The 57,671-nt window shown below is 39.0% G+C and carries 57 protein-coding genes (1 of these 57 running past the window's edge); 29 read left to right on the top strand and 28 right to left on the bottom strand.

The window, feature by feature from the left end; all coding sequences use genetic code 11:
• The 3 genes in view from pseB to pseF are tightly spaced (at most 1 nt apart) and all read left to right on the top strand, a layout consistent with a single transcriptional unit that may run on beyond the window.
• Window positions 1-702, top strand: partial view of a UDP-N-acetylglucosamine 4,6-dehydratase (inverting) gene (pseB, locus tag NYG85_RS06390; RefSeq protein WP_284937664.1) — the 3' portion only. Its footprint begins 294 nt before the window's first position; only the last 702 of its 996 coding nucleotides appear in the window; the start codon falls outside the window, past its left edge; its stop codon occupies window positions 700-702.
• On the top strand, window positions 699-1,811 hold the full coding sequence (pseC, locus tag NYG85_RS06385; RefSeq protein ID WP_284937663.1) for a UDP-4-amino-4,6-dideoxy-N-acetyl-beta-L-altrosamine transaminase: 1,113 nt from the start codon (window positions 699-701) through the stop codon (window positions 1,809-1,811). The genes pseB and pseC overlap by 4 nt, the downstream gene beginning before the upstream one ends.
• 1 nt (window position 1,812) lies before the next feature.
• A complete protein-coding gene (gene pseF / locus NYG85_RS06380) occupies window positions 1,813-2,493 on the top strand; it encodes a pseudaminic acid cytidylyltransferase (RefSeq protein ID WP_284937662.1) in 681 nt (226 codons plus the stop codon).
• Here pseF and NYG85_RS06375 read toward each other — a convergent pair.
• Window positions 2,471-3,007 (bottom strand): GNAT family N-acetyltransferase, encoded by a 537-nt coding sequence (locus NYG85_RS06375; protein ID WP_284937661.1) that lies wholly within the window; start codon window positions 3,005-3,007, stop codon window positions 2,471-2,473. The two genes, pseF and NYG85_RS06375, sit on opposite strands and share 23 nt — an antisense overlap.
• A gap of 103 nt (window positions 3,008-3,110) precedes the next feature.
• On the opposite strand from NYG85_RS06375, the gene NYG85_RS06370 reads away from it, so the two are divergent.
• On the top strand, window positions 3,111-5,084 hold the full coding sequence (locus tag NYG85_RS06370) for a motility associated factor glycosyltransferase family protein (RefSeq protein ID WP_284937660.1): 1,974 nt from the start codon (window positions 3,111-3,113) through the stop codon (window positions 5,082-5,084).
• A 425-nt stretch (window positions 5,085-5,509) separates the two neighbouring features.
• On the opposite strand, the gene NYG85_RS06365 is transcribed toward NYG85_RS06370, so the two are convergent.
• From NYG85_RS06365 to napA, 11 genes are all read right to left on the bottom strand, one after another.
• Window positions 5,510-7,849, bottom strand: coding sequence for a tetratricopeptide repeat protein (locus tag NYG85_RS06365; RefSeq protein WP_284937659.1), 2,340 nt, complete (start codon window positions 7,847-7,849; stop codon window positions 5,510-5,512).
• A complete protein-coding gene (gene serS, locus NYG85_RS06360) occupies window positions 7,849-9,084 on the bottom strand; it encodes a serine--tRNA ligase (RefSeq protein WP_284937658.1) in 1,236 nt (411 codons plus the stop codon). The genes NYG85_RS06365 and serS overlap by 1 nt, the downstream gene beginning before the upstream one ends.
• Window positions 9,085-9,189: 105 nt before the next feature.
• Window positions 9,190-9,624, bottom strand: coding sequence for a Dps family protein (locus NYG85_RS06355; protein ID WP_284937657.1), 435 nt, complete (start codon window positions 9,622-9,624; stop codon window positions 9,190-9,192).
• An 85-nt stretch (window positions 9,625-9,709) separates the two neighbouring features.
• Window positions 9,710-11,056, bottom strand: a complete 1,347-nt coding sequence (locus NYG85_RS06350) for an FAD-dependent oxidoreductase (protein WP_284937656.1) — start codon at window positions 11,054-11,056, stop codon at window positions 9,710-9,712.
• 10 nt (window positions 11,057-11,066) lie between these two features.
• Window positions 11,067-12,080, bottom strand: a complete 1,014-nt coding sequence (locus NYG85_RS06345; protein WP_284937655.1) for an oxidoreductase — start codon at window positions 12,078-12,080, stop codon at window positions 11,067-11,069.
• Window positions 12,081-12,174: 94 nt separating this feature from the next.
• Complete coding sequence (locus NYG85_RS06340; protein WP_284937654.1) at window positions 12,175-12,510, bottom strand: chaperone NapD; 336 nt, start codon at window positions 12,508-12,510, stop codon at window positions 12,175-12,177.
• Window positions 12,511-12,975: a 4Fe-4S dicluster domain-containing protein gene (locus NYG85_RS06335; protein ID WP_284937653.1), complete on the bottom strand. Its 465-nt coding sequence runs from the start codon at window positions 12,973-12,975 to the stop codon at window positions 12,511-12,513.
• The gene (locus tag NYG85_RS06330) at window positions 12,976-13,497 is read right to left on the bottom strand and encodes a nitrate reductase cytochrome c-type subunit (protein WP_284937652.1); all 522 of its coding nucleotides are present in this window, start codon (window positions 13,495-13,497) and stop codon (window positions 12,976-12,978) included.
• A complete protein-coding gene (napH, locus tag NYG85_RS06325; protein ID WP_284937651.1) occupies window positions 13,494-14,279 on the bottom strand; it encodes a quinol dehydrogenase ferredoxin subunit NapH in 786 nt (261 codons plus the stop codon). The genes NYG85_RS06330 and napH overlap by 4 nt, the downstream gene beginning before the upstream one ends.
• Window positions 14,279-15,025 carry a ferredoxin-type protein NapG gene (napG, locus tag NYG85_RS06320; protein ID WP_284937650.1) on the bottom strand — a complete coding sequence of 249 codons (747 nt, stop codon included), beginning with the start codon at window positions 15,023-15,025 and terminating at the stop codon, window positions 14,279-14,281. Before napG ends, napH begins: the two co-directional genes overlap by 1 nt.
• A 2-nt stretch (window positions 15,026-15,027) precedes the next feature.
• Window positions 15,028-17,805: a nitrate reductase catalytic subunit NapA gene (gene napA, locus NYG85_RS06315; RefSeq protein WP_284937649.1), complete on the bottom strand. Its 2,778-nt coding sequence runs from the start codon at window positions 17,803-17,805 to the stop codon at window positions 15,028-15,030.
• A gap of 216 nt (window positions 17,806-18,021) precedes the next feature.
• Here napA and NYG85_RS06310 point away from each other — a divergent pair, with 216 nt between their 5' ends.
• Both NYG85_RS06310 and NYG85_RS06305 read left to right on the top strand, forming a co-directional pair.
• The gene (locus NYG85_RS06310; RefSeq protein WP_284937648.1) at window positions 18,022-18,378 is read left to right on the top strand and encodes an HIT family protein; all 357 of its coding nucleotides are present in this window, start codon (window positions 18,022-18,024) and stop codon (window positions 18,376-18,378) included.
• Window positions 18,375-19,250: a cache domain-containing protein gene (locus NYG85_RS06305; protein ID WP_284937647.1), complete on the top strand. Its 876-nt coding sequence runs from the start codon at window positions 18,375-18,377 to the stop codon at window positions 19,248-19,250. Before NYG85_RS06310 ends, NYG85_RS06305 begins: the two co-directional genes overlap by 4 nt.
• Window positions 19,251-19,289: 39 nt before the next feature.
• Here the strand turns inward: NYG85_RS06305 and NYG85_RS06300 are convergent, their stop codons facing one another.
• Window positions 19,290-20,126: a peptidylprolyl isomerase gene (locus tag NYG85_RS06300; protein ID WP_284937646.1), complete on the bottom strand. Its 837-nt coding sequence runs from the start codon at window positions 20,124-20,126 to the stop codon at window positions 19,290-19,292.
• Window positions 20,127-20,198: 72 nt separating this feature from the next.
• Here NYG85_RS06300 and gltX point away from each other — a divergent pair, with 72 nt between their 5' ends.
• The 3 genes from gltX to upp all read left to right on the top strand — a co-directional run bounded on the left by gltX (window position 20,199) and on the right by upp (window position 23,574).
• Window positions 20,199-21,578 carry a glutamate--tRNA ligase gene (gene gltX, locus NYG85_RS06295; RefSeq protein ID WP_284937645.1) on the top strand — a complete coding sequence of 460 codons (1,380 nt, stop codon included), beginning with the start codon at window positions 20,199-20,201 and terminating at the stop codon, window positions 21,576-21,578.
• Window positions 21,579-21,703: 125 nt separating this feature from the next.
• Window positions 21,704-22,954: a malic enzyme-like NAD(P)-binding protein gene (locus tag NYG85_RS06290; RefSeq protein ID WP_284937644.1), complete on the top strand. Its 1,251-nt coding sequence runs from the start codon at window positions 21,704-21,706 to the stop codon at window positions 22,952-22,954.
• Window positions 22,951-23,574: a uracil phosphoribosyltransferase gene (gene upp / locus NYG85_RS06285; protein WP_284937643.1), complete on the top strand. Its 624-nt coding sequence runs from the start codon at window positions 22,951-22,953 to the stop codon at window positions 23,572-23,574. The genes NYG85_RS06290 and upp overlap by 4 nt, the downstream gene beginning before the upstream one ends.
• 181 nt (window positions 23,575-23,755) lie before the next feature.
• On the opposite strand, the gene NYG85_RS06280 is transcribed toward upp, so the two are convergent.
• The 13 genes from NYG85_RS06280 to NYG85_RS06220 form a co-directional block, all read right to left on the bottom strand.
• Window positions 23,756-24,409, bottom strand: coding sequence for an HvfC/BufC family peptide modification chaperone (locus tag NYG85_RS06280; RefSeq protein WP_284937642.1), 654 nt, complete (start codon window positions 24,407-24,409; stop codon window positions 23,756-23,758).
• Window positions 24,396-25,520, bottom strand: a complete 1,125-nt coding sequence (locus NYG85_RS06275; protein WP_284937641.1) for an MbnB/TglH/ChrH family RiPP precursor modification enzyme — start codon at window positions 25,518-25,520, stop codon at window positions 24,396-24,398. The genes NYG85_RS06280 and NYG85_RS06275 overlap by 14 nt, the downstream gene beginning before the upstream one ends.
• Entirely contained in the window at window positions 25,504-25,722 is a 219-nt protein-coding gene (locus NYG85_RS06270; protein WP_284937640.1) for a hypothetical protein, read from the bottom strand. Before NYG85_RS06270 ends, NYG85_RS06275 begins: the two co-directional genes overlap by 17 nt.
• A gap of 167 nt (window positions 25,723-25,889) precedes the next feature.
• Window positions 25,890-26,540: an HAD family hydrolase gene (locus NYG85_RS06265; RefSeq protein ID WP_284937639.1), complete on the bottom strand. Its 651-nt coding sequence runs from the start codon at window positions 26,538-26,540 to the stop codon at window positions 25,890-25,892.
• Window positions 26,541-26,588: 48 nt separating this feature from the next.
• Window positions 26,589-27,614 carry an OmpA family protein gene (locus tag NYG85_RS06260; protein WP_284937638.1) on the bottom strand — a complete coding sequence of 342 codons (1,026 nt, stop codon included), beginning with the start codon at window positions 27,612-27,614 and terminating at the stop codon, window positions 26,589-26,591.
• 77 nt (window positions 27,615-27,691) lie between these two features.
• Window positions 27,692-28,720 (bottom strand): selenide, water dikinase SelD, encoded by a 1,029-nt coding sequence (selD, locus tag NYG85_RS06255; protein ID WP_284937637.1) that lies wholly within the window; start codon window positions 28,718-28,720, stop codon window positions 27,692-27,694.
• Entirely contained in the window at window positions 28,717-29,304 is a 588-nt protein-coding gene (yedF, locus tag NYG85_RS06250) for a sulfurtransferase-like selenium metabolism protein YedF (RefSeq protein WP_284937636.1), read from the bottom strand. The genes selD and yedF overlap by 4 nt, the downstream gene beginning before the upstream one ends.
• A complete protein-coding gene (gene luxS, locus NYG85_RS06245; RefSeq protein WP_284937635.1) occupies window positions 29,304-29,807 on the bottom strand; it encodes an S-ribosylhomocysteine lyase in 504 nt (167 codons plus the stop codon). The genes yedF and luxS overlap by 1 nt, the downstream gene beginning before the upstream one ends.
• 34 nt (window positions 29,808-29,841) lie before the next feature.
• Window positions 29,842-30,432 carry a TorD/DmsD family molecular chaperone gene (locus NYG85_RS06240; RefSeq protein WP_284937634.1) on the bottom strand — a complete coding sequence of 197 codons (591 nt, stop codon included), beginning with the start codon at window positions 30,430-30,432 and terminating at the stop codon, window positions 29,842-29,844.
• Entirely contained in the window at window positions 30,401-31,252 is an 852-nt protein-coding gene (locus NYG85_RS06235) for a DmsC/YnfH family molybdoenzyme membrane anchor subunit (protein WP_284937633.1), read from the bottom strand. The genes NYG85_RS06240 and NYG85_RS06235 overlap by 32 nt, the downstream gene beginning before the upstream one ends.
• Window positions 31,239-31,892, bottom strand: a complete 654-nt coding sequence (locus tag NYG85_RS06230; protein ID WP_284937632.1) for a DMSO/selenate family reductase complex B subunit — start codon at window positions 31,890-31,892, stop codon at window positions 31,239-31,241. The genes NYG85_RS06235 and NYG85_RS06230 overlap by 14 nt, the downstream gene beginning before the upstream one ends.
• 2 nt (window positions 31,893-31,894) lie before the next feature.
• Window positions 31,895-34,276 carry a DMSO/selenate family reductase complex A subunit gene (locus NYG85_RS06225; RefSeq protein ID WP_284937631.1) on the bottom strand — a complete coding sequence of 794 codons (2,382 nt, stop codon included), beginning with the start codon at window positions 34,274-34,276 and terminating at the stop codon, window positions 31,895-31,897.
• 95 nt (window positions 34,277-34,371) lie between these two features.
• Window positions 34,372-34,794, bottom strand: a complete 423-nt coding sequence (locus tag NYG85_RS06220; RefSeq protein ID WP_284937630.1) for a hypothetical protein — start codon at window positions 34,792-34,794, stop codon at window positions 34,372-34,374.
• Window positions 34,795-34,889: 95 nt separating this feature from the next.
• On the opposite strand from NYG85_RS06220, the gene NYG85_RS06215 reads away from it, so the two are divergent.
• The 18 genes from NYG85_RS06215 (at window position 34,890) to carB (ending at window position 49,910) form a co-directional block, all read left to right on the top strand.
• Window positions 34,890-35,093 carry a tautomerase family protein gene (locus NYG85_RS06215; protein WP_284937629.1) on the top strand — a complete coding sequence of 68 codons (204 nt, stop codon included), beginning with the start codon at window positions 34,890-34,892 and terminating at the stop codon, window positions 35,091-35,093.
• Window positions 35,090-35,587, top strand: a complete 498-nt coding sequence (gene bcp, locus NYG85_RS06210; protein WP_284937628.1) for a thioredoxin-dependent thiol peroxidase — start codon at window positions 35,090-35,092, stop codon at window positions 35,585-35,587. The genes NYG85_RS06215 and bcp overlap by 4 nt, the downstream gene beginning before the upstream one ends.
• Window positions 35,580-36,062 carry an LTA synthase family protein gene (locus tag NYG85_RS06205; RefSeq protein ID WP_284937627.1) on the top strand — a complete coding sequence of 161 codons (483 nt, stop codon included), beginning with the start codon at window positions 35,580-35,582 and terminating at the stop codon, window positions 36,060-36,062. Before bcp ends, NYG85_RS06205 begins: the two co-directional genes overlap by 8 nt.
• Before the next feature lie 116 nt (window positions 36,063-36,178).
• Window positions 36,179-37,273, top strand: a complete 1,095-nt coding sequence (locus tag NYG85_RS06200) for a phosphoethanolamine transferase (protein ID WP_284937626.1) — start codon at window positions 36,179-36,181, stop codon at window positions 37,271-37,273.
• Window positions 37,274-37,313: 40 nt separating this feature from the next.
• The gene (locus NYG85_RS06195) at window positions 37,314-37,472 is read left to right on the top strand and encodes a hypothetical protein (RefSeq protein ID WP_284937625.1); all 159 of its coding nucleotides are present in this window, start codon (window positions 37,314-37,316) and stop codon (window positions 37,470-37,472) included.
• Window positions 37,459-37,842, top strand: coding sequence for a hypothetical protein (locus NYG85_RS06190; RefSeq protein ID WP_284937624.1), 384 nt, complete (start codon window positions 37,459-37,461; stop codon window positions 37,840-37,842). Before NYG85_RS06195 ends, NYG85_RS06190 begins: the two co-directional genes overlap by 14 nt.
• Before the next feature lie 219 nt (window positions 37,843-38,061).
• Window positions 38,062-38,979, top strand: coding sequence for a branched-chain amino acid transaminase (locus NYG85_RS06185; protein ID WP_284937623.1), 918 nt, complete (start codon window positions 38,062-38,064; stop codon window positions 38,977-38,979).
• Between the two features lie 9 nt (window positions 38,980-38,988).
• Window positions 38,989-40,086: a prohibitin family protein gene (locus tag NYG85_RS06180; protein WP_284937622.1), complete on the top strand. Its 1,098-nt coding sequence runs from the start codon at window positions 38,989-38,991 to the stop codon at window positions 40,084-40,086.
• A 9-nt stretch (window positions 40,087-40,095) separates the two neighbouring features.
• Window positions 40,096-40,800 (top strand): bifunctional phosphoribosyl-AMP cyclohydrolase/phosphoribosyl-ATP diphosphatase HisIE, encoded by a 705-nt coding sequence (hisIE, locus tag NYG85_RS06175; protein ID WP_284937621.1) that lies wholly within the window; start codon window positions 40,096-40,098, stop codon window positions 40,798-40,800.
• Entirely contained in the window at window positions 40,772-41,320 is a 549-nt protein-coding gene (locus tag NYG85_RS06170; protein ID WP_284937620.1) for a DUF2393 family protein, read from the top strand. The genes hisIE and NYG85_RS06170 overlap by 29 nt, the downstream gene beginning before the upstream one ends.
• Entirely contained in the window at window positions 41,320-41,874 is a 555-nt protein-coding gene (locus NYG85_RS06165) for a DUF2393 family protein (protein WP_284937619.1), read from the top strand. Before NYG85_RS06170 ends, NYG85_RS06165 begins: the two co-directional genes overlap by 1 nt.
• Window positions 41,875-41,885: 11 nt before the next feature.
• Window positions 41,886-42,305, top strand: coding sequence for a prepilin-type N-terminal cleavage/methylation domain-containing protein (locus tag NYG85_RS06160; protein WP_284937618.1), 420 nt, complete (start codon window positions 41,886-41,888; stop codon window positions 42,303-42,305).
• Window positions 42,306-42,390: 85 nt separating this feature from the next.
• A complete protein-coding gene (gene fabZ, locus NYG85_RS06155; protein WP_284937617.1) occupies window positions 42,391-42,837 on the top strand; it encodes a 3-hydroxyacyl-ACP dehydratase FabZ in 447 nt (148 codons plus the stop codon).
• A gap of 6 nt (window positions 42,838-42,843) precedes the next feature.
• Window positions 42,844-43,632, top strand: coding sequence for an acyl-ACP--UDP-N-acetylglucosamine O-acyltransferase (gene lpxA, locus NYG85_RS06150; protein WP_284937616.1), 789 nt, complete (start codon window positions 42,844-42,846; stop codon window positions 43,630-43,632).
• Window positions 43,632-44,858 carry an ATP-dependent Clp protease ATP-binding subunit ClpX gene (gene clpX, locus NYG85_RS06145; RefSeq protein WP_284937615.1) on the top strand — a complete coding sequence of 409 codons (1,227 nt, stop codon included), beginning with the start codon at window positions 43,632-43,634 and terminating at the stop codon, window positions 44,856-44,858. Before lpxA ends, clpX begins: the two co-directional genes overlap by 1 nt.
• A 9-nt stretch (window positions 44,859-44,867) precedes the next feature.
• The gene (locus NYG85_RS06140; protein ID WP_284937614.1) at window positions 44,868-45,908 is read left to right on the top strand and encodes a rod shape-determining protein; all 1,041 of its coding nucleotides are present in this window, start codon (window positions 44,868-44,870) and stop codon (window positions 45,906-45,908) included.
• Window positions 45,898-46,653, top strand: a complete 756-nt coding sequence (gene mreC, locus NYG85_RS06135; RefSeq protein ID WP_284937613.1) for a rod shape-determining protein MreC — start codon at window positions 45,898-45,900, stop codon at window positions 46,651-46,653. Before NYG85_RS06140 ends, mreC begins: the two co-directional genes overlap by 11 nt.
• Window positions 46,653-49,910 carry a carbamoyl-phosphate synthase large subunit gene (gene carB, locus NYG85_RS06130; RefSeq protein WP_284937612.1) on the top strand — a complete coding sequence of 1,086 codons (3,258 nt, stop codon included), beginning with the start codon at window positions 46,653-46,655 and terminating at the stop codon, window positions 49,908-49,910. Before mreC ends, carB begins: the two co-directional genes overlap by 1 nt.
• Before the next feature lie 18 nt (window positions 49,911-49,928).
• Here the strand turns inward: carB and NYG85_RS06125 are convergent, their stop codons facing one another.
• Together NYG85_RS06125 and NYG85_RS06120 are read right to left on the bottom strand one after the other, a co-directional pair.
• Window positions 49,929-50,651 (bottom strand): HugZ family heme oxygenase, encoded by a 723-nt coding sequence (locus NYG85_RS06125; RefSeq protein ID WP_284937687.1) that lies wholly within the window; start codon window positions 50,649-50,651, stop codon window positions 49,929-49,931.
• Between the two features lie 134 nt (window positions 50,652-50,785).
• The gene (locus tag NYG85_RS06120; protein WP_284937611.1) at window positions 50,786-54,157 is read right to left on the bottom strand and encodes a S8 family serine peptidase; all 3,372 of its coding nucleotides are present in this window, start codon (window positions 54,155-54,157) and stop codon (window positions 50,786-50,788) included.
• 125 nt (window positions 54,158-54,282) lie between these two features.
• On the opposite strand from NYG85_RS06120, the gene pyrG reads away from it, so the two are divergent.
• Both pyrG and recJ read left to right on the top strand, forming a co-directional pair.
• Complete coding sequence (pyrG, locus tag NYG85_RS06115; RefSeq protein WP_284937610.1) at window positions 54,283-55,914, top strand: CTP synthase; 1,632 nt, start codon at window positions 54,283-54,285, stop codon at window positions 55,912-55,914.
• Window positions 55,904-57,478, top strand: a complete 1,575-nt coding sequence (recJ, locus tag NYG85_RS06110; protein ID WP_284937686.1) for a single-stranded-DNA-specific exonuclease RecJ — start codon at window positions 55,904-55,906, stop codon at window positions 57,476-57,478. The genes pyrG and recJ overlap by 11 nt, the downstream gene beginning before the upstream one ends.
• Window positions 57,479-57,671 lie beyond the last annotated feature (193 nt).

Raw genomic sequence — 57,671 nt, 5'->3', positions numbered from 1 at the left:
AAAACCAACATAAATGGTGCCTCAAATGTCATCAACGCAGCCCTAGAAAACGACGTTAGCAAGGTCATCGCACTATCAACTGACAAGGCGTGCAACCCAGTAAATTTATACGGCGCAACAAAACTAGCAAGCGATAAGCTTTTTGTCGCGGCAAATAATATCTCAGGCACGAAAAAAACGCGCTTTGCGGTCGTAAGATATGGCAATGTCGTCGGCTCTCGTGGCTCGGTCGTCCCACTTTTTAAACGCCTAATTAGCGAGGGCGTAAAAGAGCTACCTATCACGCACCCTGATATGACAAGGTTTTGGATTACGTTAGAACAAGGTGTAAATTTTGTGCTTAAAAACTTTAAGCGAATGAGCGGTGGCGAGATTTTTATCCCTAAAATCCCCTCAATGACGATGCCAGATTTAGCAAAAGCGTTAGCTCCAAATTTAGGCATAAAAATCATCGGAATTCGCCCGGGTGAAAAGATGCACGAAGCGATGATTAGCAAGGATGACGCGCACTTAACCTACGAATTTAGCGATCATTTTGTCATCTCGCCCTCAATAAAATTTACAAATGTCGGCAACGATTTTTCAAAAAATATGCTAGGCGAAAAGGGCGTAAAAGTCGCCCCGGACTTTGAATACAGCTCGGATAAAAATAAAATTTGGCTTGATAAAAACGGGCTTTTAAAGATGATTGGAGATTTATGATACCTTATAGTAGGCAACAAATCACAAATGCCGATATACAGGCAGTTTGCGAGGCTTTAAGGGGCGATTTTTTAACTGGCGGAGATAAGGTTAGCGAGTTTGAAAAGGCACTGCAAAACTACACCGGCATAAAGCACGTGGTCGTGATGAACTCGGCTACTTCGGCACTTCACGTGGCGTATTTGATTTTTGGCGTTAAGAGTGGCGATGATGTCATCACCACGCCTTTAACCTTTGTGGCCACTGCAAATGCGGCGTTAATGTGTGGGGCTGATGTTAAGTTTTGCGATATTAAAATGGATGGTAATATTGATGAGAAATTGATAGAAAATCTCATTACAAAACGCACAAAAGTGATAACGGCTGTTGATTTTGGTGGCAAATCGGTTGAGATTTTAAAGCTAAAAGAGATAGCAAAAAGACACGGAATTTTCTTACTAGATGACGCTTCTCACGCACTTGGGAGCGAGTTTAATGGCGAAAAAGTGGGTAATCACGCCGATATTAGCATTTTTAGCTTTCACGCAATCAAGCCAATTACAACCTTTGAAGGCGGTGCTATCGCTACAAATAGCGATGAATTCGCGCGTCTTGCAAGACTTTACCGCTCTCACGGCATTACTAAAACCGAGCTTTGGGATAGCGATATGAGTTTGCTCGGCTTTAACTACCGACTTAGTGATGTTGCTTGTGCTTTGGGAATTTCACAGCTAAAAAGGCTTGATGAGATGATAGAAACACGTGAAAAAGTGGCTAAATTTTATGATGAATGCTTTAAAAATTGCGAGTTTTTCACATTAATAAAACCGGAATTTAAGAGTTCTAGACACCTTTATGCTGTGCTTTTAGATGAGAAATTAGTTAAGTTTAAGCGTGAAATTTTTAAAGAGCTTTACGAAAATGGCGTTGGCGTTCAGGTGCATTACAAGCCGACCTATAAATTTAGCTTTTATACCCAAAAATACGGCACTTTAAGCCTTAAAAATGCTGAAAATTTTTACGCCAGAGAGCTTAGTTTGCCTTGTCATCAAGGTATGAGTGAGGCGGATGCTAAATTTGTGGCAAAAAATGTGCTTGAAATTTTAGAAAAATTTGCAAAAAGGGCGTAAAATGCGACTTTGTGTGATACCAGCAAGGGGTGGTAGCAAGCGGATACCACATAAAAATATCAAGGATTTTTGCGGTCTGCCACTCATTGCTTACAGCATTAAAAATGCGTTAAATTCGGCTATTTTTGATGAGGTTATCGTTAGCACCGATGATGAAAAAATCGCTGAGATTGCCGTTAAATACGGAGCAAAAGTGCCATTTATGCGTGAGGCTAAACTTAGCGATGACTTTGCTACTAGCTCTGATGTGGTGCGTGATGCGATTGTTAAAATGGGCGATGAATTTAGCGAGATTTGCTGTCTTTATGCGACTGCTCCGCTTTTGACGCCAGATATTTTAGCAAGTGCGTATGCCCAGTTTAAGGGCGTTTCGTGTGAATTTTTATTCTCAGCGACTGAGTTTAGTTTTGCTATCCAAAGAGCGTTTAAGCTTGATGAAAATTCGTATGTGAAAATGTTTCACCCAGAGTTTGAAAATGTCCGTTCACAGGACTTAGAGCGTGCCTATCACGACGCTGGGCAGTTTTATTTTGGCAAACGTCAGGCGTGGCTTGATATTAAAGCGATGTTTGCTCCGTATTCACGGGCTTTTGTGTTAGCAAGGCATTTGGTTTGCGATATTGATACGCCAGATGATTTTGAGTTTGCAAAGAAGCTTTTTATGATAAATCATCAAAGCTAATCATAAACTCATCGGCGATTTTTGCGATTTTTTGCATTAGCTCTGTTTTTAAATGATAGTGAAATTCATCTTTTCTTTGAGATAAATGATAGAAGTTATCATCGTTAGAAGTGATTTTAAAGCCGAAATTTTTATCAAATTTCAAGGCATTTTCATTTTGTTTTTTCACGCTTGCGTTTAAAATTTCGCACCTTTTAAAGCAAAATTCTAAAAATTTTAGAGTGATTGCACTTATTAAAATTGCATTTGTATTTGGTTTAAAAAACAATCCCCAAGTCGGCTCATTTTTTAAAACAAAATGCACTCCGCCAATAATCTCATCGTCTGAAAAAATGGCAAAATAGTGGCTATTTTTAGAGTTTTTTAGTGAGATTATAAAATTTTCGTGCTGTGATTTTGTGATCTCATTTTGGTTTAAACTTGCATTTACTATGTGTTTTAAATTTCTGATTTTTAAAATTTCATCGCTTTGAGTTTTGTCTAAATCCAGATAATTTTTTACTAAAATTTTCATAATTTTCTCTTTTTATAAATAAAAATAATATAATTCTAAACAAAAAGGCTAAACAATAGATAAATTTTGCCGATAGATAGATAAAATTTTTAAAGGATATTTTGTGAAAAAAGATGAGAAAAAAAGAGCAAAATTAGTTGGGATTGAAAATCCGATTTTTGAAAAAAATTTACAAGCTTTGTTTCAGCAAGATGAGATTTTAGCGACTAGACTTTTTGCGATGGATAGCCAAGATAAATATGAAATTTTCGTAAATAAAAACGACCCAATTGATATAAATATCATCAACAAACAAACATTAAAATACGTCTATGACCACCCTGCAAAGGACGTTGAGGCAATGCTTGAAGATATAGAAAAAAAATATAAAAGATACCCTGTTTTATACTTTTATGGGCTTGGTAATGCCATACTTTACAAGGGGCTTTTGTTTAATAAAACTCACGAATTTATTGTCGTTGTTGAGCCAGAAGTTGAGATAATTTATGCGATTTTAAACATAGTTGATTTATCGGCTGAGCTTGCAAGTGGTCGCTTGATTTTGTTTTATTCAAAACTCGCTCAATACGCACATTTTTACTACATTATCTCAAAATCAGAGGTAAATAGATATGTTAAGCTTTATGATTTGCACATTCACACGACATTTTATGATGATTTTTCAGATGATTATGAGAGAGTAAATAAGGACTTTGCAAAGGCGATTTCGCAAATGGTGGCAAATACTGGTAATAGCATTGATGATATGTTAATTGGCATTAGGCAGCACATTGAAAATTTACCGGATATGATAACTGGATATGCTTATAAAGATATAGTTAATAAACGCCACGAGCTTATGGATACGGCAATAATTGTAGCCACTGGACCTAGTCTTGATAAACAACTACCACTTTTAAAAAAGGTAGCACCTTATGCGACGATAATTAGCGTTGATGCGTCTTATCCGATACTAGCAAAGCACGGCATTAAGCCAGACTATGTTACGTCAATTGAACGAGTTGTGGCGACTTCATCGTTTTTTAAAAAACGATATAAAGGCTTTGATGATGATATATTTTTTATTGTCGCATCTTTAACTCACCAGCAAACCATAAAAAACATAAAACCACGAAAATTAGCACTCACAATAAGACCACAGGCAAGTGAAATTTTATTTGGGCTTGGGCGTTTTGGCTATCTTGGTATCGGACATTCAACGGCAAATCAAGCCTACCAACTAGCCTATGTTTTAGGGCATAAAAATATCATTTTAATTGGGCAGGATTTGGCATTTTCTCCTGATGGTAAATCTCACGCCACTGGACACGCTTTTAAGCAAGATGATGAGGAGATTTATATTAAGGCTTATGGTGGTGAGGGTGTTGTAAGAACGACCTATGTTTGGGAGAAATTTAAAAATCAATATGAGCGAGATATTAGCTCAAATAACAATAACGATATAAAAACATACAACTGCACAGAAGGCGGTGCTAGGATTGAAGGCTCAATTGAAGAGCCGTTTTTAGCGGTTACTGACAGGCTTTTAAAGGATAAAAAACCTAAAAAATTACCGCAGATAAAAATGGTAAATCAAAGGGATATAAATATCTATTTAAAAAGGTCGTTTGATGTGATTGAGCGAAAGCTAAAAATAGAGAGCTTTGTTAAATCAAAGATTGAAGAGACATTTTTGGCTGTTGTTGAGGATATTGATGCAATTATTAAGCTTAGAAATGAAAATAAAATCACTGAAAAGTTATTTTCAAAGCTATTAAGGCTTGTAAATAAGATTGATAAGGTTAAAGATATCATTGCAAAGAAAAAATTTAGCTCGGTTTTAGAAAATATCGTTTCAATTTCTGTTTATTACCAAGAGCTAGAACTTGCCAAAATTTCAGTTGCTCCAAGCGAGAGCAAGATTGAGAAGGTAAATAAGCTAGTTGAGTGGGTTGAGATACACAAATACTGGCTGTTTTCGTTAGCTGGTGGGCTAAATGCCGATATTGAAACGACAAAAAAGGCGAGTAAAAATCTTGTTAAAGAGATGAAAAAGCGTGGAATTTTGCCTGCTGGGGGCGAGAAAATTTTAAAATAATTTAAGGGCTAAGCCCCCTCTTTTTTTAACGATTAATAGCTAAAAATGCGTGGTCGTGATGATAAATTTGCATTTTTAGCGAGTGATTTTAAATGTATAGTTAATGATTTTATAAATACGGGTTATTTTAGCAAGTGTTTGCAGGGCAATTTTAGGTGCGAATGCACACATATAATTTTCTCAAACGTGGCAACAGATTTTAAGCCATTTATTTTTATTAAGCGTGATACACGTGCTTTTTGTTTAATCAGAGCAGGTTAGTTTTTGCAAAATTTTAGCGATTAAGTTTATGATTTTAGCATTTGAGTAAGTTTATTAAGGGTGAGATAAAGCCTAGCTTTGTGAGTTTTGTTTGTTTTGGCTAGTGATTTAAACAAGGCATTTTTAAACGTAGCCCAGTACATACTTTTGGCTTAATTTAAAATTTAATTTTCAATCATAAAATCGTAAAATTCGCTCTTGTAGCTTGTGTTGCCTACTTGCACATATTGCGTGATTGCGGCGTTTATGTTGTTTATTTGATGATATAAAAAGCCAAGCGCTATGCGGTTTTCAATCGCTGATGGGTCGCTTAGGCGAGTGAGTTCAAGCAGGGCGATTGCGTTATTTGGCTCGTTTGCCCCAGTGGCTGCCACGCTCGCTAAAAACAGCGTCCCAGCGTCATCAACCTTAAACTCATCAATCAGGCGGTTATAAATCTCAAAACTCTGCCTAAATTCATTCGTGAAAATTTGTATGTAGGCTAGGGTTGAGAGCAGGTTTGTATTAGCTGGTGCGTTTTTTAGTTTTGCGATGATTTTATCGCGCTCGTAAAATAAAAGCCCTGAAATTTGCAGTAGTTTTATGTATTGTTTTTTGATTATGCTTGCTCCGTGATAAAAGCTCTCCTCGTTTAGTTTGCGGTTTTTAAAATATTTTTGCACCGCTAGGGCGTATTTTTTTACATTGTTTTCATCGTTTAGAGCGATGAAATTTAAGATATTTGCCACGATGTCATCTGGTAAAATTTCAACCAACTTAGCCGTCTTTTTTTGCATTAGCTCATCTTGGGATATCGTTTTAGCTATGATCGCATCAAAGGCTAAATTTAGCATACTTTGCTCCTTTGGCTCTTCTAAAAATCGCACCAAAGATGAGCTGTTTTCAGAGATTAAATCAAGCAGTGAGTTGTATAAATTCGGCGTTTTTATGTTTGGGTCGTTCTCTAAATTTTCACTCATTTGAGCGATGAATTTTGGGTTTAGTGTGTTTGTGATATCGGTTGAAATGGCGTGAAAAGCCCCTGCTAGGTAGTTTGTCGGATCAAGATGATAGCTCGTGCCAAAGTGCTTTGCTGCAAGGCTAAAATTGCCAAGCTGGGCGTAAGTGAGCGCTAGGTTATAGTGCAAAATTGAGTGCTCTGGATAGCTCTTAACCAGCCTTGCAAAATCGGCATTTGCCTCTTTTAAGCGGTAGTTTAGGGCTTTTGCGATTGCGTTTGAAAGCTCGTAATTAACTGATGAAATGTTTTGCGAATTTTTAAGATACTCGTTTGCCGTGCTTGTATCATCTAAAAACACGCTCATACCGCCCTTTCTGATTTGCTCCATTGTCTGTTTTGCGTTAAAAACCTTGTAGGGCGCAAAGTAAAAAAGCGTTTCATAGCGCCTAATTTTGTTAAAAAACATATCGTTTGAAAAGTGCATTTGAGCGAGATTTAAGTCAAAAATTTCTGGATTTAGCACAGCTTTTATCTTATAAAATTTAGAGGGCAAACTCGCATCAAGTCTAAAAATTTCGCCCAAAAATCCGGCTGCGTCGCTAAAATATCCGGTCTTTAAATCAATTATACTAGCTGTCATTTTTATTAAGTCCGGATTTGTCGTATTTTTAGCCGCTTTTTGCAGATAATCCCTTGATTTAGCGTAATCTGCCTTTATCGCATAAAGCTGTGATAGTGTGAAATTTGCGTCAAATTCACGCTGTCTTTCAAGTCTAGCTATCGCCTCATCAATCCGCCCAAGCGAGGCTAAAATTTTACCTGCTAAATAGTCGTATTTGTCCCTGTAATACTCGCTACTTGGGTGATTTAGGGCGTGAAGTGCCTCAATGTAGTTGCCTTTGTAGTAATTAATTAACGCAAAATAGTAGCTATAAAGCGGTGCGTCCGCTTCGTTTTGCAAAAATGAGTTTGCTAAATCAATGTAGTAGTTAAAATTTTTATCGTTTTTTAAGATGAGCGAGCAAACGGCAGCGTTTATGGCTGAAACGCTCGTGTTTTCTTTGTTGTGTATTGCTTTTGCAAAGCTGTTAATCGCCTCATCACAACGCCCCTGTTTCATCTGTGAAACGCCTAAATTATAGCTTGAAAGCGACTGGCTTTGGGTGGCTATGTTTTCATAAATTTTAAGCGCTTCAAATTTATCCCCACGCTCGTAAAGCTCGTTTGCCTTGCTTATCATCTCATCAATGTTTGAGGCGTTAAAATTTTTAGTCGGATAGCTTCGCTTTATCTGCTGTGCTAAGTCCGCTGTGTCTGCGTGTTTTGGCTCTTTTTTGGTTAAAAGAAGTAGTAAAATTACGATTAAAATAATGACAAAAATGGCAACACCAGCGATGATGATTAGCTTTTTTTTGCTAAATTTTGGCTCTTTTATCTCATCTTTTATCTCTGGCTTTTGCCCCTCATCATCATTAGCGCCGCTAAGCTCATCAAGCGAAACAAGCTCTTCTGGTGGCTTTTCTTCGCCGGGTGGTTTTAGGATTACTACCTCTTCGTTTGCCACTACATATACCTTTTAAGCACGTCTGGAATTTCAATAGTGCCGTCGGCTTTTTGGTAGTTTTCAATGATTGCAATTAGCGTCCTGCCAACGGCTAGGCTTGATCCGTTTAGCGTATGAACTAGGGCGTTTTTGCCATCTTGCTTGTAGCGGATTTTAGCGCGTCTTGCTTGAAAATCGCGCGTGTTTGAAACCGAGCTAATCTCTCTATATTTATTTTGCCCCGGTAGCCACACTTCAAGGTCAATGGTCTTTGCCGCGCCAAAGCCCAAATCTCCGCTACAAAGTAGCATATGTCGGTGCGCTAAGCCAAGAGATTTTAGCAAATCCGAAGCACAATCAACCATTTCTTGTAACACTTTCTCGCTATCATCAGGGTGAGTTATGCTTACAAGCTCCACCTTTTCAAACTGGTGTTGGCGTATCATACCTCGTGTATCATGACCAGCACTGCCCGCTTCTTTTCTAAAACACGCCGAGTAGCAAGTCATTTTTATGGGTAAATTTTGCGCGTCAATAATCTCGTCGTTGTAGATATTTGTAACAGGCACCTCGCTAGTTGGGATAAGATACAAGTCCTCATCATCAACCTTATAAAGGTCATCTTTAAATTTTGGCAACTGCCCTGTGCCATAAAGCGTGTTTGCATTTACCAAAAACGGCACATTTACAAGCTCAAAGCCACGAGCTTGGTTAAAATCAATCATATAATTTACCAGAGCGCGGCTAAGCTTTGCCATTTCGCCCCTTAAAATCGTAAAGCGTGAGCCTGAAATTTTCGCCCCACGCTCAAAATCAAGCTCTGGCGTTAGCTCGTAGTGTGCCTTTGGTTCAAAGTCAAAAATTGGTGGCGTTAAAACCTCTTTTATGCAGACGTTGTCGTTTTCGTCCTCTCCAAGTGGGACGTCATCGTCAATGATATTTGGCACGCAACTAGCGATCTCATCAAGCTTTGCTTCTAAAATTTTAACCGCTTCGTTTTGCTTTATCATCTGCTCTTTATTTTTGCTAAGCTCGTCTTTTAGGGCTGTCGTGTCGGCTTTGTTTCTTGCTAGTTCGCCAAGCTCTTTGCTCTTTGCGTTTTGAAAGGACTGCAAATTTTCAAGCTCTAATCGCTCTTTTTTAAGCGTATTAAACGTATCAAGTAGCTCTTTTATAAGATCAGAGCTTACCTTTTTTGCGTTTAGCTTTGATACAAATTTTTCGTAGTTATTTTCAAGAAGTTTTAGGTTTATCATTGTCTGCCTTTTTTGTAAAATTTGTGTGATTTTAGCAAAATTTGGCTTTAAATTTTAAGTAGATTTTTAAAAAAGTGGTAAATTTTGGGGGTTTGCCCCCAAAATTTATCTGCCTAGCGTGGCGTTTAGCATCCAAATTGCTTTTTCGTATTTTGCAATTTCATCTTGTGCGTAAGTTTGAGTAGTGCTGTCGCCTTCTGCTAACTCATCAAGCTTTTTAAACTCGGCTAAAAGGTGCTTGTAATCGGCTAAAACTAGCTCTAAAACTTCTGTTGGTGTGTAGCTATCTTTAACATCATATTTTACGTGAGATAGCTTTAAAAGCTCATCTTGTTTAACGACTGGGCGACCGCCAAGCATTAAGGCTCTTTCAGCCACAGCGTCAAAAATTTCGCTCATATCGTCGTAGGCTTTTTCTGTGTATTCATGAACGCTAAAAAACTGAATGCCTTTTACATTCCAGTGTAGGTCGTGAAATTTCACGTATAATGCGTGTGCATCGGCTTGGATTTGGTTTAGTTGTGCTATAACTTTTGACATTTTGTCTCCTTTAATTTTTAAGTTTGGCAATTATAACGCCAAATTTTTAATATAAACTAAATAATAAAAATTATTATTTAAAAAATTAATCACAAAGCTCACTTTGAAATTTATCGGCTAAAAATTCACGATTTAGGTATTTGCAAACCTGCATTAAGTCGTTTTTTGCCGTGTCAAAACAGCTTGTGGCACCCGGACTTGGCGTCATATTAAAGATAATGCCATCTTCTGTGCTAATCCTGCCTTCGCCAAATTCTAACCTGCCAGTGTTTTTATCAATTACCTGAGGTCTTACTCCACCAAAATTTTTAGCATAGCTAAGTTCATCTTCTTTTAAGCTAGGCACGATTTTACGGGCGTCTTTAACGAAAATTTTCTTATTTAAGATAGGCACTTCAAATAAGAAATTTCTAAACACGTAGTTTCTAATATCGCTATCTTTTAAGAGCGTGTAAAAGACTTTTAGGACGTTTTTATCAAGTTTGAGCGTTTCAAAAAAGTCAAAGAAACTGCCTAGTCCGTGGTATCTTTCAAGTTTTGGCAAGACAAGTGCTGTTGGGCCAAAGCGAGTTTTACCACCAGCTAGGATATCAGGGTCTCCGTGAAGTGCTGCAAATGGGAGCTTGTCGTTTTGCACCATATAGACCTTGCCGTTTAGAATTTTGCGGTTTGAGAAGTAAAAGCTACCAGCGATAGGCAGGGTGCTTAAATGTAGCCCATAGCCCATTTTATGGGCAAGATAGAGCGAGTAAGTCCCTGCATCAACGACAACGGCACTGGCTGTGATTGAGGCGTTATCGCTTGTTTTTAAGTAAAATGTATCGCCGATTTTTTTAATATCTAAGACTTCTGAATTTAGATAAACCTCAAATCCGTCGCCGCCGATTTGCTTTGCGTTTTTAATTAGGGACTCACTCATAGCACCAAAGTCCATTGTCGTGTATTCTCCGCCTCTAACGCCCATAGATACGATGTTTTCGCCTCTTTCTTTGCCGTGTTCATCAAAAAGCAGGTTTGGCTCTAAATTTTTAATATCCTCTCTCTCAAACAGCTCTAAATTTGGATAAATCTCCTTAAAAATTTCAAACCTAGCCCTGATTTTTGCCACTTCATCATCGCCAACGCCAAGAACCATTTTTTGATGAGAGAACATAAATTTCTCGTTGTAGCCATATTTTAGTCCGTATTTTACGGGCATTTTAGCGATTTGTGCGACCTTTCTTGCCTTTGCTTCGGTGTAGTTTGTCTCAATGTCGCCACAATGAATGGTTTGTGAATTACACGTCCCCTTTGTGTTTAAAGTAGCGATGCCTTCGTATTTTTCAAGCAAGGCAACGCTTTTAATGTCTGAAAAATTTGCAAGTGAATAAAACAGCGCACAGCCACTAATCCCACCGCCAACTACCACTACTTCATAATGTTTTTGCTTCATCTATCCCCCTTTAAAATGCTCTTTGGTATGAATTTTCAATTAGACTTTTTTCGTTTAGCTCACTAGCCATTTTATAGGCTAAATTTGGCTCTTTTAAAAGCTCTCTGCCGTAAGCGACTAAATCGCAAACATCGCCAAGTAGCAGGGCTTCACCCTCACTGCCAGTTTTGATTAAGCCAACGGCGATGACTGGAATTTTTACCGCTTTTTTTACTGCTTTTGCAAATTCCGCTTGATAAAGCGGTGCGATTTTTAGCGATATATCTGGGTTTGCATAGACGCCACCTGATGAGATATGTAAAAAATCAGCGCCAGTTTTTTCAAGCTCCACACAAAGTTTTACGCACTCATCTAAGCCGTAATCATCGCTTTGGTAAGTTGTAGCACTAAGTCTAACGCCAACGGCACAGCTGACATTTGCCTTTACTTGGGTTAAAATTTCTTTTAAAAGTAGCGAGCCGTCTTTGTATTTATCATCTCGTTGGTTTAGTTTTTTGCTTAAAAATTGGTTGAGTAAATAGCCGTGAGCGGCGTGAATTTCAATTAAGTCATAACCAGCCTTTTGAGCTTTTATGGCTGAGCTTACAAAGCTTTGTTTGAAATTATCAATCTCATCAAGGCTCATATTTTTTGGGGTTTTGTAGTTTTCATCAAATTTTATCTCACAGCTTGAAAGTGGCGTGCTATCAACGCACATACTCTTTCGCCCTGCGTGAGCGAGTTGAATGCCTACTTTTAAATCGTAAAATTTTAGGCTATCAACTAAATTTTTGTGAGCTAAAACCTGCTCATCGCTCCAAAGTCCAAGGTCGGCGTTTGTAATCCTACCCTCTGGCAAAACAGCGGTGGCTTCAACGATGATTAGCCCAACTCCGCCTAAGGCTCTTGCTGTGTAGTGGTCGGTGTGAAATTTGGTTGGTTTGCCATCATCTAAGCTAACCTTATAAAGGCACATAGGCGGCATAACAATGCGGTTTTTTACTGAAATTTTGCCGATTTGTAGCGGCGAAAAAAGCTTAGCCATAAACACTCCTAAAATGGCTTTATTTTAACGTAATTTGTAAGAATTTTTGCAAATTTGTGATGAAAATTTTACAAATTTAGCTAAAACTACTCAACTACTTGATTTTAAAGCCGACGTGTCCGTTATAGACTATGTTTTGAGCGTTTAAGTTTTCATCGTTTAGCATTTGATGAATTTTAAAGCTCTCTGGGCTAAAATCTAAATCTTCTTGGTAGCTAAACGCCATTGTTACGCTATTTACGCCCTTTATGGCTTCAATGGCTCTAAAAATTCTAATCTCGTCATCTATATCTTTTGCGTTTATTAAGCAGATGATTTTTGCGCCCTCGTTTGTTACTAGCTCGCACTCATCTAGCCTTGATAAATCGTCTAAAACAGCGTTTTTAACGCTCTCATCTTTTAAATTTATAATCACACTTGAAATATTCATCTAAATCCCTTGCATTTTTATTGAGCCTTTAAAGCACACATTTAAGCACTCGCCACAATTTATGCAGTTTTGATTAATCACTGGGCGAAAAAGCCCCAAAAAATCAATGCCTTTATAGCGACAGCTATCAAGACAGCTACTACACACGACACCGCTCCACGCTAAGCAGGTGCTTACATCAATGCTTGTTTTTGCTTCTATTTTTGCTTCGTGCTTTAAATTTAGCACATCTTTGCCTAAATCTTCACACGCTAAGGCACACTTTTTGCAAAAATTACAGCCTAAATTTTTAACGCTAAAACTAACGCTAACGTCGTCAAAGCTTAAAAGCTCACGTTCACAGCTTTTAACGCAACTAGCACTACAATCAATGCAGTCAAAAACACCGCTAAAATAGGGCGGATTTATCGTTTTGGGTGCGTCTTTTGCACCCAAAATTTTCTTAAAAATTTCACGCCGTTTCAATTATTTTACGCCGTCATTTAAAACTTCAAGCAAATTTGACTTTGTGTTGCCGTTTTTATCTCTAAAATCGGCTTTAAAGCTGTTGGCTTTTGGGGCATTAACATTTGCTTGTGGGACGTGGCAGGTCGTGCAAACAAATCGCTCATCGTGAAGCACACCGCCCTTGTCTTTGTTATTTCTTAAATCATAAAGGTGCGACTTTGGCACTGGCGTAGCACCAGCATCTTTGGCAAATTCAGGCAAATGGCAGGTGGTGCACATATTTAAATCCTTTGTAATTGGCACCATACCTTCAATATCGTGAGAGATAAATGGCGGTGCGTTCTCAAACGAGCGGTCAAGCTTTTTTGACATACCAGCTGGCTGTGCTGTCCAGTTTATATCCTTTATGCTGACATCTTGCTCATCAAGTAGCGAAATTTTTCTAAGTCCAATCTCATCATCGCTAACCTGCTTTGATGAAATCGCACAAGCTGCTAAAAAAATCGCCAAAAAGGCGGCAGAAATTGCTTTAAATTTCATTGTTTTCTCCTTATAATATTAAAATTTAGAGCGTCATCATCGCAAACATCAATGCAACGCCCACAGCTAATACACTCTGAATTTCTGACAAAATCATTGCGTTTTGCTATCATATCAAGCACTTGATTTTCTGGGCAGACGACCTTGCATTTGTTGCATTTGGTGCAGTTTTGAAAATTGTGCGATATGCGAATTAGTGAAAATTTTGAGATAATCGCATAAAATGCACCAAGCGGGCAAATGTGTGAGCAAATGCCACGTGAAAATATGAAAATTTCAAAGACTAAAATACAAAGTACTATACCAAAAAATGAGCCTTGTAAAAAGACAATGCTACGCACTAAAAGCCCAACTTGACTAACGCTCTCAAAGGCGGCAAAGCCAAAAATAGCTGAAAAGATTAGGCTAAATGCAAGTAGATAATATCTTGCGTTTTTGCTTAAATTTAGCACCCTTTTTTGGTTTGTTGAGCCAAATTTTGCCCTTAAATTAAATGCTAATTCGCTTAGAAAATTTACCGGACAAACCCAGCCACAAAATGCACGAGGTGCGATGAGTGCGTAAAAAATAGCAACGATAAACGCCCCAAAAATCGCATTTGCCCCAAGCGAAAATCCAGCAAGTAAGAGCTGAATAACCGCAAACGGGTCGGCTAAATGCACACCAAAAAGCGTTGAAGCACTAAAATCGCCAAGTAAAATTTTAACGCCGTAAAAGTTACCAAGCACAAATAGCGATAAAATTGTAAGTTGAGTTAATCTTCTTAAAATTACGATTTTCATTAAAATTCTCCGCTATTTAGGTAGTCTTTTGCCTTTTTTATGCTCGGATTTGGCGTAAAATCATCATCTATCCTAGCTTCATCTTTTTTATCCCAGCCCTTAATATAATCATCTCTTACCGCTCCTAAGGCTCTATCTCGCTCAAAAACGATAATGGCTGGTTTTTGCGTGATACAAGCTCTCTCGCATACACCACAGCCAGTGCATACATCGCTATCAACCACTGGTAGTAAAAATGCGTGTTTTTGTGTGCGTTCGTTTCGCCTGTATTCAAGCTTTATGGCTCTGTCAATTAACGGACAAGCCCTGTAACACGCATCACATTGAATGCCCCAAAATGCTACGCAGTTTTTCATGTCAACAACAGCAACGCCCATTCTAGCTAGGCTAATGTCAATCTTGCCCTCTTTGCTAATGGTCTTTATATCAAGTGCGTCCGTTGGACAGGCTGGCACGCAAGGCGCTGCCCCGCACATATAACAAGGTGTTTTGCGAGGCGTAAAATATGGTGTGCCAGTGCTTATATCACTGCCAAACTCGGCTAATTTTAGCGTATCAAACGGACAAGCCACCACGCAAAGCCCACAGCGAATGCAACTAGCTAGAAATTCTTTCTCACTTTTTGCTGCTGGTGGGCGAAGCAGGGTCGGCTGACTTGCGGTTGCTGATTTTTGCCAAATTAAGCCACCAGCCACTGCAAGTGAGATCGCCTTAACGCTAAATTTTAACACTTCACGTCTTTGCAATTTTAAGCCTTGTAAATTTTAACGGCACACTTTTTAAAGTCCGTCTCTTTTGAGATAGGGCAGGTTGCGTCAAGACAAACTTTATTTATATAGACATTTTCATCAAACCAAGGCACATAAACAAGTCCAACTGGTGGCTTATTTCTGCCGTTTGTTTCTACTTTTGCCTTTACCTTACCACGGCGACTCTCAACCCAAACGATATCGTTTTTAGCCACGCCAAGCTTACTAGCGTCATCTTCGTGCATATAGCAAAGTGCCTCTGGGACGGCTCTGTAAAGCTCTGGCACACGCATTGTCATCGTGCCAGAGTGCCAGTGTTCTAGCACGCGACCCGTGCAAAGCCAAAATGGATACTCGCTTGTTGGCGTTTCGCAAGGCTCCATATATGGGCGAAAGAAAATTTTTGCCTTATTTGGCAGTGGGGTTTTTTCTTTATCGGTTACGCCTTTTAGGTTGCCACTTGGCATTGAGGCATTTTTATTGCCATAAAATGCGAATTTTTCATTTGGTGCGGCTTTTTTAGCATAAGGGTCAAACTCGGTATTAAATCGCCAAAGTGTCTCTTTGCCATTAACCACTGGCCACCTTAAACCACGCACCTTGTGATATGCGTCAAACTCGGCTAAATCGTGTCCGTGACCTACGCCAAATTTTCTATACTCCTCCCAAAGGTATTTTTGCACGAAAAATCCGTAGCCTTTAAACACCTCTCCATCGCTACCTACTACATTTCTGCTATCGCCAAAGACCTCTGAATTGTCAAAATTCTCCATAACAGCGTCTTTTACAGGGTAGCTTTTTGCTTCATCGTTTGCAAAAAGCACGTCAAAAAGCGTGGCGTTTTCATCATAGCCCATAGCCTTTGCAGCTTCTAAAACGTTTGGCAAGGTTACTTTATCATTTAGCTTTACTTCGCCCCAAAATTCTTTGATTTTAAAGCGTTTTGCAAACTCAAACATCTGCCAAGTATCGCTCATCGCCTCGCCAACTGGCAGGACTTGCTGACGCCAGTGTTGAGTTCGGCGTTCGGCGTTGCCGTAAGCTCCCCATTTTTCATAAATCATCGCAGTTGGCAAGATTAAGTCGGCGACTTTGGCTGAAATTCCGGGATATGGGTCGCTAACAACGATGAAGTTATCCATTTCACGTGCTGCTTTTATCCAGTGGTTTGCGTTGGCTGAATTTTGCCAAGGGTTATTTACTTGCACCCAAATAAATTTATTCTTGCCATCTTCTAAATCACGTAGCATTTTCATATAATGAGAGCCCGGCACGCCGTTTAGTGTGTCTTTTGGTAGCTTCCAAATGCCCTCGCTAATCTCTCTGTGTTTTGGATTATTTACCACCATATCAGCTGGGAGGCGATGAACGAATGTGCCAACTTCACGTGCTGTGCCACAAGCTGATGGCTGACCAGTTAGAGAGAATGCCCCACAGCCCGGCTGTGCGTGTTTGCCAAGTAAGAAATGCACCATATAGGCTTGTTCATTTACCCAAGTACCACGCTGGTGCTGGTTAAATCCCATAGTCCAAAAGCTAACGACTTTGCGGTTTTTCTCAATGTATAAATTTGCTAAATTTTGTAGCTTTTCTTTAAAGCTCTCAATGCTCTCGTTATCATCGCCCTTTGCGACACTTGCGACAAAATCAAGTGTGTAAGGTGCTAGGGCTTTTTTAAACTCATCAAAGCTGATATGCCAGTGGTTACCAGCGGTGGCTGTGTTTTTATTTTCAAGTGTGTCGCCCTTTTTTAGCCCTAAATATGCCAAAGTAACGCCCTCGGCCTCGGTTAAGATTTTTGACTTCTCTTTTGCAGCGGTATCAAGCTCGCTTGGCTTGTATTTTGGGTGATTTATGTTTGGTCTTAAACCATAGCCAATATCAACTGGTCCAGTGGCAAATACGCAGTGCTTTTTGACAAAATCAATATCCATTAGCTCAGGGTGGTTATAAACTATCTCACGAGCGATGAAATTCCAAATAGCAAGGTCGGTTGAAGGTTTAAAGATAAGCTCAATGTCGGCTAGGTTTGAGGTTCTGTTTGAATATGTGCTTAAATTTACGACCTTTACGCGCTCTGGATTGCTTAGCTTTTTATCGCTTATCCTTGCCCATAAAATCGGGTGCATTTCAGCCATATTTGCGCCCCAAGTTACGATTGTATCTGTTAGCTCAATATCATCATAACAGCCAGCAGGCTCATCAACGCCAAAAACCTGCATAAACGCCACGACCGCTGACGCCATACAATGCCTTGCATTTGGGTCAATGTTATTGCTTCTAAAACCAGCTTTCATAAGCTTAGCAGCGGTGTAGCCCTCCATAATCGTATATTGCCCAGAGCCTAAAATTCCAACTCCGTGAGGACCAAGCTCATTGTAAGCCTTTCTAAACTGCGCCTCCATAACATCAAACGCCTTTTGCCAGCTTACCTCTTTAAATTTACCCTTTTTGTCAAACTCGCCCTTTTCATTTACTCTTAAAAGTGGCTTTGTAATGCGGTCTTCGCCATACATAATCTTAGCGTTAAAATAGCCTTTAATGCAGTTTAAACCACGATTTACAGGGGCTTCTGGGTCGCCTTTTATGGCTACGATTTTACCAGCTTTTGTAGCGACCATAATGCCACAGCCAGTCCCGCAAAAACGACAAGTCGCTTTATCCCAACGCCAGCCATCTTTGCCTTCGTTTGCGGCTAGGTTACTTGGTAAGCTAACCCCAGCACTCACACAAGCAGCACTTGCAGCGGCTGATTTTATAAAATCTCGTCTATTCATATTTTCTCCTTACGATAGATTGCAATTTTAATGTTATATAAATTTTTATTAAATTTCGTTGATTTTAATCAATATAAAAAATAAATTTAGCCCCAAATTTTGGGCTTTATAAGAGATATGTTATTTTGTAACATTTATATTATTTTGTTTAACGAGCATTAAAAATTTAGTGCCATTTTTGTAATTTTTTGCTAAAATGGCAAAAAAGGATTAGCGATGATTTACGAAGATGAATTTATAATGATTGAGCGTGAGTATAACGAGGTGCCTTGGGTTAAAATTTTTACAAAACAGAAATTTAAAGAGATTACAGATTGTGATGAAAAGACTAGAAATAGGCTATTTGAAGCGATGATGATAACCGAGCAGGTTATGCGAAAATTTTATAATCCGACTAAAATTAATATCGCTAGTTTTGGCAATTTCTATCCGCACGTGCATATTCACGTAATGGCTAGGTTTGAGCTTGATAGCTACTATCCAAACAGCGTTTGGGGCGAGGCGGTAAGAAAAGGCACGATAAATCCGCCTAGCTTTGATGAGTTTTGCAAAGAGCTGGTAAAGGCACTATGAAAAGACGTATTTTTGTCGTTTGTGTCGCTAGTTTTTTCGTTTTTTTACTCGCATTAATCGCATTTTTTTATAAATCCTACACGAACGAGCGTGAGCTAAACTCGGTAAAAATTTTCTTTGATTATCAGATTAAACAACTCCATAAAAATATTGACGATCAAAAGCTCTCATCAATGGCTCTTGCCGTGCTTTTAGGGCAAAATGATAGGGTGCAGGAGTGCTTTAACAAAGAGCGTGAAGTTTGCATAAAAAACATTAACGAGATTGTTGAGAATTTAAGTCAGGTTTTAATGTATAAAAACATTAAAATTCACATTCACACAAATGATTTAAGAAGCTATTTAAGGCATTGGAGCCCGCAAAATTACGGCGATAGCCTCTCATCATTTCGCTATCTTTTGCTTGAAGCTGACAAGCATAAAAAGCCAGTTACTGGGATTGAAAGTGGCGTTGGCGGGACGTTTATTAGGGCTGTTTCAAACGTTACAAAGGGCAGTTTAAAGCTAGGCACGATTGAAGTTATGCTTGATTTTGACCACGTTAGCAGATTTTTTAAAGACCAAGGCATTGACCTTTTTGTTTTGCTTGATAAGGATTTGATTTACTCACAGCAAAAACGAGAGGCGGATAATCTTTTGCCAAATTATTATGTTGTAAATTTTGCGAGTGCAAATCTAAATTTACTGCCGATTTTAAAGGATTTTGATCTAAAATCAAGCGACTTTTTTAATTACAAAACGCACTTTTTTGCCTCATCGCCACTAATTGATGCAAACCAAAAACGTATCGGCTACTTCGTGCTTCACGTAAATAAAAACATCAAAGAACAAAACGTTTTACAAGAGTATCTGCTCTTAAATTCGCTGTTTTAGTCGCTTTAAAATTTGGCGATTTTCTCGCCAAATTTTTTCTTAAAGCGGTCTTATCATCTTGATTTTTGCCTTTGCTCTTAGCTTTTCAAAGTAGTCAGCGGCAGTTTTTTCTTGCTCCATTGAGTATAAAAGTGAGAAAATTTGCTCTTTAACGTCCTCAAAATTTGGCACTTGTGAGCCAGTTTTTGCCCTTACGTAAAATGTATCAAAGCTATCTGGCGACTTTAAAATTTGCGTAAAAGACCCAACTGGCGTTGCGGCTAAAATCCCTGCGATTCGTGGGTTTATGTTAGCGTATTCAAAGTGTAAATTTTCAGCCCTTACGCCACTTATCGCCTTTGCCCCAGCCCTTATTTGTGCCTTTGCTAGGTTTTCGTTATTTGCCTTAAAAAGCGTAACATCAATGCTTTTAAATATGCTAAAATCGCCCTTGTTTGCTTCAAAAAACGACCTTGCGTTATCTTCGTTTAAATTTTTGCCTATCTCTGAAAATATGTTTTTATAGAGTTTTTCTTGCAAGATTGAACGCTCAATATCCTTTTTAAAATCGCTAAATTTTATGCCCTGTTTTAGCTCAATTTCATCCCTAAACTGCGACATCGTAAGCCCATTTTGCTTTGCGATTTGCTCTATTTTTTGATTTATCTCAAAGGCGGTTGTGCTAATTGCTAAATTTTTAATTTGTGCCTGTTCTAACCTATCTTTTATCAGCAAATCAAACGCCTTTTGGTCGCTGATTTTTAGCTGTTCTTTTACCTTGTTTATCTCAAAAAGCGTGATTGGCTCGTTCTCAACGACAGCGACAATGCCATTTACCATTTGTGAAGCCAAAGCAAAACTGCAAATTAAAGACGCAAAAATAGCCTTTTTAAACATAACAAAACCTTTTTTAAGTAATTTGTAAATATAATTTTGCCGATTATAACATAAAAATTTTAAGGTTTAAAAATGATTGTTACAAGATTTGCACCAAGTCCGACTGGATACCTACATATCGGCGGACTTAGGACGGCACTTTATAGCTATCTTTATGCTAGGGCAAATGGTGGTAAATTCCTACTTCGTATTGAAGATACCGATTTAAAACGCAACTCAGAAGAGGCGACAATAGCGATACGTGAGGCGTTTGATTGGTGTGGGCTTGATTACGACGGCGAGGTTGAGTATCAGTCAAAACGCTTTGATATTTACGCTAAATTCGTGCAAAAACTGCTTGATGAGGGCAAGGCATACAAATGCTATATGAGCAAAGAGGAGCTTGACGCGCTTAGGGCAGAGCAAGAAGCCAGAAAAGAGCGCCCAAAATATGACGGCAGATATAGGGATTTTAAAGGCACGCCACCAGCTGGGATAGAGCCAGTTATTCGCATAAAAGCACCACTTGCGGGCGAGATAGCCTTTAAAGACGGCATAAAAGGCGATGTGAAATTTAACGTAGCTGACATTTTAGATGACTTTATCATCGCACGAAGTGACGGCACTCCGACTTATAATTTTGTCGTTGTCGTTGATGACGCTTTAATGGGCGTTACACACGTAATTAGAGGCGATGATCACCTTTCAAACACGCCAAAGCAGATAGTTTTATACGAAGCACTTGGGTTTAAAATTCCAGAGTTTTTTCACGTTGCTATGATAAACGGCGAGGACGGCAAAAAACTTAGCAAAAGGCACGGCGCAACCGATGTAATGGAGTATAAACGTATGGGTTATTTGCCAGAAGCCTTGCTAAATTTCTTGGTACGACTTGGTTGGAGCCACGGCGATGATGAAATTTTTAGTATGGCTGATATGCTTAAATACTTTGACCCGCACGATATAAACAAGAGTTCAAGCACCTACAACGCCCAAAAGCTTGACTGGCTAAATGCACACTACATTAAAACCCTGCCGTATGAGCGTTTGGCACGTGATATGGCCCAGTTTGGCGTGGATTTTAAGGCACATCCAAAGGGCGAACTGCTTTTAAATATTTTAAGAGAGCGTTCAAAAACGCTAATTGATATGAAAAACGCAGCACTTGCAATAATAAACGCCCCACAAAGTTACGATGAAAAGGCGTGTGAGAAATTTATCACACCACAAAGCCTTGAAATTTTAGCCAAATTTAAAGAGATTTTAACGCTAAATTTAGACGCAAAAGGCTATGAAACGCTGACAAATGAATTCTTAGCACAAAACGATTTAAAACTAAAAGATTTAGCACAAGCACTTCGTGTAAGCCTAACTGGCACAAGTGTAAGTCCGTCAATTTTTGAAGTGCTTGAAGTGCTTGGTAGCGATGAGATAAAGGCTAGGATTGAGAGAATTTTAAGCGTTAAGAAGTGATAAATTTGTAGCTTTTTAACAAAAAGTAGCAAGGCGTGGTAAAATTTTGAGTAAATTTTAAAATTTTAGCTACAAAAAAGCCTAGCAAAAATATACTTTGATTTATTTATCAAAAAGGAGAAAAAATGAGTTTTAAAGACGAGGCGTTGGCGTATCACTTAGGCGGTAAAATCGGCACAAATGTAAAGGTGCATTGCGAGAGCTCAAAGGAGCTTTCTATGGCGTATTCGCCCGGTGTGGCTGAGCCTTGTAAGGCGATAGAAGCGGATAATGAACTAGCCTACACCTACACAAATAAGGCAAATTTGGTTGCAGTTATCACCGACGGCACGGCTGTGCTTGGACTTGGCGATATCGGAGCGGTCGCTGGTAAGCCGGTTATGGAGGGCAAGGCGGTTTTGTTTAAGAAATTTGCAGGTGTTGATGCGTTTGACATTGAGCTTAATGAGAAGGACCCGCAAAAAATCGTTGAGATTTGCAAAGCCCTAGCGCCGACCTTTGGTGGGATAAATTTAGAAGATATTAAGGCGCCAAAGTGCTTTTACATTGAGCAAGAGCTTCAAAAGGCTGTTGATATCCCTGTAATGCACGATGATCAGCACGGCACGGCGATTATTACGACTGCTGGGCTTTTAAATGCGGTTGAAATTTCAGGCAAGGATATTAGTAAGATTAAAATTGTCGTTAGCGGTGCTGGTGCAGCTGGGATTGCGTGTGCGAAGATGTATAAAAACGTAGGCGTAAAAAATATCGTAATGTGCGATAGTAAGGGCGTTATCCACGCAGGTCGTGCGGACTTGACGCCTGAAAAAGTTGAGTTTGCCATTAATACCGATGAACGCACACTAGCTGACGCTATGCGTGGGGCTGATATGTTTTTAGGACTATCTCGCCCAGGACTTGTTACGCCAGAGATGATAGCTTCAATGAACACTGAGCCGATAATTTTCGCACTTGCAAATCCAGTGCCTGAAATTTTACCAGAAGAGGTGGCTAAAATTCGCACCGATGCGATAATTGGCACTGGCAGGAGCGACTATCCAAACCAAGTAAATAACGTCATTGGCTTTCCGTTTATCTTTCGTGGGGCGTTAGATGTTAGGGCTAAAAAAATCACTGAAAATATGAAAATCGCCGCTGCAAAGGCTATTTCAGCCCTTGCAAAAGAGCCGGTTGAAAGGGATGTTTTAGAGGCGTATGGGCTTAGTGAGCTAAAATTTGGCAAAGATTACATAATCCCAAAACCATTTGATAGACGTGCCTTTGTTTGGATTAGCTCAGCCGTAGCCGATGCTGCTGTCAAAGACGGCGTGGCTAGGGTTAAAAATTTTGATTTAGAAGCCTATAAAAACGAGCTAAAAGGTAAAATGCGATGAAAAATATCAAGCTAATCTCACACCCATTAATTGAGCATAAACTTGCGATTTTGCGTGATGAGCGGACGCCGCCGTTTCAGTTTAGAATGCTAATTGATGAGATTAGCTATCTTATGATGTTTGAAGCCACGCGTGACCTTGCCTTACGCGAAGTGAGCGTCAAAACCCCAGTAACTACGGCAAACGCTAAAAAACTAGCCACAAAGGTGATGATTTGTCCGATTTTAAGGGCAGCGCTTGGTATGCTTGATAGTGTTTTTAAGCTTATGCCTGACGCTAGTGTCGGATTTTTGGGCTTTCAGCGAAATGAAAAGACAGCACAAGCGGAGTTTTTCTACGCCAAGCTCCCGCCTGATGCGACCGCTAGAACGGCAATTATAATTGACCCGATGTTTGCCACTGGTGGCACAGCCATTGACGCTGTGAAATTTTTAAAAGATAGAGGGGTTAGCGAGATTAAATTTATCTCAATCATCGCTGCCCCTGAGGGTTTAAGGCGATTTAGCGATGTTTATCCGGATGTTGAGGTCTATACAGCAGCCATTGATGAGCGACTAAATGAGCAAAACTACATTGTGCCGGGGCTTGGTGACGCTGGGGATAGGGTGTTTAATACCTAAAATTTGTGAGTAAAATCTGCTTTTTGGCAGGTTTTTTCACGTTTATTTTTGGCGTGATTTGATACGATAGGGGCGTTTAATCCTTTTTAAACGGCTTTTACAAGGGTTTTTTGTGATTTTTAAACGATTTTGCCAAAATTTTAATTATTTTAGGCGTTTTAAAACAAGCTTTGCTTTTAGATTAGATTAAAACGCCGATTTTACAAAGCTCTTTAAGTGCTGTTTCTAGCTCGTTTTTGTTAAAATCGTAAATTTTTTCTAGCTTAGTTAGTGTCTGTTTTGGGCTGTTTTGTTTTAAAAGTATTAAAAATTTGTATAAAATTTCATTAATCTCTCTATAAACGACCTTATGGCTGTCTAAATCATAATATCCGAGTAAAAAATTTGGCTCTTTATGCGTGAAATTTTTAAGATAAACCCTGAAATTCAGCCGTTTTATAACACATAGCTTTGAGATTTTTAGCCTTTTTTGCCAGCTAAATTTTGACCTTTTAAAGCCAGTGTAGTCCTTCATAAATAGCTTAATTTCGCTATTTTCTAGCCACATTAAATCATTTATAAATTTAAACCTAACAAGAATATTGCTATCTTTTATGAATTTTTTAAACTCATCGCTGATTTTAAACATAAATTTTGACTTCGTGTAGCCAGATTTTATAAATTCTGTGATTAAAAGGTCAAATTCATCTGTATTTAGAATGCTAAAAAGTATCGGATTTGTCGCTTTTATGGCGTTTTTTATCCTTGTGTGAATAAGCTCGGCATAGAGTTTTATATTCTCATTTTGTGCTTCTTTTTGATAGGTTATTTGATAAAAGAACTCATTTTGAGGCATTTTTGTAAATTTCTCTTAATTTTTTATATTCTAAAATCAGCTCATTTAGGCTTGGTATGTCGTTGTCTCGCTCTATCATCGTTGGAATTTTGCGTTTTTTTAACGTATAATTTAACAAATCCCAAACGTCATCGCACACGCTATCGCCGTGCGTATCTACGATGATTTTGCCGTCTAAATGCCCAGCAACGTGTATGTATGCCACGTTTTTGAGCTCTATTTCATCTATAAATTTACGTGCATTAAAGCCGTGATTTAGCGAATTTATAAATATATTATTAACATCAAGCAAGATTTTTGCTCCACTTTTTGTTGATAATTCATTTATAAATTCGCTCTCGCTCATCTCTTGTGGCATTTTGTAATAAAATGTTGCATTTTCTAAAATCAGCTCACGTTTTAGAAAATTTTGCACCAAATCCACCTTCTCACAGAGCATTTGTAGCATATTTTTTGTAAGCGGTATTGGCAGAAGTTCGTGCGTGTTGTGTCCGTTTAGGCTTGAAAAGCTGATGTGGTCTGAGTAGTGTTTTATCTCATATCTATTTAAAAAGCGTTTGATTTGTGTTAAAAATTTCATATCAACTGGCGTATTTGACCCAAGCGATAACGAAACGCCGTGAGCAACGACGAAGCTATTATTTATGATGTTTTCAAAATTTTGCCTGTGAAAAAATGGCATAAAAAGCCAGTTTTCAGGCACTATCTCCCAAAAATCTGGCTTAAAATCACTCGCTACCAATTCGCCCAAAAACTCAGCCCTAAGCCCAAGCCCACACTTTGTTTGTGGCTCATAAAGTGGATGATTTTTGCTAAAATCACACTTTATTTTAGGCGTAGTGCTTGGCGATAAAGCACCTAAAAAACTGCGTTTTGTGCTATTTTGCGATTTTGAAATTTTCTTAGAAATTTCAGGCTTTATGTCGCTTTGAAACATTGAAGCTTTCTTAGAAATTTCACACTTTGTATCGCTTTGAAACCTTGAAGCCAACATAGAAATTTCAGGTTTTATGCTTTTTTGCGACATTAAAGCCATTTTAGAAAATTCGTGCTTTGTGCCATTTTTAAGCGACAAAGCACTAGAAATTTTGTGCTTACTTTGAAGCTCCACAACCGCCCTTGATTGCTTTTTGCATTTTTTCATCGGCTTTTTGGCTACCACAACCGCTTACGCTCTTGTTTATGTCGCTTTTTTTGCCGTCTTTTTGGCTACCGCAAGCACCGCCAGTGCCACAACCAGATTGAGCAAATGCACTTGTTGCACCAGCTAGTGCTACGCCAAGTAAGGCACCTAGAACTTTTTTCTTTTTCATAAATGACCTCCAAATATTTAGTGAATGGATATTTTATAAAAAAATAACTAATATATTTATTAATAATTATTATTAGTTAGTTCATTTAAAATTTATTCTTTTTGGCTGATTTATAATTAAATGGTGCAAAAAACAGCAAATATGCTTAAAATTTTTAATTTATAAATTTACTCTTTGAAATTTTTAGCAAAAATCACAGCTTCAAGCGGGTTTGTAAAAATTTTATCGTTTGTTTGGCTTAAAATTTCGTAATTTGAGTAGCCACAAAGTAGGCTAAGTGGGGTGATTTGGGCGTTTTTGGCTGCCATTGTGTCAATTGGTGTGTCGCCTATCATAAAGGCAAGGTGCTTTTTATCAAGCATATTTAGGCGTGAAAGTGCCGTATTTATCGGCTCTGCGTCAGGTTTTGGTTTTATGACGTCTTGTCTGCCGACTATGGCTTTAAAGTAGCTAAAAATTCCAAGATTTTTAAGCAAATTTTCAAGCATTGCCGAGCCTTTTGTCGTAACAATGCCAAGTTTGGCAAACTTACTAGCCTCTACGATCGCCTCTTTTGCGTATGGTAAAAGCGTGGTTTGTGCTAGATAAATACCGTGATAATGCTCTTTATACGCTAAAAAGTAGCTATTTACCAGCTCTGGCATAACACCAAGTGCTAAAAACATATCATCAAGCGTGTGTCCGATGAGAGATTTTATCTTTTCGTGGCTTGGTGTGGGCTTGTTGTGAATTTTAAACGAAGCGTCAAAGCTCTCTAAAATCGCAGAAGTGGAGTCAATTAGTGTGCCGTCAAGGTCAAAAAGTATAGTTTTATTCAAAATTTTGCTCAATTTGGGGGTTGCGAAGAGAACTTCGCAACTTTAAAATTACTTGTTGAAAGTAGCTTCAACGCGTCTATTTTCAGCACGACCCTCTTTTGTTTTGTTTGTCGCAACTGGTCTAGTTTCGCCGTATCCGATAGTTTTAATTTTATCAGCTTCTACGCCAAAGCCTACAAGAGCGTCTTTAACAGCAGCAGCTCTTTTTTCTGATAGTTTTTGGTTGTAAGCTTCTGCACCAACGCTGTCAGTGTGTCCAGCTAGTAATACGCGGTAGCTTGGGTTTTCAGCTAAGAAGTCAGCTACTTTTTTGATCTCTTTTGCGTAGCTTGGGCTTACTTTGTAGCTATCAAATGCGAAATTTACGCCTAAATCTCTTAAAACGATAACTTTTTCGCAGCCATTCTCATCAACAACTACACCAGCTGGTGTGTTAGGGCATTTATCAAGCTCGTTGATAACGCCATCATTGTCATCATCAAGTGAAACTGGTGCTACTGGGGCTGCTGGCTGCTCTACAACTGGTGCTACAACTGGAGCTGGATTTTTAGAATCAAGACCGATTGCAAAGCCTAGTGTGTAGAATAGATTGTGGTCGGCGTGCTCAAATTTTATAGCATCTCTTGCCTCTGCTTTTAGGGCAAATCTATCTGTAACTTGGTATCTTAAACCAAGGCCATATTGACCAAAACCACCATCTTCGTTGCTTACAAAGCTTTTTGAAACGTCTTCGTAACCAGCACCGATTAAGCCATAAAGGCTGACGCTATCGCCAAAATCAACGATGTTTTTCACAACGTCAAGGTGGTATCTAAGCGCACGACCCTTTCTCTCAATGCCATTTACTTTTTCATTTACTTTTCTAGCATAATCAACGCCAAGTTGGACTTGGTCAAAGAAAACGCCCTCTAAATTTCTAGCAGCTGTAATGCCTACGTTTAGCTGATCTCTTGTTAGATCAAGGTTGCCCTCTGATCTTACTCCGCCAACAACTGGCGTAACTTCGTAGTTATAAGCAGCGTCGGCTGCAAAAACTGCACTTGCTGCAACTAATGCCAAAGCAATCTTTTTCATACAAATTCCTTTATTTGAGATTTAAAAATAAACGCCAATTATAGCAAAATATTTGTAAATTAGATTTAAATTTGGCTTTAAATTATAAATTTTATCGGTTTTTGTGATGATTTCGGCAAGACGCTACCGATTATGCTTGTGCTTTCATAGCCTGCGTTTTTTAGGCGCTTAACGGCTAAATTTGCATCTTTTTGGCTCACTGCTAGGATTAGTCCGCCAGAGGTTTGTGCATCAAAAAAGATAATATCAGCATCGCCTTCAATTAAATCACGGCAAAAATTGCGATTTTTATAGCTACCCTCAGGGATTATGCCCATATTTGCAAACTCTATGGCATCGGCTAAAACTGGGACACTTTTGCTAAAAATTTCAAACTCAATTTTCTCATTTAACATTTCGCTTAAATGCCCTAAAAATCCAAATCCAGTAACGTCCGTGCAGGCATTTACTTTTATGTCATTTAGTGCGTTTAGAGCGTAAAAATTTAGCGTTCTCATCATCTCAACAGCACTTTTTATCTGTGCTAAACTTAGCAAATCAGCCTTGATTGCCGTGCTTAAAATTCCGCTACCAAGCGGTTTTGTTAGGATTAGCATATCGCCGATTTTTGCGGTGTTGTTTGCCCAAAAATTTTGCGGATTTACAAGTCCAGTAACGCTAAGTCCGTAATACATCTCTGGCGTTGAAATGCTGTGTCCGCCGACGATTGTGCCACCGCACTCACGCACCTTACTAAGTCCGCCTTGCATAATCTCGTTTAAAATTTCAGCTTCAAAATTGCAACTATCAAAACCCACGATATTTAGGGCATTTAGCACGTTTGCACCCATTGCAAAGATATCGCTTAGCGAGTTTGCAGCGGCGATTTGTCCGTATAAAAACGGGTCATCAACGACTGGCGTGATAAAATCAAGGGTCTGCACAAGGGCTAAATTTGGGGAGATTTTAAACACACTTGCATCTTCGTTGTTGTTGGTGCCAGTTAGCAAATTTTCGTGATTTAGATTAAGGTTGCTAATTGCGTTGTTTAGACCCGACGGGTCAAGTTTAGCAGCTCAACCCGCAGCACGGATAAATTTTGTCAGTCGTTTATTTGTGTAATTCACAGCTTTATCTCATCAAAATTGCTTAAAATTTCAGCGATTTCATAGGCGTTTGAAATTTCGCCAACGGCTAGTTTATCAACGAGTTTATACGCTTCAAGACAGCTACCACAGCTTAAAATTTTAACCCCATCACGCTCTAAATTTTTAAGCGCACTAAAACTAGGATTTGCCCTATCTGTCGTTAAATTCACACCTTTATTTACGCAAATTACGGCGTAAGGTTTGTTTGTTACTTGCAAAAATGCGCCCAAAAATTTTGACAAAAGCACACTGCCGACCTCGCCACTACCAGCCCTGTCATCGTTTAGGTAAATCACCTTTTTTTTAATCTCGCAAGCGTAGTCATTTGCGTTAATTTCGCTAATCTCGCCAACTCTTGTTGCAATTATCACGCTATCGCCGTTTTCAAGCTTTGTAACTACAAATTCCTGATTTTGTGACTTTAAAAATCTTTGGATATTTTCAAGCGGGGCAATATCATTTACTAAAATTTCAAGTCTATCGTTTGCATTTAGCGATTTTAAGGCGTCTTTTGTGCGAATTACTGGCTCTGGACAGGCTAAATTTCTACAATCAATTTGCATTATTTTACCTTTTTTAAATCTAGTTTTATTTTTTCGTTATCCATTATGCCAATGCCCTTTTTTAGGACATTTGAGGCGATTTCGTGAGCTTCGTTTAGTGAGTGCATTTTGTATGTGCCACACTGATACTCGTTTAGCTCTGGAATTTCGCTCTCATTTTTTACGTTTAAAATATCGCTCATTGAAGCACTCCACGCATTTTTTACCGCTTCATTTGTCGGTGTGCCAACAAGACTCATATAAAATCCAGTCCGACAGCCCATTGGCGAGATATCAATAATCTCAACGCCGTTGCCGTTTAAATGCTCTCTCATAAAACCAGCAAAAAGATGCTCTAATGTGTGAATTCCACGCTCTGGCAAAATTTCTTTATTTGGCAGACAAAAACGCAAATCAAAGACGCTAATATCATCGCCTTTTGGCGTTTTCATCGTTTTAGCCAAACGCACAGCAGGCGCACTCATAATGGTGTGATCAACGCAAAAACTATCAAGTAATGGCATATTTTATCCTTTTAAAAATTTCTGGCAATTATACTCAAAAATTTTTTAACTCATCTTTTAAAATTTCTAAAAAATCGCTAAAAAAATAGCCCATTGCGACAAAAAATTTGCTGTTTGCTCTTTGTTTTAGTCGTGATGAGAATTGCTCTGAGTAAGTGTAAATTTCATCAAAAAACAGCTCTTTTGCCCTTGCTAATTTATCATTTTTAAGCAAAAATGATAAGAAAATTAGCTCATTTACTAAATTATTTGCCTCTAAATCGCTAAAAAATTCATAAAAATTCTCATCTTTATAAATTTTTGCCATTTGTGCAGTTTTTTCACAAACCGCTTCGCCGTAGTTTGAGTAGTAAAACGAGCCAAAAAGCGGTGCGTTTAGCTCCATTTCACCACAGATAAAAAGCTGTGTAAAGTCGCTTGAAATCTCATCAAAGCTCTCATTTTTTGCTTGTTTTAAAAGCGAGATTGCTGTTAAAAAATCGCTACTTTGGCTATCATAAATCCAAACTGGCTCTGATTTTATAAGTTCATACAAATTCTCATTTGGTTTATAAAAAATTTGTGCGAAAGTTTGGGCTAAAATTTCAAGCGTTTTAATGCATAATGTGTGTGTTGATAAGTCCATAAAAAATGATCCTGCTTATCATAACGCCAAGTATTGCGACTAAAAATGCAACCAACGCTAGTGTTTTGCTTTTTTTGTTTAGGTAGTTATTAAAATACCAAAGAAGCATTGCTAGACCGATTAAAACCGCACTTGCTAGGATAAAATTGCCGTAGTTGCCGTTTAGTAAATCAAATGGATTTATCACACCTGCTACAAAAACATTGCCTAAATGTAGCGTTTGAAAAACGATAGAGGTTATTAAAATACCGATACCAAAAAGTCCGACTAAAAACGCCATTTTTTCTTCATAAATATCCTTTGCAAAGGCTAAATGATAGAAAATTCCGCCTAAAAATAGGGCAGATGAGTAAAAATAAAATAGCGTGATATCAAAACGCCAAGTCGTAACACTTGCTTGCATACTGCCATAAGCGCCAGCCATAAAAAATATACACAAAAGCCCGAAAATTAGGCTTAAAAATAGAAAATTTCTATTTGCTTTAAGGTATAAAAGCAGGGCAAAAACGAGCGAAAGTCCAGCACACATCACTTCGTTATTCATATAATTTATATGCCATTCGCCGTTTAGTTTAAACATTACTAGCTTTTTAAGAAAGCTAAAAACGTGCGTGATATCGCCAAGATGAAAGATTGATGGCAAGAGTGCAAAAAATAGGGCAAAAAAGCTAAAAAGCCCGAAATTTTTAAGCTCGTTTTGGCTTTTATAGCCCTTAATAAATGCTGGTGTATAGACAAAAATAAGCCCCACGACCGCTTGTGTAAAGGTCGTAAAAAGCACGAGTGGTAGCTCGGTGGCTACTAAATCATAAAATTTCATCTTCTACTCCTTGATAGCTTTGTGGTAGGTGCATAGCTCCGCCTTTATTGCCACTTTTTCGTGAGTGTTTTTCAGGGATTATCGTAAAATTTGCAAGTGTTACGGACGCATCAGGCAAAGGTGCAAAACTGGCATCAGAGCCATATTTGCTTCTAATCTCGCCTATCTCGCCAAAATTTAACGCCCTAAACGGACAAGAGCCGACACAAACTGGGCTTTTGCCCTCATCAATGCGGTCAATGCAACCATCGCATTTATTCATATGACCGCTTTTTTTGTTAAATTGTGGTGCGCCGTAAGGACACGCTATAGCACAGGCTTTACAGCCCACGCAGTCGCTCTCATTGACCATTACGATGCCGTATCTAGTTTTTATCATCGCACCAGTTGGACAGGCCTTCATACAGGCTGGATTTGAGCAGTGGTTACAGCTTATTGAAGTGTAGTAGGCAAAGACGTTATTTGACATAATTACGCCATTTTCGCCTACTTCACACTCACCGCCTTCATACTCATAGACACGCCTAAAATTTACGCCAATTAGGTTATTTTTATACTCTTTACAGGCCATTACGCAGGTTCTACAACCGACACAACGACTTTGGTCAAACACAAATCCAAATTGCTCATCTTTTTTCATTTTTACGCCTTTTTAATCTCTACTAAAACCGAATGAACGCCGTTGCCTTTGGCGATTGCGGTTGGTTGTTCTGATGTTAGGGTGTTGATACAGCCACCAATATCCACGCCGTTTTCAAATTTTGCCCAAGCACCTTGATATGTAAGGCTGACACCGGGCATTAGGCGTGATGTTACCTTTGCGACTGAGCGAATTTTGCCGATGTGATTGTAGGCGATTACTAAATCGCCAGTTTTTATGCCACGTGCCTTTGCATCAGCGGTGCTAATTAAAATTTCTTGCGGGTTAATCTCCCTAATTTCAGGGCTATCCCAAAAGCTTGAATGCGTCCTGCCTTTGTAGTGATAGCCGTAAAATTGCAGTGGATAATCCTTTCTAAGCGGATCTCTTGCTCCCATTAAAACATCTTCAAAAACTGGCAGTGGGTTTATCTGCTGACCGGGCAGAAGCTGCCACTCCTTGCTCATTTCATAGAGCTTGGTTGAGAAAATTTCTATCTTGCCAGTCGGCGTTTTTAGTGGATTATTTTCTGGGTCGTTTCTAAATTTTTCTAGGGCGATTAGCGGTTTTTCAGCCTTACTAGCCTTCCAATACCCCTTAGCTCTAATCTCTTCAAAGCTCGGTAAAAACTCATATTTTTTACGTGTTTCATCGTAGATAAATCTTAGCCAGTCAAGCTGACTTCTGCCTTGCGTGAATTCTTGCTCAAATGCCTCTCCTCCAAGTTTATTTGCAAGAAGTCTGCACATTTCATAAACTGGCTTACACTCGCCACGAGGTTCTACTGCTTTTTGAGCGACTAAAATATAAGGTCTTTCGCCGTAATAGGTCGCACCCGGTCTAAAAAAGTCATCTTGCTCAAAGTGCATAGCGTCAGGTAGGATGAAATCAGCGTAAGAATTTGAGTGTGTGCGAGTGATATTTATATCAACAATCAGCTCACAAAGGCTCTCGTTTTCTAAAATTTCAGCGGTGGTTTTTATGTTTGCGTGTTGATTTGTCAGGCAGTTGCCAGCGGTGTTAAATAAAATTTTAATCGGTGCTTTTAAATTTGGAGCGTTTTTTACTCCGTGCTCTTTTGCGTTCATTTTCTCGCCAAGTCTAATGCCCTCATACCATAAAAAGCAAGGGATTGAGGTTTTTACTGGATTTTCATAAGGTAGCCCCACGATATCGTAGGTCTTTGATGAGCCAGCAGCGTGAGCACCGGTGTTGCCACCAAGGACGCCAACGCTACCTATCATACAGGCTAGGGTGGCTATGGCTCTGCTTTGCTGTTCGCCGTTTTGATGGCGTTGAGGCCCCCAGCCCTGCTCAATAAAGCACCTTTTTGCACCTGCTATCTCTCTTGCTAGTTTAATTATTCTTTGGCTTTGAATTTTTGTTATGGCTTCTGCCCACTCTGGCGTTTTTGGGGTTTTATCATCGCCGTTGCCTAAGACATAATCCATATACGAGCCGTTTTCTGGGGCGTTTTGTGGCAGGGTTTCTTTGCTAAAACCAACGCAGTATCTATCTAAAAATTCCTTATCGTATAAATTTTCATTTATCATCACGTAAGCAAGAGCTGCTACTAGGGCAGCGTCGGTGCCGGGCGCTATTGGTATCCACTCATCACAAGCACCTATGGCGCTATCTGGGTATTTTGGGTCAATTCTTATGATTTTTACGTTGCCGCGCCTTGCCATTTCTTGCATACAATATCCCATACTAGCCCCGCCCATACGCGTCTCAACGGCATTTGAGCCAAAAAATACAGCCAAATCAGCGTGTGCTAAATTTAAAATATCAGAGCCGACATTTGCGCCATAAAAATAGGTCAGTCCGTTTGCAATTTGAGCTGTTGAGTAGCTGTTGTGATACCTTAAAAATCCGCCAAAAAGCCCTAAAAGCCGATACCAAGAGCCTTGCGTGCAGCGTGAAATCATCGCTCCTGTCGTGCCAGTGGCGTAATTTACATAAATTGCTTCGTTGCCATATTTTGCCTTTATCTCTTTCATTTTATCGGCAATCTCGCTTAAAGCCTCATCCCAGCTTACTCGCTTAAACTTGCCCTCGCCACGCTTGCCAACACGTTTTAGTGGATATAAAAGGCGGTTTGGATTGTAGTAGCGATATCTTGTAGAACGCCCCCTAACACAGGCTCTAATCTGTCTATTTTCATAGCTATCATCGCCATCATCATCGGTGCTAATATGCCTGATTACGCCGTCTTTTACGTGTGCTTTTAGCATACATTTGCTTTGGCAATTTACCGGACAGCCACCATAAAATATCTGTTCGTTAGAATTTAGTGGATTTAGCCCATCACAGAGCGAATTTGTCGCTACAAACGCACTTGATAATGCACTAAATTTTAAGAAATTTCGTCTATCTACTAACAAATTTTCTCCCTTAAAATTTGAAATTTTCGCCGAGATTGTATTTAAAAGTAGATAAAATTTAATTTAAAAATTAAATTTTATATTTAATTTTATTTTTATATTTTACTATTTTCACTGCTTCTTGCGTTATAAACAAACCAGCTTAAAAGTGTAAAAACCACCAAAAATCCAGCACAAAAAATCAGATAAAAATATAGCTCAAACACGCTATTTTCAGCACTTTGCCTTAGTTTGTTTAGGTTGTGAAGTAGCACTAAAATCGCCCCAAGTGAGATTAAAAATCCACCAAGTTTTAAGATGAAAATTTTTGGGTCAATGGCGATTAAAACAGGAGAGATAGCAAGTATAAAAAATGCGACTAAAACATAGCTAAATGCATCATCTTGCATTGAAAATTTTATGTTTAAAAACAGCCCCAAAGTGCTTATAAAAAGTGCAAAAATCAGATATAAAGTGCGTTTTTGTGTGGCACGATAAACTGCACAAACCACACCTTTGTCATCTTTATTGTAATCCATTTTCAATCCTTAAAATTTTTAGTTATTGTAAAATTTAAAAGTTAAAGCAAAGCTAAAAATTTATAAAATAAGCAAAATTTTTAAAAGGAGAAAAAATGCCTTACATAAACATAAAAATGGCTGGTCCAGAGCCAACAGATGAGCAAAAAGAGCAGGTAATTGCCGAAGTTACTGAGATTATGGAGCGTGTTTTGGGTAAGAAAAAAGAGCGCGTTATGGTGATGATTGAAACGCTAACACCACAAAGTATCGGCGTGGGCGGAGCGAGTGTGAAAAAACTAGCATCGGAGAGCAAATGAGCGAGTTTAGCAAGGCTGATTTAGAGCGAAAAGTCACGCTAAAAGCTGGCGATATCGCGCCAAATTTTGAGCTTGAAAATCAAGATGGGGTTAAAGTTTCACTAAAAGATTTTGTTGGTAAAAATGTCGTTTTGTATTTTTATCCAAAGGATAATACGCCCGGCTGCACGACTGAGGCGTGCGAATTTAGCGGGCTTTATGATGAATTTATTAAAAATGATAGCGTGATTATCGGCGTTAGCCCAGATAGCGTAAAAAGCCACGCAAATTTCATCACAAAGCAGAGTTTAAAGCACATTTTACTAGCTGACACCGATAAAGAGGTGGCAAAAAGCTATGGCGTTTGGCAGGTTAAGAAAAACTACGGCAAGGAGTATCTAGGCATTGTTAGAACGACATTTGTCATTGATAAAACGGGCAAAATCGCCAAAGTTTATAAAAGCGTCAAGGCAAAAGATCACGCCGTTAAAGTTTTAGGCGATTTGGTTGGATAAATTTTATCAGGCATTTTGCCAAAAGAGCGTTTTTAAGCCATTTTTAGCCACATTTTTACTCTTATTTGTGGCTAAATTTTATGAGATTTATAAGCTCTTTGATTATGGACTTTTTAGCGGATTTTTTATCAGTTTTTTTAATATTTTGCTCTTTAATTTTATCGTTTTTAACCTGCTTTTTTGGGTTTTTAAAAGCCATTTTTTAAAGGCGGTTTGGCTCTATTTCGCCATTGTTTTACCGCTTTGTTTGGTTAGTTTGTTTTTGAGTTTTAGGTTTCAAAGCCCACTTAGTGTTATATTTTTTGAGCTTGTTTTTCAAAGTAATTTTAAAGAAATTTTAGAATTTATTAGCGTCTTTTTTGATTTTAAAATTTTTGCCATTTTTTCTGCAATTTTTGCCCTTTGTTTTGCTTGTTTTAGGCTAAATTTCAAACTCTCGTGGGGGGGGGGGTTACAAGGCGTAAAAAATACCTAAATTTTGCCTATTTTTTACTTGTGTTTTTATACACCGAAAGTGCGGTGGATACGCTAAGAAAGTATGTTAAGTTAAGGGATTATCAAAGCAATATTTTGTTTGATTTTGGCTTTTGTTTGAGTGAATTTTTATCGCAAAATCGCTCGGTTAATCTAGCAAAAATTAATCAAAAATTTGATGAAATTGCCTTAAAAAATAGCCAGATTGTTGCTAAAAACGGCGTAAAAAACGTGGTTTTTGTTATCGGCGAGAGCTTGGGGCGTGATTTTATGGGGCTTTATAATCCAAAATTTAAGACCACACCGCACCAAAACGAGCTTTTATCAAGCGGTAATTTAATAAATTTCACCGACACAATCGCACCAGAGCTTTATACTCAGGCAGTTTTAAAGACGCTTTTAAATTTTTCAAACGAAAACAAATCGTGGCAAGATAGCCTAAATATCGTTGATTTGTTTAAACTCTCAGGTTATAAGACCTTTTGGCTAAGCAATCAAGACTACGTCCCAATAGACAGAGCCAACGCAACTGCCACACACACCGCAAATAGGGCAGATAAGAGCCTATTTTTAAAATACGGCGAGCTTTGGGATACGAAAAACAGCTTTGATGATGAGCTTTTAGCACCGCTTAAAAATTTCTACCAAAACGCCAAAACTAGGGGCTTTTACGCACTTCATTTAATCGCAAATCACGTAGATTATAAAAACCGATATACAGATGATTTTGCTAAATTTTCGCCCAAAGATATTAGCACAAATGCCCTAAATTTCACGCAAAAAGAGCAGGTGGCTCACTACCTAAATAGCGTTTTATACAACGACTTTATAATCAGTGAGATTTTTAAAATTTTTAAAGATGATGAAGCCATAATTATCTACATTAGCGACCACGCACAGGTGCTTTATCGCCAAAAAGATGTCCTATCTCACGCCGTGCTAAACCGCTTTGTGCTTGAAATTCCGCTTATTTTTATCGCTACTGATAAGTTTAGGGCAAATCACGCTGACATTTGGCGAGAGCTAAATGAAGCTAAAAATTTAGCCTTTATGAGCGATGATTTAATCCACGTGGCAGCTGATATTATCGGTGTTAAACCGCTTGAATACGACGCAAAACGAAGCGTGATAAGTGGCGAGTTTAACGCAAGAGAGCGAATAATAAACGGCGTAAATTATGAGAGCCCAAAAAACGAAAAGCCGTTTTGGTAAAATTTTGTTAAAATTATGCAAAAATTTCAAAGGATAAAAGATGAAAATAGTGCTAAAAAACTACAAATTGCTTAGTTTAGCCAAGCACAAAGAGCTTCTTGCGATTAGAAATTTAGCCCACATTAGAAAAATGAGTAAAAACGAGGGCGAAATAGCTCTCGATGAGCACCTAAAATGGGTCGCAAATGGGGGGGGGTAGCAGCGTATATTTTGCTGTGATTTGTGATGATGAAATTATCGGCGGTATAAATTTAGTAAAAAACGGCGATGAGTATAGCTGGGGGCTGTTTTTTAAGCCAAATGTTAGCTCGTTTTTAATTAGTGCTTGTGTGTTTAGGTTTTTAGAATTTGCCTTTAAAAGGGCATTTAATCTAAATGCTTTGGTAAAAAATGTCAATGAAACGGCTTTGAAATTTGATTACACTTTTGGATTTATTTTTAAAAGAAGTGATGAAATTTTTAGCTATTTATCGCAAAATAAAGAGCAGTGGCAAGAGCATAAAAAGACAAAATTAATGCAAAAAATCGCAAAAACTAGCGAAAGTTTTAAAATAGAAATTTTAGAGTAAAAGGCTGATTTTATGCTTCTTTTTCTGATTTAACAGCATCAAGAGCCGACCAGCCAATTACAATAATGCTAATAACTATAAAACTAGCCACGATAAAACCGCTCATTTTGCCTCCAAATGCGATAAATATTTGCTAATTTTAGCCAAAAACCCGTAAAAAATTCTTATTTAAACATTTTTTTGCTACACTCAAACGAAAATTTTTATTAAAGGTAGAAAATGAATACAGCAGAATTTATCTGGATGGATGGTAAATTGGTTAAATGGGACGAAGCAAAGGTGCATATCTTAACGCACTCGCTTCACTACGCAAACGCCGTTTTTGAGGGCACAAGAGCCTATAAAACCGATAAAGGTCTAGCTATTTTTAGATTAGCCGACCACACCGCTCGTTTGCTAAAATCGGCAAAAATGACAATCCTAAACGTAAAATACACGCAAAAAGAGTTAGAAGACGCGCAAGTTGAGCTGCTTCGCGCAAATAAATTTAACGCAAACGTCTATATCCGCCCACTTATCTACTTAGGTTACGGCGTTATGGGCTTAGCGCACACAAAAGCCCCTGTAAATACGGCGATTGCAGCGTGGGAGTGGGGCGCGTATCTTGGTGAAGAGGGCTTAGAGAAAGGCATAAAGGTTAAAATTTCAAGCTTTGCAAAGCTAAATGTGGCTGGTCAAATGAGCCGTGCAAAGGCAAGCTCAAACTACCTAAGCTCACAAATGGCAAACTATGAAGCAAAAGAGGCTGGGTATGATGAGGCACTGCTTCTTGATAGCGAGGGTTACATTTCAGAGGGGCCTGGCGAGTGCTTTTTTATCGTTGAAAACGGCGTAATCATCACTCCGCCAAATGATAACAGCCTAGCAAGTATCACGCAAGATACGGTTATAACAATCGCAAAGGATCTAGGCTATGAAGTTCGCCGTGAGCGTATTTCAAGAGATAGGGCTTACGTGGCTGATGAGGCGTTTTTTACTGGCACGGCGGCTGAGGTTACACCAATAGCTAATATTGATAACAGACAAATTGGCGCTGGCAAACGCGGCGAGATAACTAAAAAGCTACAAGACGCCTATTTTGACGTAGTTTATGGACGCAATCCAAAATACGCTAAATTTTTAACATACATAAATTAAGGGACGATAATGCCAGCAGATTTAAACGACTATTTTAATAAAAAAAATGGCTCAAACAACAGTCAAAATAGCCAAAATGATGAGCCAAAATTTAAAAAGCCAAACATAAATTTACCAAACGGCTTTGGCAAATTTGGCACACTTGCTTACATTATCATTGCAATTATCGCTGTTATCGCGCTAACTCAGCCATTTGTCATCATAAATTCAGGCGAAGTTGGCATAAAATCAACAGCAGGTAAATACGAACCAGCCCCACTTCAACCGGGATTTCACTTCTTTATCCCAGTCATTCAAAAGGTCGCTGTCGTTGATACCCGTGTAAGGCTCATAAACTACACATCAGGCGAAGATATGGGCGAAATGCAAAAGCTCTCATCACAAGCACAAGCTGGTATAATCCGTAAAAATTCCATCTCGGTTTTAGACGCTAGAAACCTGCCAGTTAGCATTGATATAACCGTGCAGTATCGCCTAAATCCAGAAAATGCACCGCAAACCATTGCAAAATGGGGATTTAGCTGGGAGAGCAAAATCGTTGATCCAGTCGTTCGTGACGTGGTTAGAAGCGTTACTGGTAAATACACAGCCGAAGAGCTACCAACAAAGCGAAATGAGATAGCAACAGCCATTGATAACGGCATTAGAAAGGACATTGACGCGCAGCCAAATAAGCCAGTTGAGCTACTAACCGTGCAACTTCGTGAGATTATCTTACCAGCTAAGGTAAAAGAGCAGATTGAGCGCGTTCAGATCGCAAAACAAGAGGCTGAGCGGACAAAATACGAAGTAGAGCGCGCAAATCAAGAGGCGCTAAAACAAGCAGCACTTGCAGAGGGTGCGGCAAAAGCGGCTATCATTCAGGCAAAGGCAAAGGCTGATGCTGTAAAAATTGAAGCCGACGCTCAGGCTTACGCTAATAAAGAGGTCGCAAGAAGCCTTGATAATAATCTTTTAAGTCTAAAACAGATTGAAACTCAGGGTAAATTTAACGAAGCACTTCGTGAGAACAAGGACGCGAAAATTTTCTTAACACCGGGCGGTGCTGTGCCAAATATTTGGGTTGATACCAAAGATAAAGCAAAACAAAGTGCGATAAATCAGTAAAGGCAGAGTGTGGTAAAAATAGATTGGCAAAAGGTGGCAGGGCTTATCCCTGCTATCGCTGTTGATAGCGTTACTGGCGAGGTTTTAATGCTTGGGTATATGAACGAAGAGGCGTTAAATTTAAGCATTAAAACCGGCTACGCGCACTATTTTTCACGCACGAAAAATCGCATTTGGCAAAAGGGCGAAACAAGCGGACACACGCAAAAAATTCTCTCAATAAAGCTTGACTGCGATAACGACACACTGCTTTTAAAGGTAGAACAAAAGGGCGTGGCTTGTCACACTGGGCAAAAATCTTGCTTTTTTACTGAAATTTTTAACCCAAACGAAGCTAAAACGACAGATGAAATTTCAAAGCCAAACTACGATGTTTTAGACGAGCTTTATCACGTCGTGCTTGATAGAAAGCTAAATGCAAATCCCGAGAATTCATACGTTGCAAGTTTGTTTAAAAAGGGCGAAAATGCGATTTTAAAAAAAGTCGGCGAAGAGGCTAGCGAGCTTATAATGGCAGTTAAGGACGCCACAAGCACCAAGCAAAATTTAGAAAAAGCAAAATCGGACGTAGTTTATGAGAGTGCTGACCTATTTTTTCACGCTGTGGTCGCACTTGCTTTGCTTAATATCCATCCAGAGCAGGTTTTAAACGAGCTAAAAAGGCGTTTTGGACTAAGCGGGATTGATGAGAAAAATTCACGAAATGCTAAGTAGCTTAAAACAAAATTTACTATTTGTGCTTCACAACGCCTCGCTTATTGATTATTTAGCTTATGGCTTTGTTGTTTTGTGCTTTGTTTTAATGCTTTTTGTGGGAATTTTGTGTGCTTTAAAGTGGTGGTGGCAGATTGGATTTTTAGTTATTTTTGTTAGCTTTTTTTGCGTTTTTTTAGCCTTTCATTTTGTGAATTTAGAGCTAAATAGACGCATTAGAAATGTTGAAATTTCGCCACTTCACACAAAACAGCTTGAATTTTCAAACACGCTTTTGGTGGATTTTAACCTAACAAACAGGTCAAAAAAGGAGCTAAAAATTTGCAAAACCGAGCTAAATTTTCACACGATTTCAAAAAATGAGCTAAAAAATCGCCTAAATTTTTTAAACCCATTTTTAACAAAAACAATGGTTTTAAAAGAGCCGTTCTTAGTCGGCGAGAGCAAAGAGGTTAAGGCAGTGGTTGAAAATTTCTTATTTGTTGATTATAATATCAGCACAAAAGTGGAGTGTTTTTAATGAGTGCTAGTTATTTTACAATCGTGCATATTTTGGTTTTATGCGTTATTTTTATTCTATTTTTGCTCTTTTTTGTGCTATCATTAAAGGCAGAAAGCAAACTTTTTTGGTCGCTTGTTTTTACAAACGTCCTTGTTTGTGGATTTTTAAGCGTGTTTTTAATGCTCGTGCTTGATAAATACACAAAAAAAGGGGTGGTTGAGAACATAAAAAGCCAAAGGGTTTTAAGAAATGAGAGCATAGTTTTTAGTGGCGAGGTTAGAAATGTGGGGCGTTTTATGATCAGCGGTTGCACTTTGGTGATAAAACTCATTAACCAGCCGTTAAATAAAGAGCATTTAAAGGGCGATACATTCTTTCAATCAAGCGGACTATCGCTGTTTTCGTGGTTTTTTAAAGATGATGGTAGCGATAAAAAGCCAAATGTCGTTGAGTATGAGTTTAATGTTGCAAGGGATTTAGGTGCAAAAAAGAGCGTGCCTTTTAGCGTCTTAATGCCCTATCCGCCGTATTTTTCAAAGACTATGACGATAACTAAAATTAGTTGTTATTAAAGGGGATATTTATGAAAAGAGCTTTTTCTGTTATTGAGCTTATCGTTGTTATCGTGATTTTAGGAATTTTAGCAGCTGTGGCTATCCCAAAACTAGCAGCCACAAGAGATGATGCTGAGGTCGTTAAGGCTGCGACAAATATTAATATTTTATTAAGCGATTTAAGGACGTATTATCTAGCAAGAGAGAAGCTAAGCACATCAGCTAGCGATATGTCAAGCGTCGTGCCGCCGGTTAGGATTAAAAATAATGTCTGTTTAAAATTTACAAAAATCACGCCAGACGGAATTTTAGAGAACATTGAAATTAGCGACTCTGGACTTTGTAGAGAGGTTTGGGAGTTTTCAAAATTTAAAGAGTTAAAGGACAAAATCATCGCAAACGGTTATCAGCTTGATTTAAGACCGCTAAGCGTGAAGTTTAATCCATAAATTTTTACCTTTTTTGTGCTTAAAATTCAAATATAAGCATTTTTTAGATAGAATCTAGCAAAATTTAGTGCAAAAAAGGTTAAAAATGATAGACGTTGTTGAAATTCAAAAAATCCTCCCCCACAGATTCCCATTTTTACTTATTGACAGAGTTGTTGCGATTGACCCGACAAAAAGCATAGTTGCTTACAAAAACGTAAGCATTGCTGAGCCGATTTTTCAGGGGCATTTCCCAGATCATCCAATATATCCGGGCGTTATGATTATTGAGGGTATGGCACAAGCTGGTGGGGTTTTGGCGTTTAAAAGTATGAGCGATGAAAATCAAGCTAGCACAAAGGACAAAGTTGTTTATTTTATGAGTATTGACGCAGCGAAATTTCGCCACCCAGTCCGCCCCGGCGATAGACTTGAATACCGCTTAGAAGTGCTAAAACACAAGGGCAATATTTGGGTGCTTGATGGCAAGGCATACGTTGATGACGTGCTTTGTGCACAGGCTGAGCTTAAAGCAATGATAGTTGATAAGTAGGCAAAAATGAGTAAAATTCACCACACTGCCGTTGTAGAAGACGGAGCGATTGTAGGCGATGAGTGTGAGATTGAGGCTTATGCTTTTGTTAGTAAGGATGCAGTTTTAGGCGATAATGTAAAAATCAAGCAGGGTGCAAGGGTGCTTGGCAAGACGCAAGTTGGCGAGAATTCACGCATTTTTAGCTACGCAATCGTAGGCGATATACCACAAGATATTAGCTACAAAGATGAAAGCGATACTGGCGTGATAATCGGCAAAAATGCCACGATCCGCGAATTTTGCACGATAAACTCAGGCACACACAAGGGCGACGGACTAACTCGTATCGGAGAAAATGCCTTTATTATGGCGTATTGCCACATCGCACACGACTGCATTTTAGGCGATAATATTATCCTTGCAAACAACGCCACGCTAGCTGGACACGTTGAGCTTGGCGATTACGCTGTTGTGGGCGGTCTTACGCCTATTCATCAGTTTGTAAAAGTCGGCGAAAGCTGTATGATAGCGGGTGCTTCTGCACTCAGTCAGGACGTCGTGCCGTTTTGCTTGGCTGAGGGCAATAGGGCTTATATTAGAAGTCTAAATTTAGTTGGAATTCGCCGTAGATTTGAAAAAGATGAGGTTGAAATTTTAGTTAAGGCTTATAAATTTCTGTTTAATCAGGGCATTAGCCTAAAAGAGCAAGCAAGTCTGCTTTTAGAGAGTACAGAAAATCAAAATGTAAAAAAAATGTGTGAATTTATCCTAGCGACAAAACGCGGAATTCCACTTTCAAAAGGACGAGATTAATGGCAAAAAAATGTAATTTTTGTGGAGAATTTGAGAGCAACGATAGGCGAATTTTATCAAACGAAGATGACAGCGTTTATATTTGCGAATACTGCGTAAATGCCGCTTACAACGTGCTTTACGGCGAAGAGAGCCAAGATGATTTTACCGAAATAACAAAAGAGCATAAAAATTTAACACCAAAAGAGCTAAAAGCCGTGCTTGATAGCTATGTTATCGGTCAGGATAGGGCTAAAAAGGTATTTAGCGTTGGCGTTTATAATCATTATAAGAGAATTTTTAAGCAGAGCGAGATAAAAGATGACACCGAAATTTCAAAGTCAAATATCTTGCTAGTTGGCCCAACTGGCAGTGGCAAAACGCTAATGGCACAGACTTTGGCAAAATTCCTTGATGTGCCGATTGCAATTTGTGATGCCACGAGCTTAACTGAGGCTGGGTATGTCGGAGAGGATGTTGAAAATATCTTAACTCGCCTTCTTCAAGCGGCAAACGGCGACGTAAAACGGGCAGAACAGGGCATTGTTTTTGTTGATGAGATAGATAAAATCGCTAGAATGAGTGAAAATCGCTCAATTACGCGTGATGTTAGTGGCGAGGGTGTGCAGCAAGCACTGCTTAAAATCATTGAGGGCAGTCTTGTAAATATCCCGCCAAAAGGTGGCAGAAAACACCCAAATCAGGACTTCATTCAGATTGATACGACAAATATTTTATTTGTTTGCGGTGGGGCATTTGACGGACTTATTGATATTATTGAACGCCGTATTGGCAAAAACGTGCTTGGCTTTAATCAAGAAAAACGCAACAAAAGTGAGCGTGAAAATTTACTAAATATGCTTGAACCTGATGACCTTGTGCATTTTGGGCTAATCCCTGAATTAATCGGACGCCTACACGTCGTGGCTACGCTAAATGAGATTACAAAAGATGATATGGTTAAAATTTTAACCGAGCCAAAAAACGCCATTTTAAAGCAATATCAAAAGTTATTTGCCATTGATGGGGCTAGTTTGAAATTTGATGATGAGGCGTTAAGCGAGATTGCAAGTCTAGCCATTGAGCGAAAGACCGGTGCTAGGGGACTTAGAAGCATTATGGAAGAGATTATGATTGACCTTATGTATGACCTGCCAGAGCTTTCTGGCTATGAGGTCATCATCTCAAAAGATGTCGTTAAAGGCGATGAAAAGCCGATTTTAATAAAACAAAACAAAAGTGCATAAAGGACAAAGATGATTTTAGACCAACTTATCGGATTTTTTTCAAGCGATATGGGTATAGATTTAGGCACGGCAAACACGCTCGTGCTTGTTAAAGATAAGGGCATTATTATTAACGAACCATCAGTCGTAGCAGTCCAGCGTGAAAGATACGGTGGTAAGCAAAAAATTCTAGCCGTAGGACACGCAGCCAAAGAGATGGTCGGCAAGACGCCAAGTGGCATTGATGCGATTCGCCCGATGAGAGACGGCGTGATTGCTGATTTTGATATGACTGAGAAGATGATTAGATATTTTATAGAAAAGACGCACAAAAGAAAGAGCTTTTTACGCCCTCGTATCATCATTTCTGTGCCTTATGGACTAACACAAGTTGAGCGAAAGGCAGTCAAGGAGAGTGCATTAAGCGCTGGTGCAAGAGAGGTGTTTTTGATTGAAGAGCCAATGGCAGCCGCAATTGGTGCAAATTTACCAATAACAGAATCACGCGGTAGCCTTGTTGTTGATATTGGTGGTGGCACTACCGAGATTGGCGTGGTTTCGCTTGGCGGTCTTGTTATCTCAAAGTCAATTAGAGTAGCTGGCGATAAGATGGACATTAGCATTGTAAATTACATAAAAGAGAAATACAACCTGCTAATTGGCGAGCGAACTGGCGAGGATATTAAGATAAATATCGGTTCAGCCGTGCCATTAGAGCGTGAGCTTAGCATTACCGTTAAGGGCAGGGATCAGATGACTGGTTTGCTTAGCCGTATTGAGCTAACCAGCGAGGACGTGCGTGAGGCTATGCGTGAGCCACTTAAAGAGATTGCTGACGCACTTAAAGCCGTGCTTGAAGTAATGCCACCAGATTTAGCAGCTGATATTGTTGAAAACGGCATTGTTTTAACTGGCGGCGGCGCTTTAATCCGTGGGCTTGATAAGTATCTAAGCGATATCGTAAAACTGCCAGTAAGCATAGCAGATGAGCCACTTTTAGCCGTTGCTCGTGGCACTGGTAAGGCGTTAGAAAAGGTAGAAGTACTTCAACAAATAACAAATGAAGACTAAAATTTTACTCTTTATCTTTGTGGCTTTTTTAGCTGTTATCTCAATCTATAAAAGCCCCTACGTTGGCGGTGTTGTCGTAAATTTTAGCAACGCCGTTGTAGGGAGCTATCTCTCATTTACAAAGGGGATAAAAGATGAGATTAATGAGCATTTTCGCCAAGCACAAGAGATAGAGAGTCTAAGAAAGCAAAACGCCGAGCTTGAACGCTCAGCCGTTTTGTTATCTACATTTGCAAATGAATTAAACGAAATTTTAAAAGATAAAAACTCAACCGCCTTTAATCCACAAATCACGCTCGTAAAAACCCTAGGCTACGCAAACATAAGCGATTATGGCAAAATTTACATAAGCGATTTTAAGGATTATAACCCAAATAAAATTTATGGATTAATCTATCAAGGCAAGACCGCTGGTATCGTAGTTTCAAAGGATTATCGCCCAATGGCTTTGCTTCAAAATGACCCAAAGAGCATATTTTCAGTTTATATCGGAGCCGATAAAATCCCGGGCATTGCTCACGGCAGTAAAAATGGTATGGTGATAAAATTTATCCCCCAGTGGCTAAGCCCAAAGGTCGGCGATGAGGTTTATACAAGCGGACTTGATGGGATATTTTTTGGTGGGGTTGGAGTTGGCAAGGTGGTTAAAATTTACGATGAAAGCTCATATCAAAGTGCCATAATTGAGCCTTATGTCAAGGTAAATATGCCTAGTTTTTTATATGTTGTAACAAAGGATAAGTAATGCCAAAAAGAGATGATATTAAAACCATTTTGTTGATAGGTTCAGGCCCTATCGTGATAGGTCAGGCGTGTGAATTTGACTACTCAGGCACACAGGCTGCTAAGACCCTAAAAGAGCTGGGTTATAGAGTGGTGCTTATAAACTCAAACCCAGCTACCATTATGACAGACCCTGATTTTGCCGACGCTACATACATTGAGCCGATTACAAAAGAGAGCATAAAAAGCATTATTGAGCGTGAGAAAGTTGATGCGATTTTGCCGACAATGGGCGGACAAGTCGCGCTAAACGTCGCTATGGAGCTTTATGAGCATAATATGCTTGGCAATGTGAAATTCCTAGGCGCAAACCCAGAGGCGATAAAAAAGGGCGAAGATAGGCAAATTTTTAAAGAGGCTATGAAAAAAATCGGTATGGATTTGCCAAAATCGGCTTACGCTTATAATTTTGATGAGGCGTTAAATGCAGCAAATGAGATAGGCTATCCGCTAATGATACGTGCCTCTTTTACGCTTGGCGGTGCTGGTAGTGGCGTGGCTTATAATATTGATGAGTTTAAGGATTTAGCGCAGCGTGGTCTTGAAGCCAGTCCGATACACGAAATTTTAATTGAAGAGAGCCTTCTTGGCTGGAAAGAATACGAAATGGAGGTTATTCGTGATAAAAACGATAACTGCATAATCGTATGCTCAATTGAAAATTTTGACCCAATGGGCGTTCATACAGGGGACAGCATCACAATTGCCCCAGCCCTAACGCTAACAGATAAAGAGTATCAAAATATGCGTGACGCAAGTTTTGCGATTTTGCGTGAGATCGGCGTTGATACGGGCGGTTCAAACGTCCAGTTTGCCATTGAGCCAAACACTGGCAGAATGATTGTCATTGAGATGAATCCACGCGTTTCTCGCAGTTCAGCCCTTGCAAGTAAGGCTACTGGCTATCCTATCGCCAAAGTCGCCACGCTTTTAGCCGTTGGTTTTAGCCTTGATGAGATTAAAAACGACATTACAGGCACACCAGCAAGTTTTGAGCCAGTGATTGATTATATCGTTACAAAAATTCCACGCTTTACGTTTGAGAAATTTGCTGGTGCTAACCCACATCTTGGCACAGCGATGAAGTCTGTTGGCGAAGTTATGGCGATTGGTAGGACGTTTAAAGAGAGTATCCAAAAGGCGCTTTGTAGTTTAGAGCGAGATTTGGGCGGATTTGACACGCTAAATTTAAGCCGCGATGAGCTAATTTACGGACTAAGACACGCAAACGAGAAGCGAATTTTAATGGTAGCACAGGCGTTTAGGGCTGGATTTAGCATTGATGAGGTTTATGAATTTAGCAGGATTGATAGGTATTTTTTAAATCAAATAAAAGAGATTGTGGAGTTTGAAAACCGCATTGATATGGATATTTTAAACGATGAAAATTTGCTAAGACTTGCTAAAACTATGGGCTTTTCGGATAAAAAAATCGCCCAGCTTATTGACTTAAAGGACAATTTAGAACTAAGTCAAAACGATATATTTTTTGCTAGAAACAAGCTTGGTATAAATTTAGAATACAGCGAGGTTGATACGTGTGCTGGGGAGTTTAAAGCACTTACGCCGTATCTTTATTCAAGCACAAATATCACAAAGCTACCGCAAAAAGATGAAATTTCAAACGAAAAAAAGGTGATGATAATTGGAGGTGGCCCAAACAGAATAGGGCAGGGCATTGAGTTTGATTACTGCTGTGTTCACGCTAGTTACGCACTTAGGGATTTGGGCGTGAAAACGATAATGTATAACTGCAACCCAGAAACCGTTTCGACAGATTACGACACGAGCGATATTTTGTACTTTGAGCCAATTGACTTTGAGCATTTACGCTCAGTCATTGATAAAGAGAAGCCAGACGGCGTTATCGTGCATTTTGGCGGTCAAACTCCGCTTAAATTTTCAAAACGCCTAAGCATTATAGGTGCAAAAATAATTGGCACAAGTGCAAGGACGATTGACATTGCAGAAGATAGAAAGAAATTTAGCGAATTTATAGATAAAATCGGCATTAAGCAGCCTAAAAATGACACCGCTACAAGCGAAGATGAAGCCATAAGAAAGGCAAATGAGATTGGCTATCCGGTGCTTGTTCGCCCTAGCTACGTGCTTGGCGGTCGTGCGATGAGGCGTGTGCATAGCGAGGCGGAGCTACGTGAATATATGAGCGAGGCGGTTAAGGTTAGCAATAACTCGCCAGTGTTGCTTGATAAATTTTTACAAGATGCGACCGAGCTTGATGTTGATGCGATAAGTGACGGCAAGGACGTTTATATCGGCGCGATAATGGAGCATATTGAAGAGGCTGGAATTCACTCGGGCGATAGCGCTTGTATTTTGCCACCTCAAAGCCTAAGTGATGAGATGATAAAAAAAGTGCGCACTCAAACTCGTGATATTGCCCTAAATTTGGGCGTTGTTGGGCTTTTAAATATCCAGTTTGCAATCTATGAAAACGAGCTTTATATGATTGAGGTTAATCCTCGTGCTAGTCGCACCGTGCCGTTTGTAAGCAAGGCAACTGGTATGCCAATCGCAAAGGTCGCAACTCGCGTAATGTGGCAGGGCAACTTGCGTGAGGCACTGAAATTTTACGATAAATACGGCGTTTTAACCGAAAGTGATGGAATTTTACTACCAAAAACGCCAAAGCACATAAGCGTAAAAGAGGCGGTTTTCCCATTTAATAAACTAACTGGTGCTGATTTAATACTTGGTCCAGAGATGAAATCAACTGGCGAAGTTATGGGCATTGCAAGTAGTTTTAACGTGGCGTTTGCTAAAAGCCAAATTGCTGCAAATAACACCCTGCCAAGCGGTGGCAACGTATTTATAACCCTAGCTGATGCCGATAAACCCCAAGGCATAAGCCTAGCAAGAGAGCTTAAAAATTTAGGATTTAATATCGTTGCAACAAGCGGAACGCATAAAATTTTAAAAGAAAACGGCATTGAAGCGGAGTTTGTCTATAAAATCAGCGAGGGTCGCCCAAACATTGAAGATAGGCTAAAAAACGGCGATATAGCACTCGTTATTAACACGAGTGATAGCAAATCAAACAGCGAGGACGGCAAGAAAATTCGCCAAAATATCTTGCGTTTTAAACTGCCATATTTTACAAACATAAGAAGTGCAAAAATCGCCGTAAGTGCGATAACATCGGCTCAAAACGGCGATGTGCTTAAAGTAAAATCACTCCAAGAATTTTTACAAGTTTAACCCCAAAATGGGGTTAAACTACCTCTTTTCGTGCGGATTATTTACTCGGTTTGCGTTTATGATTTTTAGCCCATTTGTGTCGTAAGCCGAGCCAAAACCTTTGACAAAACGCCCATTTTTAGGGCTTATTTTAACGATATGAAAGTCCTTCATATCTCTAATAAATTTTAGTGCCGATTCGTTTTTAAAGTTTGCCTCAAAAATATCTAAGTAGCTATCTTTTAAACTATCATCAACAAACTCGCAAACCGCATTAAAACTCGCTCTAACCCTTGCAAAAAGGCTCTTTGCTTCGTTTTCGTTTTGTATAAAAAGGATTGAAATTTTATCTGGATTTTGCCTGATTGCCTCGTAGTGAGCTGCCACTGATGATATGCAGATATAAAAATTATCATCTTGCCTGATAAATGGGGCGTAAGATGAGTTAGCAAAGCCATCTTTTATGCTTGAAATAATGAGTGTTTTAAAGCCGTTTATGAAGTCTAAAAGGCTCTTTTCTACCCCATTTTCATCTTTAATGCTCTCATAAAGTTCTATGATTGTATTTTTAAAACCATTATTATTTAGTTCAGCCTTTTTTAGAAAGGGTATAAAGGTGCTATTTTCATCACAACTAATGCTAACCCCGTCCTCATTTATATCATCTAGCCTTACATTTGTAGGATTATCCACCCCCGCAAATTTCTTACAAAATGCGACTAGAACGTCTTTGTGAGAGCTATTCATATGCTCTATTGCCATTTGTTTCAATTTATCTCCTTTGTGTAAAAATATTTTGAAATTGTAACAAAAAGAGCTTGAAATTTTGATAAAAGTTATAAATTTTATGCAGTTTTAATTGATATTGGTTTTTAATTTAAGGGGATAAATTCCCCTTAAAATTTATAGCCTAGCGTAGCAAAAATGCTTACGCTTTTTTGAGTTTTTGCTATTTCGTTTGCTAGGTTTAGCCTAAAAAATGCACCATTTTTAAAGTCAATTTGCGAGTTTAACCCAAGCGTTAAGAGATTTTTATTTAGCTCATATTTTTGTGTAAAATAGCTGTCATCAAAATCCTTAAAACGCACCTTTGTATCGTAGTTTGCACCGCTTAATCTACGCTCAAAAATAACAAATCCGCCAAGCTGTAAAATCGCATTTTCAAGCTCTTGTGTATGGTTTAAATTTACCCCAGTTCCAAGCAGGGTTGAGTGATGATTTATCGCTTCAAATTCCTTTGCAAAGACCGCACCGCTCTCGCTAAATGCGTTTTGGCGGATAAAATTGTAGCCAAAATAACCAAGTGGTAAGAGGCTAAAATCGCCAAACTCAAACGCCTTTGAAACGCCAAGTGTGGCAGTTAAAAATAGATTTTTGTATGAGCCATTTAGTTTGCTTGTGCCTAAAATTTCACGCTCAAAGTCATTTTTGCCGCCGCCAAGACTAACCCCGCTTAAAATTTTAAACGCTCCAGCATCAAGGACGTGATTTAGCCCAAAATTCACATAATTTGAGTTAAAATCAGCCAAATCATACTCATCTTTTGCCTTTTGATAGCTTAGGCTAAGTGCTAAATTTTGCCTATCATCTATGGCTGTTGCAAAGCCTAGATTAAAGCCGTAAGCACTGCCGTTTTCGCCGTTGTCGCCACGTGTTTTTTTGTAGCTTGGAGTTAGGTAAAATGCGTGGTTTTTGCTTGGCTCAATGCTGTCATTTAGCACCTTAAAACTCATCACATCATCGCTAATGCTTGCGATTTTTATTGGTTTGGCAAGGCTGTTTGCGGTTAAAATATTTGTGAAATTTTGCGGATTTAGGCTAAAAATCATATTGTTTTGAGCGTTAATTCTAGTTTGTGTGAGCCGATTTTGCGTGGCGTCTTGGCTTTTATCATCAGCTATGCTGTTTAAAATTTGCTCGCTTGCTGGTGTTTTTGTATCAAGAATTTTAAAAATTTCTTTGTATTCATCGCTTAGATTTGGCGAAATTCTAGCTTGATAAATCGCACTGCCGACATTGCTATTTGCGACTTCGTAGGCATCTTTTTTGATTTTAATTTCAGCGGTAATCTCGCTTGGATTTTCGGCTGGTTTTTCAGGTTTGTTTGGATTTGTAGGCGTGGTTGGTTTGCTTGGTGTTTCAGGTGTTGTCGGCTTTTCTGCTGGTTTTTCACTCGGATTTTCAGGCGGTGTTAAAGGCGGTTGTGTTTGGTCGTTTATGGTTGTTTTATCTTGTGCGATGATGAAATTTTTAATGTCAAAATCAACAGCACCATTGCTTAAAATCTCAACTCCACTAAATTTATCAAGGTGCGTTTTTAACTCGCCTAAATCTATCACGACCTTTTGATTTGCTGCGTAAAATTCGCCCAAAATCGGCTTATAAAGTAGCTTACCGCCCTCTATGAGATAGTTTTGTGCCTTTATTTTTGAGTTTGATTTGGTGTTAAAATTTAAGATTAAATTGCCATCATTTGTCTGTCGGTAATAGTTATTTATCGTTAATGTATCGGTGTTTAGGGCTTCTACAAAGCCACTATTTGTTAGACTTGCGTTTATTGTGCCGTTACCGCTAAATTTTGCGTTTTGGACGATGACATCGCTATCAAGACTGCCAGTTAGTATTAGCTCGCCGCCTCTTACGTAGGTCTTGCCCTTGTAGCTGTTGTTGCCACTAAGTGTTAGTGTGCCGTCGCCGATTTTATCTAGTCCTACATCTAAATCACGCAAAATTTTGCCGTATTTTTCATTTACCTCTGGCGAGTGAAGTGCGTCATCCCACTTCTTTTGACCTATGTCGTTTGAAAACGTGGCATCAAAGCCATTTGTGTCAATTGTGTAATTTGCAACGCCAACCCAACTTGGCATAAGGCGATTTGCATCAAGTGTGCCAAGTCCATTTAGTGCTTTTTTAGTGTCAATTATGCCTTGACCCATTACTTCGCTTGGCGTTAGGATTGATTTTTGCGCCTTTAAAATTTCTGTTATGTCTTTTTCGCTAAACCCAGCTTTTTGCAAGTCGCTTTTTATCTCATCTTCGCTTGGCAGGGCTGATACGCCTATATAGGCTATTCTATTTTCGCCGTATCCGTGCTTTCTAACTATAAATTTTGGTAGCTCGTAGTTGTTGTTTGCCGTTGATAAAAGCACATCGGCGATTTGTTTGCCATCTAAGAATGGGAATTTTTGCTGCACCAAAGCTGCCACGCCGCTAACAATAGCCGTAGCTTGGCTTGTGCCGTCATCTGCTTTAAATTGGGCAGTTCTATCTTTCATAACTTCATCATAGTTTCGCTTGTCTTCGCTATTTTTCCAAATACACGCACTTTTTTCTTCGCCACTTAAACTATCGCAATTTTTTGGTGTAAAATTTGAAAAAATATCCTTTTTGTCAAAAAACGCATTTGCGCCTAAAATTTTACCGCCCGGCGCCATAATTGAGAAATTTACGGCACCTTTAAAGGTGTTTGTTACATCTAAAATGCCGTTTTCAGCGATGATTGCCTTTTCGCCTTGCATTGTGATATGCTCGGTGTTTAAAGCACCAACGGCAATGTAGCTAAGTAACTCGTGGTCAAAATATGGCAAGAGTGCTGAAATTTCAGGATGATTTAGCCCTCTGTTGCCAGCTCCAAAGATATTTAAAACCTGATTATTTTTTGAAAGCCAGACTAAATTTCTAAGGTCGTTTTCATCGTTGTCGTTTTTATAAACATAGCCAGTATTTATCGCTTTTATCGCTTCATCTAGGCTTTTTGGCGAGAAAAAGTCAAAATTTTCGCCAAGCTTAATATTTATAGCCCTTGAATTGTTTATAATTTTAACCTCAGGGCGGTTGTTAAAATACTCTTTTAAGTTAATATCCGGCGAATAATAGCCCATTTTTGACTGCACGCCGTAAATTTTAGCCCCCACAGCCACGCCCTTTGGTTTATCATCGCCAAGGTCATTACCAGCGATAATGCTAGCTATATGTGTGCCGTGTGGATACCTAGCCCACCAGCCACTATCGCCTACTTTCTCATCATAAGGTGTGCCGTCAATGCTTAAAAATTTACCAGCTAAACTCTGATGAGATTTATTAAAATTCGTATCAACCACACCGATATTTACGCCGTTGCCATTGATATTAGGATTTTCACTCATCGCTTGTGGTAGTTTTATTAGCTCATAAGATTTTTTTGTGTTTGATAGGTAAGTTATCTCATTTGCTACATCAGCTCCAAGCAAAATTGTCGCACAAATCATTGAAAAAGTTAAAATTTTCATTGTTAAATCCCCTTTTATTTTTAATACTTTACTAATGATAGCATAATATAGTCAAAAAATAGTAATCTTTAAATTTAAAAAGGATATAATCCCAACATCTAAAAAATAAAAAACGAAGGCAAAAAATGTCAAAGCAGACTAAGTATATTTTTGTAACAGGTGGCGTTTTAAGCTCACTTGGTAAGGGCATAGCAGCGGCTAGTATCGGCACTTTGCTTAAAAATTCAGGGCTAAAAGTCAGCATTTTAAAGGCTGACCCATATATTAACGTTGATCCGGGCACGATGAGTCCGCTTGAACACGGCGAGGTTTTTGTTACCGATGACGGAGCTGAAACCGACCTTGATTTAGGGCATTATGAGCGATTTTTAGATGAGAGCCTAAGCCAAAATAACAATTTCACGACCGGCAGGGTTTATAGCACCGTGATTGAAAAGGAGCGTAGGGGCGATTATTTAGGCAAGACTATTCAGGTTATACCCCACATTGTTGGCGAGATTGTTGAGCGTATTAAAAGGGCTGGTGAGGGCAAGGATATCTTAATCGTTGAGATAGGTGGCACCGTTGGCGATATTGAGGGGTTGCCGTTTTTAGAGGCGATTAGGGCGTTAAGAGCGGAGGTCGGGCGTAAAAATGGTATGTTTATCCACCTAACACTTATCCCTTACATAAAGGTCGCTGGCGAGCTTAAAACAAAGCCTACTCAGCACAGCGTTGGCGAGTTAAGGCGTATTGGCATTAGCCCAGATATGATTATTTGTCGGTCTGAAATGCCACTAAATCGTGAGCTAAAAGACAAAATCGCCCTAAGTTGTGGTGTTGAGAAAAACTGCGTGATTGAGAGCGTAGATAGTGCTAGTATCTATCAAATTCCGCTTGCGTTTTTAAAGCAAGATATTTTAACGCCGATCGCTGAAATTTTAGAGCTTGGCGAGTTAAAGCCAGATATGAGCGTGTGGGATAGCTTGGTTAAGCGAATAATCGCCCCAACAGAAGCCACGACAATCGCCTTTGTCGGCAAATACATTGATCTAAAAGAGAGCTATAAAAGCCTAACTGAGAGCATTATACACGCTGGGGCAAACCTAGATGCTAGGGTAAATTTAAAGTGGGTGGATAGCGAGAAGGTTGATAGCGAGAATGTTGATGAAATTTTAAAGGATGTTGATGGCGTTTTAGTTGCTGGTGGCTTTGGAGAGCGTGGCGTGAGTGGCAAAATTTTAGCCATAAAATACGCAAGAGAGCACGACCTGCCGTATCTTGGAATTTGTCTTGGTATGCAGTTAGCTTTGATTGAGTTTGCAAGAAACGTGCTAAAAATAGAGGACGCAAACTCGGTTGAGTTTAACAAAGAGTGCAAAAATCCGATAATTTATCTAATTGACAGCTTCATTGACGCTCACGGCAAAGAGCAAATTAGAACACACAAAAGCCCACTTGGTGGCACGATGAGACTTGGCGCGTATGAGTGCGAGATAAAGCCAAAGACGCTTTTAGCACAAATTTATAACAACGCAAAAAGCGTAAAAGAACGCCATCGCCACCGCTTTGAGGCAAATCCAAAATACAAGCCAGATTACGAAAAGGCGGGATTAATCATTAGTGGCGAGAGCAAGGGGCTTGTTGAAGCCATTGAGCTAAAAGGGCATAAATTCTTTATCGGCGTGCAGTGCCACCCTGAATTTACCAGTCGCTTAACAAAGCCAAATCCGACAATTTTGGGCTTTATTAGTGCCTGCATTAAAAATGCTAAGTAAAGATGATATTAGGAATTTATTAGAGCTTAGATTTAGTAAAGATATTCACAAAAAGCTTTCTGAAATTCCTAAACCTTGTGCTTTAAAAGACATCTACAAGGGTGCAAATCGCATAAAAGATGCGATCGCCAAAGGCGAAAAGATAGTCATTGTCGGAGATTATGATGTTGATGGCGTTATCTCTTGTGTGATTATGTCTGAATTTTTTGATGAAATTGGCGTAAAAAACTACTCGGTAAGAATTCCAAACCGCTTTAAAGACGGCTACGGCTTAAACTCGGCTATCATTGATGAGTTTTTAGACGCAAATCTTATCATAACCGTTGATAACGGCATATCAGCACACGAAGCCGCCTTAATGTGTAAGGAGCGTGGGATTGATCTAATCATCACAGATCATCATATGCCACCAGCCATCCTGCCAGAGGCTTATGCGATAATTAATCCAAAACAAGATGATTGTTGCTTCCCAAATGTTGAAATTTGCGGTGCTCAGGTGGCTTGGTATGTCGTTGGTGCTTTAAAAGAGGTTTTAGAAATTCAGTTTGATATGTCAAAATTCTTAGAGCTTTTAGCCATTGCAATAATTGCTGATATGATGGAGCTTAGGGATATGAATAGAATCTTAGTCCGCTTAGGCATTAACCGCATAAATCAGTCAAAACGTGTCGCATTTTTAGCTATTAAAGACTTTTACGGCAAGGATAAATTTGAGTGCGATGATATCAGCTTTCTTATTGCTCCGCTTATCAATTCAGCTGGGCGAATGGATGACGCTACAAATTCCTACCGATTTTTACGCACCAAAAACATAAAAGAAGCATACGATTTTCTTGATATGATTGTTGAGTTTAACAACTCACGAAAAGAAGAGGAGCGGGTTTTATTTGAAAATTCCCTAAAAGATGTCAGCGATGATGAGCATATCATTGTCACGTGGGGGCAGGAGTGGCACGAGGGCGTTATTGGCATAGTCGCTAGTCGCCTTGCAAAGCACTTTAAAAAACCAGCTATCGTATTTAGCATAGACAAGGGCAGAGCAAAGGGTAGCGCTAGAAGCGTGGGTAAGATTGATATTTTATCGCTAATTGCAAAGCACCAGCACCTTTTAAGCAGTTTTGGCGGGCACAAGGGTGCGGCTGGTCTTGTGTGTGACCCGCTAAATTTAGAGCTGTTTAAAAGCGAGATAAACAAGAGCTGTTTTTTAATGGATTTGCATAAATTTAGCCCGAGCGATGACCTTTTAGGCGAGATAAATCCGCGTGAGATTGACTATGATTTGCTTGAAATTTTAGAGATTTTTGAGCCTTACGGACAAAAAAACCCACGCCCAGTTTTTAAGCTTGAAAATGTCCTAGTAAAAAATGAAAAGCTAATCGGCAAAGACCAAAATCACCTAAAACTAATCCTGCAAAAGGGCGATAAGACCCTTGAAGCCCTGTTTTTTAACCACACAAGGCACATAAAAGTCGGCGAAACGATAGATATAATTTTCTCAATCTCAAAAAATTCATTTCGTGGCTTAATCACCCCACAGCTTCTAATCAGAGAGCTTTTAGAGTAGCCATTTTGGCTACTTTCTCTTAATTTTTAAAATTTTTTCACAAATTCTCTCTAAACCCCTAAACGTTTTTTTTTTTTTTTGCCGATTTGGGTTTTAACAAGCAAAAAGCTTGAAATAAAACTTAAAAGGATACACAATGAGTTTTCGCATTAACACGAACGTAAATGCCCTAAACACCCACGCAAACGCAGTT

The organism is Campylobacter gastrosuis, assembly GCF_030249845.1.
Classification (GTDB): Bacteria; Campylobacterota; Campylobacteria; order Campylobacterales; family Campylobacteraceae; genus Campylobacter_A; species Campylobacter_A gastrosuis.
This window is presented reverse-complemented; position numbering and strand designations above follow the sequence as displayed.

Bases quoted from the DNA above. Each gene is read 5' to 3' on its own strand.
- napA (WP_284937649.1), bottom strand. From the start codon at position 17,805: ATGAATAGACGAGATTTTATAAAATCAGCCGCTGCAAGTGCTGCTTGT.
- gltX (WP_284937645.1), top strand. From the start codon at position 20,199: ATGATTGTTACAAGATTTGCACCAAGTCCGACTGGATACCTACATATC.
- NYG85_RS06140 (WP_284937614.1), top strand. From the start codon at position 44,868: ATGATTTTAGACCAACTTATCGGATTTTTTTCAAGCGATATGGGTATA.
- NYG85_RS06240 (WP_284937634.1), bottom strand. From the start codon at position 30,432: ATGGACTTATCAACACACACATTATGCATTAAAACGCTTGAAATTTTA.
- NYG85_RS06340 (WP_284937654.1), bottom strand. From the start codon at position 12,510: ATGAATATTTCAAGTGTGATTATAAATTTAAAAGATGAGAGCGTTAAA.
- NYG85_RS06230 (WP_284937632.1), bottom strand. From the start codon at position 31,892: ATGAAAAAAGATGAGCAATTTGGATTTGTGTTTGACCAAAGTCGTTGT.
- clpX (WP_284937615.1), top strand. From the start codon at position 43,632: ATGGCAAAAAAATGTAATTTTTGTGGAGAATTTGAGAGCAACGATAGG.
- NYG85_RS06350 (WP_284937656.1), bottom strand. From the start codon at position 11,056: ATGAAGCAAAAACATTATGAAGTAGTGGTAGTTGGCGGTGGGATTAGT.
- NYG85_RS06160 (WP_284937618.1), top strand. From the start codon at position 41,886: ATGAAAAGAGCTTTTTCTGTTATTGAGCTTATCGTTGTTATCGTGATT.
- NYG85_RS06305 (WP_284937647.1), top strand. From the start codon at position 18,375: ATGAAAAGACGTATTTTTGTCGTTTGTGTCGCTAGTTTTTTCGTTTTT.
- luxS (WP_284937635.1), bottom strand. From the start codon at position 29,807: ATGCCATTACTTGATAGTTTTTGCGTTGATCACACCATTATGAGTGCG.
- NYG85_RS06180 (WP_284937622.1), top strand. From the start codon at position 38,989: ATGCCAGCAGATTTAAACGACTATTTTAATAAAAAAAATGGCTCAAAC.
- NYG85_RS06330 (WP_284937652.1), bottom strand. From the start codon at position 13,497: ATGAAATTTAAAGCAATTTCTGCCGCCTTTTTGGCGATTTTTTTAGCA.
- fabZ (WP_284937617.1), top strand. From the start codon at position 42,391: ATGATAGACGTTGTTGAAATTCAAAAAATCCTCCCCCACAGATTCCCA.
- NYG85_RS06270 (WP_284937640.1), bottom strand. From the start codon at position 25,722: ATGAAAAAGAAAAAAGTTCTAGGTGCCTTACTTGGCGTAGCACTAGCT.
- mreC (WP_284937613.1), top strand. From the start codon at position 45,898: ATGAAGACTAAAATTTTACTCTTTATCTTTGTGGCTTTTTTAGCTGTT.
- serS (WP_284937658.1), bottom strand. From the start codon at position 9,084: ATGATAAACCTAAAACTTCTTGAAAATAACTACGAAAAATTTGTATCA.
- carB (WP_284937612.1), top strand. From the start codon at position 46,653: ATGCCAAAAAGAGATGATATTAAAACCATTTTGTTGATAGGTTCAGGC.
- NYG85_RS06280 (WP_284937642.1), bottom strand. From the start codon at position 24,409: ATGCCTCAAAATGAGTTCTTTTATCAAATAACCTATCAAAAAGAAGCA.
- NYG85_RS06290 (WP_284937644.1), top strand. From the start codon at position 21,704: ATGAGTTTTAAAGACGAGGCGTTGGCGTATCACTTAGGCGGTAAAATC.
- NYG85_RS06220 (WP_284937630.1), bottom strand. From the start codon at position 34,794: ATGGATTACAATAAAGATGACAAAGGTGTGGTTTGTGCAGTTTATCGT.
- NYG85_RS06345 (WP_284937655.1), bottom strand. From the start codon at position 12,080: ATGGCTAAGCTTTTTTCGCCGCTACAAATCGGCAAAATTTCAGTAAAA.
- bcp (WP_284937628.1), top strand. From the start codon at position 35,090: ATGAGCGAGTTTAGCAAGGCTGATTTAGAGCGAAAAGTCACGCTAAAA.
- NYG85_RS06260 (WP_284937638.1), bottom strand. From the start codon at position 27,614: ATGAAAAAGATTGCTTTGGCATTAGTTGCAGCAAGTGCAGTTTTTGCA.
- NYG85_RS06120 (WP_284937611.1), bottom strand. From the start codon at position 54,157: ATGAAAATTTTAACTTTTTCAATGATTTGTGCGACAATTTTGCTTGGA.
- NYG85_RS06195 (WP_284937625.1), top strand. From the start codon at position 37,314: ATGAAAATAGTGCTAAAAAACTACAAATTGCTTAGTTTAGCCAAGCAC.
- NYG85_RS06170 (WP_284937620.1), top strand. From the start codon at position 40,772: ATGAGAAAAATTCACGAAATGCTAAGTAGCTTAAAACAAAATTTACTA.
- recJ (WP_284937686.1), top strand. From the start codon at position 55,904: ATGCTAAGTAAAGATGATATTAGGAATTTATTAGAGCTTAGATTTAGT.
- NYG85_RS06375 (WP_284937661.1), bottom strand. From the start codon at position 3,007: ATGAAAATTTTAGTAAAAAATTATCTGGATTTAGACAAAACTCAAAGC.
- pyrG (WP_284937610.1), top strand. From the start codon at position 54,283: ATGTCAAAGCAGACTAAGTATATTTTTGTAACAGGTGGCGTTTTAAGC.
- NYG85_RS06355 (WP_284937657.1), bottom strand. From the start codon at position 9,624: ATGTCAAAAGTTATAGCACAACTAAACCAAATCCAAGCCGATGCACAC.
- pseF (WP_284937662.1), top strand. From the start codon at position 1,813: ATGCGACTTTGTGTGATACCAGCAAGGGGTGGTAGCAAGCGGATACCA.
- NYG85_RS06310 (WP_284937648.1), top strand. From the start codon at position 18,022: ATGATTTACGAAGATGAATTTATAATGATTGAGCGTGAGTATAACGAG.
- NYG85_RS06215 (WP_284937629.1), top strand. From the start codon at position 34,890: ATGCCTTACATAAACATAAAAATGGCTGGTCCAGAGCCAACAGATGAG.
- NYG85_RS06185 (WP_284937623.1), top strand. From the start codon at position 38,062: ATGAATACAGCAGAATTTATCTGGATGGATGGTAAATTGGTTAAATGG.
- NYG85_RS06125 (WP_284937687.1), bottom strand. From the start codon at position 50,651: ATGGCAATAGAGCATATGAATAGCTCTCACAAAGACGTTCTAGTCGCA.
- pseC (WP_284937663.1), top strand. From the start codon at position 699: ATGATACCTTATAGTAGGCAACAAATCACAAATGCCGATATACAGGCA.
- NYG85_RS06235 (WP_284937633.1), bottom strand. From the start codon at position 31,252: ATGAAATTTTATGATTTAGTAGCCACCGAGCTACCACTCGTGCTTTTT.
- napH (WP_284937651.1), bottom strand. From the start codon at position 14,279: ATGAAAATCGTAATTTTAAGAAGATTAACTCAACTTACAATTTTATCG.
- NYG85_RS06165 (WP_284937619.1), top strand. From the start codon at position 41,320: ATGAGTGCTAGTTATTTTACAATCGTGCATATTTTGGTTTTATGCGTT.
- NYG85_RS06300 (WP_284937646.1), bottom strand. From the start codon at position 20,126: ATGTTTAAAAAGGCTATTTTTGCGTCTTTAATTTGCAGTTTTGCTTTG.
- upp (WP_284937643.1), top strand. From the start codon at position 22,951: ATGAAAAATATCAAGCTAATCTCACACCCATTAATTGAGCATAAACTT.
- lpxA (WP_284937616.1), top strand. From the start codon at position 42,844: ATGAGTAAAATTCACCACACTGCCGTTGTAGAAGACGGAGCGATTGTA.
- NYG85_RS06190 (WP_284937624.1), top strand. From the start codon at position 37,459: ATGGGGGGGGGTAGCAGCGTATATTTTGCTGTGATTTGTGATGATGAA.
- yedF (WP_284937636.1), bottom strand. From the start codon at position 29,304: ATGCAAATTGATTGTAGAAATTTAGCCTGTCCAGAGCCAGTAATTCGC.